The organism is Gottfriedia luciferensis (assembly GCF_001712755.1).
Taxonomy (GTDB): domain Bacteria; phylum Bacillota; class Bacilli; order Bacillales; family Bacillaceae_G; genus Gottfriedia; species Gottfriedia luciferensis_B.
The window spans coordinates 1-57,671 of the sequence record NZ_MDKC01000011.1; the positions used below are offsets into that span (position 1 = coordinate 1).

A 57,671-nucleotide genomic window follows, 5' to 3' on the forward strand; every position below is an offset into this window, starting at 1 on the left:
TTTATTAATCAGTTTGTAGTTCAATTAATATCGAACATTAAACTAAATTAGTCAAATGAATTTGTTTTTCTAAGAATAAGCTCATAATTTTTTAACTTCTGAAAAAAACATGTCTAGTGTTATTGGAATCATAAAGTTGCTCGAACATATTTACATTTAAAACCATTAAAAGATCATCCAGAAAAATGATAATTTCATCATTATTAAATGTTCATTTAATGTCCGTTTTCCCTATTGACCATTTTATATTTCAACACTCTGGAAAAGACGACTGTTATTAAGTCGTCTTTTTTCAAGTTTAAAAAATCTTACCGAGTTGTCTGAATATCTTCTGTACAGACTCGGGATAGTGGTTAGAGGTTTTATAGTATTTTAGTAATTCATTGCTATAAATATTAATCGTAGAAGAGGAGTGTGTCCCAAAAGTAAATCTTTTTAGGGGCACCTTTTTTTTGAAAAAACAAGAAAATGCTCCCTTTTGATAGATTGAATAAAATGGAGCCTACGATCTTTTCGTCTCTTCATCTAGGTATCCATTGACCGCTATAACATCCAAAAATGCAGATAGAGATTTGGCTTGAAAATAATAAAGTTGAACTATTTAAGCTTTATTTAATTCTTTCTATTTTACTATTTTTAATTGTACTTCAAGTTAGAAATTCATAATTTTTTCCTTCAATTTGTAATTTAATCAATAAATTTGCTCATCGACTTAGTTGGATTATCCCGATTAAATCATTCTTTTTAGAAGCCTCTCGACCAAATAAGCTAAAATTCCCTTATTTTCTACTTGAGTTTTTGTTTTTTAATTTTTATACATAGGTCTAAAGGTCATATAAATAACCCAATATGATTCTTGCAACAACGCAATTAAAATTAGTATTGTACCAGATTTGGCCAAAGAATGAATAATCTTTTTGGTGCTTTTGAGTTAAATCTATTTCATTTTAATAGATTAAGAAAATGAAAGTTTACTGTAGAGGAGAGTAAAAATGAAAAAGAAAAAAAGTTTTCCTTACAAGGTTCTTGCAACAACAACTTTGGTTACAATGTTATTTACATCAACAGGATTTGCTGAAGGAACAGAGGAAAATCAGATCCCTGCTCCAAGTATTGAAGAAATTGTAAAACAAGGTCAGCAAATTTTTGTTGATGAGCAAAAACAAACTGCTCAAGATGCGGTAGATGAGTTTGGCTATAAAGATTTAAAAGAGAAGGGAATAGTAAAACCTTATAAACCAAATGAAAAAGTACGTGTAATCGTTGAAGTTGAGAAGCCACAAACAGCCACGGAAGAGTCTAATCAAAGTAAAAGAGCACAATTTAAACAAAAACAAGATGAAGCGATTGAACACATTTCTAAGAAATCAGATGTGAAAGTTAAACAACGTTTTTATGAAGGATTTAATGGTTTTAGTGTAGAAACTGAATTTCGTAACTTAGAGGAAATTCAATCGACTCCAGGTGTAACAAATGTACATATCGCAAGAAAATTTCAGCCTTCTATGGGGGCAAGCAAAGAATTAGTACAAGCTCAAAAAGTATGGCAGGATTATGGCTATCAAGGAGAAGGATTACTTGTTGCTATAGTCGACACGGGAATAGACTATACTCATAAAGATATGACGTTGACGGAAAAAGGAAAAGCAAAGGAAAAGTATTCGAAAGAAAGTATTCAAAAAAAATTCGCGGAAACTGGTGTGGGCGAAGTATGGTACAGCGACAAGGTACCAACAGGATATGACTGGGCGGATCATGATACAGATGTCATTCCACACAGTGCAGGGAATTCACACGGTATGCATGTTGCAGGTACAGTAGGAGCGAATGGTGACGAAGCTAATGACGGAGTAAAAGGTATTGCACCAGGAGTACAGTTGTTGGCAGAAAAAGTATTCTCTGATAATGCAAATGGAGCATATGAAGATGATATTATTGCTGGTATTGAGCACGCGGTGACTATGGGAGCAGATGTCATTAACATGAGTTTAGGAACTGACGCGGGTTTCGTAAGTGAAGAAGATGATCCAATTCAAAAGGCAATCCGTGAAGCAACCGAACAAGGCACACTTGTAGTTGTAGCGGGAGGAAACTCTGCTTATAGCACAAAAAATAATCTAATACCGTCCTCCGTAAAACCGTATGCTGAAAATCCAGATATTGGTACAGTTGGTGAACCAGGAGTAAGCCCATATGCATTATCTGTTGCTTCCTATGAAAATACGAGTATACACATGTCATCTCTTAAATCTGATGATGGTTTACAGTTACCATACCAAGACCAAACACAGTTTGGTATGAGGCTTTCTAGTGTATTATCGCCACTTGAATCTTACGAGATGGTATATGTTGGAGAAGGTAAAACAGCTGATTTTAAAGATAAAGATGTGACAAATAAAATTGTCGTTGCAAAACCAAATGGAAAATATGGTTCATATACTTATATTCAAACCGAAGCGAAAAAGAAGAATGCAAAGGCAGTAATCCTTGTACCTGCGAATGAAGATGTTGACTATCCATTCGTATATTTTAGTCCTTACTTTACACCTGCTGCAACGACTAGCAGAGCAGTTGGAGCTACTTTAATTTCTCAGTTAACGAGCGGTCATATTGTGAAAATGAAACCGTCAACTGGAATCTATGTTGAAAATCCAAATAAGAATACGATGTCATATTTCTCATCTTATGGTACACCACATACATTAGACTTTAAGCCTGAGATTTCTGCACCTGGTGGTAAAATTTATTCGACTGTTCCAGGAAATCAATATGAGGTAATGAGCGGAACATCTATGGCAAGTCCTCATGTTGCAGGAGGTTCAGCATTAATACTGCAATCACTATATGAAAAAGGTTTAACTCATTCAGAAGAAACAGCTTTAAAAGCAAAAATTGCATTAATGAATACTGCAAAGTTAGTTCTTGATCCTTCTACGAATAATGAAGTACCGTATTCCCCACGCGTACAAGGTTCGGGCTTAATGCAAATTGAAAATGCGATTAAAACACCAGTACTTGTGACAAGAGAAAAAACTCCGCTTGAGCAAGCAGGAGCAGTTGCGCTAAAAGAGATTAAATCTGATAATGTACACTTCAAATTAAATGCAGAAGCGCTTCAAAATCTGAATATAAAAGATTTAGAATATCAAGTATATGTTGACGTTTTAACGGACGGTAAAGTAACAAAAGATATTGACCTAGATAATGATGGAACATTGGATTCAAAAGAATATTTAACGTTAAAAAGCGAGCGTGTACAAGGTGCTATCGCATCTGTGAATGGAGAAACAGTATCGTCTACAGCAGGAAAAACATTAAAAATTAAACCAGGACAAGAAAAAAATCTCGATATTCAAATTCAACTTCCGTCAAGCTTAAAGAAAGGTACATTTGTTGAAGGGTATGTCCGTTTAGTTCCATCTGGTAAAAACAGTGAGTCAGCAGTTCCTTTAACGGTTCCATACATGGGTTACTATGGTGAATGGGATCAACCACAAAATATTGATCCTGCAGCATATGAAAAAGATGCGTTCTTAGGATATACGACACTTTGGAATGACGAACCATTTTCTGAAAATACATACCCATTAGGATATGATCCAAAAACAGCAAGATTTAATAAGGATCGAATTGTTATTTCTCCTAATGCTGGGTTAAATACAGTGTTCCCAACATTTACTGTATTACGTAATTTAGGAAAGACTGAAATGTACGTGGAGAATGCAAACGGAGAAATGATTAAATACCTAGGTGACTTTAGTGAATATACTGGAAAGCCATGGAAGTTCCGTAAAAATATTATGTCTTACAGCGACTACATGAATGGTGGTTATGTATGGGATGTAACAGACGAAAACGGAAAAGTTGTTAAGGATGGCACTTATAACTATGTCATTAAATCAACATTAGATTATAAGGATGCGAAACCACAAATCGTGAAACTTCCTTTCCATGTTGATTCAGTTGCTCCTGTTGTATCCGATATTCAAGTAAAGCCTATAGATGGTCAATATGAAATTTCATTCAAAGCTACAGACAATGAAAAAGGAAGTGGCTATTACGGTGCGATTGTTTGGTATAACGGTAAATATAAGCCTTTACAACCAGGTCAAACATCTTTACTTGTAAAAGAAGAGCCTAAGAGTGTTGTTGTATTAGGTTCCGATTATGCTTTAAATCACAGCTACACAGTTTGGGGAGACACTTCTTATATTAATGAAGGAATGCTTGTTAGCTATTTCAGTGTATACCCAAATAAAAATGTTAATGCAAGTACTCCTGCTCAAATCAACGGTTATGGCAATAACAAAGTGAATTGGAAAATTAATGTTAAGGATGTAAACGGCAACCTTGTGGATTCTTTTAATGTTGATAATCAAGTTGAAATTCACTTGAAATGGGCTCCGGAAGCTACTGTTCCAAGTGGTACGTATACAATATCAGCAGATGTGGTAAGTAAAGACGGCTTTAAAGTAACTACAAAACCACAGACAGTTACCGTTTTACAAAAATAATGTATCAAAAATAAAAATGCAGGAAAGAATGTTTCCTGCATTTTTATTTTTGTGCTCTATATTTATTTATACGTAAAATTGAAGTAAGAAAATAAAACCTCTGATTCTTTAAGATTCCGCTTGAAGTATTTGAAAAAGTTCAAGTACAGTCCAAGGATTGGGATTAGAATTTTTAGTGTATTTTAGTCATTTATTGCTTAAATATTAATTTTAAGAGAGGCATTTTTCCAGATTTGGAAAAATGTTTTTTTATGATCCGGAATTTTAGAAGTCCTTTCCTTCTTAATATAAGATTATCTTATTATAATTTTAAACTAATTAATTTTATTAGAAAAGATTGTTCTTGTATAATAAAACCAATAAATATTGATGTTAGAAAATTAAAAAAATATTTGGAAAAACGAATCCTATCCATTGGAATCCTACATTTACGTCATAACTCAAACGAAAGAAAAAACAATAATTTATTGCAATTTAAAAGAAATGTAATGACATAAACAAAAATTACTAAACTGAACTATTTCTAATAATGTTGGTTCATTAGGGAGGCTAAAATGTTAGTCGGAGAAATTTTCAAATTTTATCGTGAAAAAAATGGAATCAGCCAATCAAACCTAAGCAAAGAGATTTGCTGTAAAACATATATTAGTAGATTCGAAGGTGGAAAAGTGAGTATATCACCTGATATTTTATCCAAATTAACAGAACGGTTAGGGATTGATCTAAACAAAGAAATGAAAGCATTACATCATATTGAACAGCGGTTAAAAGATTGGGATCTTGCCATTATTATGCAAAATTCCATTCAAATTGAGGAGATAAAAAAAGAATTAGAAAGTATACCGTTTATCAAAGCTTCTAAATATGCAGTGTATTATCACTTATTAACAGCAAGGTACTATCTTCATAAGAAGATGTTACCTGAAACTAAATCGATAATCGAATATGCGGAAAAAAATTTCCAAAGGATTTCTGATTTTGAAAAAAGTCTTCTTCTACACATTAAAGGAATGTTTTGTATTAGTACATATCGGACTACAACAAGTGAAGATTTTAGAGAGGCAGTTAAAATTTTAAAACAAATTAATATAGAAGAATACAAAAATGAAGAATATTACTATCACTTAGCTCTTGGCTATCACTACGCAAGGGGGAAAGTACTAGCTTATACTTATGCTCAAAAAGCAAACGATTATTTCATTAAAACACGTAACTATTTGCAAGCAATAAATGCTCAAACTTTAATGTTAATGCAATTTGAAAGTGAAAATGATATCGATTTTATGGAATTAGTAGAAAGCTATATGAATTTAATTCATAATTGTGAAAACTTAGGTGATAATGAAAAAAAACGTATTCTTTTAAATAATTTAGGGGTAGAGTTCTTTAAACGAAAAGATTTCGAGCAAGCTGCACATTATTTTAAGAAATCATTATTCATGACAGATCATACATCATTCTATTACTTACGACGATTCTACAATTACATTGAATCATGCTCGGAAGGACAGTTATTGAATATAGAAAATCTTTTAGAGGAAGTAAAAAAAGGAATTGCTTTAGCTAAGAAACATAATAGCCCGATTCATCTCACATTATTTAACCTCTTACTTTTGAATTGTAAAAAAAATCGAAGTGGGTATTATGATTATTTAGCAAAGGTAGCTATTCCACAGTTTGCTTCAACAAATAATGTTTTTTATTATGAACAGTATGGGAAAAAATTATATAAATACTATATGGAATTAGGTCAATATGAAGAAGCGATCGAATTGATTCAGTTCTTTAGTGATAGTGGTAATCAACGTGACATTCCTATCGAAACTAATCAAGTAAAAGCGGAATTGGAATAGATTTAATAATAGAAATTTTAGGAGGAGCTCTAAATACTGGCTTCTCTTTTTTGCATATTAGAAAGTATAAATTGGCAGCGGAGAAAAAAACTCGACGTAGTTGTGTAACTACGCCTCTGTCTGCGCCTAAATGCTTGCCAATTGCACGAGTTTTTTTATTTGGGTCATCATTGTAGCTAATTTATAAGTAGATTAGTTGAATACCTCTTTAGGTTACTAGTTTTTAAGTGAGGACGACGTAGAGATACATTTAAAAATCACGACGCTAGATTCTTAACTAGCCAAGAGCCCCTAAAGTAAGTAAGTGAAAAAACTATAAGGGAGTGTTATTACAAAACTTTCGAAGAGTACAAGTAAAAATAAGACCTTATTATTAAAAATCTATAATTTTTAATTTTACCAGAATATTCAAATTATTTATAATGAAATCAATGAATAAGGGAGGGGATGGAGTTAAGCCGGAAGTTGGAAATCATTCATTGTTCTAATCCAAATTAGAGAAGACCTCGTTATGTATTTGAACAATTTCTATTAAAATTAATCTTTACAGGGAGACTTAGGAATGGAGAAAAAGAGTAAGGTTTTAAAAAGTTTTACTGTATTAGCGTTAACATCAAGTTTTATATTAGGTTCACTTGGCCACATATCTCACAATACAAAAGCAGCTAGTCCAAGAAATGTAGACGAAATTCTAGCAAATTTAACTTCGGAGCAAAGAGCGGCTCTTCATCAACTTTCAACAAATGAAGAGACAGGTCTTCAAATTTCTTCAGATATTAACTTAGCCTCTTCAAATCTAACCTCTGTTATTGTTGAATTTAACAATAAGCCTGCTAAAATTGCTCAAATTGAAGCAAGTGTAGAGGGGCAATCATTATCTGAAACTGAAGCATCTAAACTTGTAGATCAGGACCATAAAACATTTTCGAATGATGTAGAGAAAGTATTAACGAATGAAAACAATAAAAAAGTGAGTTATAAGATTAATCGTTCATATAAACATGCTTTCAATGGTGTCTCGCTTAGTCTACCAGCAAATCAAATTAAGAATCTATTAAAATCCAAAGCAGTTAAAACAGTTTGGAGCAACGAAACATTTTCGATTGATCCTCCAGCAAAAGCAGAAAATAATGGACAGTTAAAAACTGATGAAGCAAATGTTGCAAATTATACACCTTATGATGGTTTAGACCGTTTACATTCAGAAGGGTATACAGGTAAAGGAATTAAAGTTGGCATTCTTGATACAGGAATCGATTACAACCACCCAGATTTAAAGGATGCTTACAAAGGTGGATATGATTTTGTTAATAACGATAATGATCCGATGGAAACGACGTATGCCGATTGGGTGAATGCTGGAAAACCGGGAACAGCGGCCAATTATTATACTGAACATGGTACACATGTTGCTGGGATTATTGGTGGACGAGGTGTAGCAAACAGTGAGTATAAAACAGTTGGTGCAGCACCTGGATCAGACTTATATGCCTATAGAGTACTTGGACCTGGTGGTAGTGGTACAAGTGAAAATATTATCGCTGCGATCGATCGAGCAGTTCAAGATGGTATGGATGTCATCAATATGTCGCTTGGGGCATCAATTAATGATCCACTTTATGCAACTTCAATTGCTGTAAACAATGCTGTACTAAGCGGCGTAACGACTGTCGTAGCAGCAGGTAATAGCGGGGATCAAATGTATACATTAGGATCACCTGGTGCTGCCGCATTAGCTTTAACAGTCGGTGCATCATCAATCGCACTTGATATTTACCAATATGCTGGTATCCAAGATGGCAAAAACTATACGTTAAGACAATTAGCAAGAAATTATAAAGATGATGTAACAACATTAAAAGGAAAAACGTATCAACTTGTTGATGTTGGTTTAGCAAATCCAGCTGACTTTAATGGAAAAGACTTAAACGGTAAGATTGCGTTCATTAAGCGTGGATCAATTGCTTTAATTGACAAAATCAAAAATGCAAAAGCAAAAGGTGCTGTTGGGGTTTTAATGTATAACGATGAAACAAATAAAGCTGAAGGTGCAATTCAAGCATTTTTAGGTGAATCAGTTGATGCGATTCCTGCATTCTCCGTTTCAAATGATGATGGTAATACAATCGCAGCTGCAATTAAAGCTGGTAAAACAGACTTCACATTCGGAGATTTCACAAAATTAAAAACTGCTTCTGATGAATTAGCACAATTCAGTTCTAGAGGTCCATCTCGAGTGAACTATGATATTAAACCAGAAGTAATTGCACCTGGTGTATCAATCCTTTCGACGGTACCATTCTATGTAAACGATAAAACAGTTAATGGATCAAAACCAGAAGATTACAAATATGCGTATGAGCGCTTATCTGGAACTTCCATGGCAACACCTTATGTTGCAGGGGTCTCAGCTCTCTTACTTCAATCAAATAGAGATTTAAATCCGGAAGATGTTAAATCAATCTTAATGAATACAGCAGATCCTTTGGCAAAAGATTACAGTGTTTTTGAAGTAGGAAGCGGTCGAGTAGATGCATATGAGGCTATTCACTCAAATGTAGAATTAGAGGTAGTGGACAAGACCCCTACAATTATAAATGGAAAACAAAAATCCATTAAAGAATTAACTGGTGGAATGAGTTTTGGTTCTTTTGGATTTGACAATCAAGATATAGCTGATTCACGTACAGTTATATTAAAGAATCGCAGTGAAAAAGCAAAAACATTTAATGTAGATGTGAAATTCCAAACTGGATTAAGAGGATCGAAGGATGCAGCTCAGAACAATGTAACTTTAACAGGCCCTTCGACTGTTAAATTAAATGGAATTAGCCAAAAATCATTTGAATTTAACTTAAACTTTCCAAAAGCAGCAGAAAAAGGTACATATGAAGGTTATATCACTTTCACGAATACTCAAGATTCAACTGAAACATACCAAATTCCATTTGGTGGACGTGTAATAAACGAAGGGATTGATACATTTAAAATTGAAAATCCAATTTTTTCAGACGAAGGCGCTTGGCCACAAACTAGTTATCCAGATCTTGACTTTTCGATGAATCTAAAATCGCATATGAAGACTTTAGATGTCGTATTACAAGATCCAAATACAGGTGAAGATTTAGGACTTGTGGGATTTTTTAATACACTCCTTCTAAATGAAAATCAAACATATTATGTTGGTGCAGCTTTTAATACCTATTATTATCCATTTACAAGTGATCCAAAAAATCCAATTAGCAGTGATCCTGTCAAAATAAATACGGGTCATTATAAATTAAGGCTTGTTGGTTCAAATGAAAAAGGTAAAACATTCTCGGCGGCTTCGGATTTCTTATATGAAGTTGGAACTCCTACAATAACTTCAAGCTTTGATTCGTTAGATCAAAAGGTTATTGAATATAATGAAAGTCAGTTAGATTCTAAGGGAGAATTTTTATATGATTTTAATATTAATGTAAAAGATCCTGAAGTTGAGGAAGCAAATCGATATGGTATTAATGTTGATCAATCAAGCAATTCAGTTGTTTCTTTTTACAATTGGGGAAGACCAACATTACCATCATATACAGATAAAAATGGAAATTATGATGAGCATCAAATTTTAGTTAGAAGTCAGATTCAGCCTTTAACTGTTCAATTTTATGGCTTAGACGCAGCGAAAAACGCTACTGCTGATGCTTCTGCGATGCTAAAAGTTGCTTTTGTTAAAAATACTTATCCTTACTTTTATTTAAAAGCAAATAAAAAAACTGTAACTACGGGAGAATCGGTTAATTACAGTGTTCGTTCGAATAATATTAAAAACTTAAAAACAACAAAAATTACATTGCCAGTCGATACTAATTTAGCTGCAATTGAAAATGTTGTTGTAAATGATGCGGTTAAACAATACGGCGATGCACAAGTATCTGTAGAAACTGCACCTTATTTCGATAGTGTATTAAATTATACGTTTACATTTACGTATTCTGGTACTAAACCTTTACCAGAAGATTTGAAGTTATTTAATTTCGATATAAAAACACTTGATAAATATACGCGTTCAACTCCATTCTTATGGCATATAATGGATGCTACAACATTTGATCAATCAAATGTTGAGACAGATAATGTCTATTCTTATATGGAAGGTTATACGACTAAATCGAAATTTTCAGTACTAGAAGGTTCATTACAATTAGAAGGGACGAAAGATCCATCTACTGGTGAAAAGATTTATTCGATTGATCAAAGTCAAATCGGTGCAAAAGTTAAGGTGACTTCATATGATGGGAAAACAGTCGTTGTAGCTCCTATAACATCTAAAGCTGGTAGTTATATTGCTGAAGGACTTAAAGCAGATAAAAATGCTTATACAATAAAAGTAGATGTACCGGGTCACTTTACAATGCAAAAACAATTATATTTATCGAATGAAGTTCGTGGTGAAACAGTTGGAAAGAGATTAAGATACTTACTTGAAACAGCATCAGCTGGTGATGTAAATAAAGATAATGTGATCGATATTTTAGATGCAATAGCTGTACAAACATATTGGGGTACAAATAAAGCATCTGCAGATTTTAACTTTGACAAAGTTGTGGATAAGAAGGATATGGATTTCATCATAAAAAATTATGGATTGAAAAATCCGACGGTAGCAAATGCACCAAAAGCAAAAACTTCTTATAAAGGTGTTACGTTAGACACTGTATTAAGTCAGTTAGGTTTAGAATAATAAAAATCAATTGGAAAGGGGAAGTCGTATAGCGGCTTCTCTTTTTTGATCTGTCTGTTTTAGCACAATAAGCGATATTCATAACCAATTTTTTGGAATATTTTTCAAAAAATATTTTATCAGAAAAACGTCAGTGTTGATGTGTAAATTATATTAATAAAAGATTTTGGGCACAAAAATACTTCTAAAAGTGTTAGTTCAATTCTTTAGAATGCAATTAGAAAAAATAAGATTTCGTTATTAAAGTTATATTTTTTTTAATTTTACCAGAAAATTCTGATTACGTATAATGAAATCATTATATAGGGAAGGGGATAGAAACGAGTCGTAAATTGATAGATTATGCGTTCGTTTTTAAGGAAATTTGAGGTAAATCGAACAATTTCTATCAAAAAAAACATAATTTTATAAGGGGATTGGAGAAATGGGGAAAAAGAGTAAATTGTTAAAAAGTTTTTCTGTTTTAGCTTTAACATCTAGTTTTATATTAGGTTCACTTGGACATGTAACACAAAGCACAAAAGCAGCTAGTCCAAGGAATGTAGATGATATTTTGGCAAATTTAACTTCTGAACAAAGAGCGGCCTTAAATCAGCTTTCAACAAACGAAGAGACTGGTCTTCAAATTTCTAAAGACACTGACTTAAACTCTTCAGATCAAACTAGTGTCATAGTAGAGTTTAATAATAAACCAGCAAAAATTGCTAAACTTGAAGCAAGTGTCGAAGGTAAAACTTTATCTGAAACCGATGCTAATAAGCTAGTAGATCAGGATCACGAATCTTTTTCAAATGATGTAGAGAAAGTATTAACAGGTGATGAAAATAAAAAAATAAATTATAAGATTAACCGCTCCTATAAGCATGCATTTAACGGTGTCTCAATGAGCCTACCAGCAAATCAAATTAAAAATCTATTAAAATCAAAAGCTGTTAAAACAGTTTGGAGTAACGAAAAATTTTCGATAGACCCTCCAGAAGTAGAAAATGATCAGCTAAAAACTGATGAAGCTAAAGTAGCAAATTATACTCCATATGACGGCTTAGATCGTTTACACGCAGAGGGTTTTACCGGTAAAGGGATTAAAGTAGGAATTCTTGATACCGGAATGGATTATAACCACCCGGATTTAAAGGATGCTTACAAAGGTGGATATGATTTTGTTAATAACGATAATGATCCAATGGAAACAACGTATGCGGATTGGGTGAAGGCAGGAAAACCTGGATCTCAAAATGGAGCGGACTATTATACTGAACATGGAACACATGTTGCTGGTATTATTGGTGGACGCGGTGTATCAAATAGTGAGTATAAAACAGTCGGTGCGGCACCTGAAGCGGACCTTTATGCTTACCGAGTACTTGGCCCAGGTGGTGGCGGCACAAGTGATGCGATCATTGCCGGGATTGATCGAGCAGTACAAGATGGTATGGATGTCATTAACATGTCGCTAGGAGCAACAATAAATGATCCACTTTTTGCAACTTCTATTGCAGTTAACAATGCCGTATTAAGTGGAGTTACGACCGTTGTAGCTGCAGGTAATAGTGGCGATAAAATGTTTACGCTTGGATCGCCAGGAGCGGCTGCATTAGCATTAACAGTTGGAGCGTCTTCAGTTGCAATTGATATTTATCAATACACGGGCGTAAATAATGGTAAAAGTTACAATATAAGACAATTGACGAAAAACTATAAAGATGACCTAACTTCATTAAAAGGAAAAACTGTACAACTTGTCGATGTAGGACTTGGAGATCCAAGTGGTTATCAAAATAAGGATGTAAAAGGAAAATTTGTGTTCATGAAACGAGGAGTATATACATTAGACTCTAAAGTTTCATATGCCAAAGCACAAGGTGCTGCGGGTGTTATCATGGCTAACGATGAAACAAACAAGGCAGAGGGAGCAATTCAGACATTCCTTGGTGAATCAATGAATGCGATTCCTTCATTCTCAGTTTCATTTGATGAGGGCTCAGTAATTTCTGCAGCATTAAAAGATGGTAAATCAGATTTCACATTTGGTGATTTCAAGAAAATTCAAACCGCATCTGATGATTTAGCTACGTTCAGTTCGAGAGGGCCGAGCCGTGTTAACTACGATATTAAACCGGAAGTAACAGCACCAGGTGTTTCAATTCTTTCAACGGTTCCGTTTTATGTAAATGATCAAAAGGTAGATGGAACACATACAGAAGATTATAAATATGCATACGCACGCTTATCAGGTACATCAATGGCTACTCCATATGTCGCAGGTGTATCAGCATTATTACTTCAATCAAATAAAGATCTTCAACCAGAAGATGTAAAGTCGATTTTAATGAATACAGCAGATCCACTATCTAAAAATTATAGCGTATATGAGGTAGGAAGTGGACGAGTAGACGCTTATGAAGCAATTCATTCAAACGTTGAGTTAGAAGTAAATGATAAAACACCTATGTTTGTGAATGGAAAACAAAAATTAATTACAGAATTAACAGGTGCAATGAGCTTTGGATCTTATGGATTTAATGGTGAAGATATTTCAGACTCAAAAACTGTTACATTAAAAAATCGTAGTGAGAAAGCAAAAACATTTGATGTTAATGTTAAATTCCAAACGGGATTAAGAGGATCAAAAGATGCAGCATCAAATGGCGTAACGTTAGAAGGACCAACTACAGTTAAATTAAATGGAATTAATCAAAAATCAATTAAGTTTAACTTAAACATTCCTAAAACTGCTGAAAAAGGAACATATGAGGGATATATTATTTTCACGAATTCCTCAGATCCGACTGAAACTTACCAAATTCCATTTGGTGGACGTGTTGTAAACGAAGGTATTGATAAGTTTAATATCGAAAATCCAATGTATGGCACAGACACAGCATGGCCAGCAAATGCTTACCCATTTATGGATATAACATTTACACTAAAATCACATATGAAGGCGATAGATCTAGTACTACAAGATCCAACTACAGGTGAAGATCTTGGATTAGTAGGAACATTTAATGCGATTGCAGTAAATGAAAATCAAGAGTATTATACTCCTGCATTCAATACAATTTATTATCCATTTACAGGTGATTCGAAAAATCCTATTAGTAGTCATCCAGTATTTGCAAAAACGGGTCACTATAAATTGAGACTAGTTGGTACAAATGAACAAGGGAAAACATTCTCAGCATCGTCTGATTTCATTTATGAACTAGGAGCACCAACAATGACTTCAAGTTTTGATTCGTTGGATCAAAAAGTAATTGAAGTTAAAGATAGTCAATTTGATTCGAATGGACAATTCCTATATGACTTTAACATTAACTTACATGATCCAGAAACTGAAGAAGGAACTCGCTTAGGATTACCTGTCGATCAATCAAACAATTCAGTTGTTTCATTTTATAATGACGGATTTCCTACAAATCCAATCAGAACAGATAAAAATGGAAATTACACTGATAAAATTTTAGTGAGAAAACAAGCAGATCCATTAAAAGTTCAGTTTTATGGTTTTGATGCGGCAAGAAACTTTAATGGTAATGCATCTAATATGTTAAGAGTCGTTTTTGTAGATCAAAATTTACCATACTTCTATGTAAAAGCAAATAAACAAACTGTTACAACAGGTGATAGTGTAAACTATACCGTTCGTTCGAATAATGTAAAAAATATAAAAACAACTAAAATTACAATGATAAAAGATAGTTATGCTTCAGTTGAGAATGTAGTTGTAAATGATGCAGTTAAAAAGTATGGTGATGCACAGGTTAGTGTAGAAAGTACACCAACGAAGTATATTTTTACATTTAATTATTTAGGTGATAAAGCATTACCAGAAGACTTACCGTTATTTAATTTTGACCTAAAAACTGCTAACAAATGGACAACAGATAGTATTAACTGGTTTGGTATGAGTGCAACAACAATTGATCAATCAAATGTTGTAACGAACAATGTTTACGCTTATATGGAAAGTTATAAGGTAAAAACAATGTATTCAAGGTTAGAGGGAGCATTAAGACCAGAAGCGGCAGTTGATCCAATTAAAGGACTAAATTATGCAATTGATCAAAGTAAAATTGGTGCAAAAGTAACGGTTACCTCTTTTGATGGGAAAACAGTTGTTGAGTCTCCAGTTACAGATCGATATGGTAGCTATTTAATTGATGGACTGAAAGCTGATATAAATCCTTATACACTGAAAGTTGATGTGCCAGGTTACTTTACGATGAATCAAAAATTTGAATTGTACAGTGATGTTCGTGGTGAGATCGTTGGAAAACGAATTAGATACAATTTACCAATTGCCGCAGCTGGAGATACAAATAAAGACAATGTTATCGATATTTTAGATGCTTTAGCTGTGCAAACATATTGGGGTACAAATAAAGCTTCGGCTGACTTTAACTTTGATAAAGTCGTAGACGCTAAAGACATGAACTATGTTGTTAAAAACTATGGTTTACAAAATCCAACTGTAGAAAATGCACCTAAAGCGAAAACTTCTTATAAAGGTGCAACATTAGATACAGTATTAAGTCAGTTAGGTTTACAGTAAAGATTTAATATAAGTGTTTGTAATAAACGCAAAGGGAAGCTGATCATTTCAGCTTCTCTTTTTTTTAAGAGGGTGTAAATCACACTGTAATAGATTACATGAAAGTGTTGCCAATTTAAGGAAATGAGTAGATGCAGCTCTGGCTTAGTTTAAAAGGCTCGCCAGTCTATGAGGCTACTTTATTTACTATTTAATTATAATCTGCTGATAAATCATGGGTTTTTCTTAACAAAGATACATAAAAGGTAGGATCTAAAAAGTGATTTAGTATACTTTTTGAATTTAGGAAAAATTAGATTCTCTTATTAATCTTGAATTATTTTTAATTTTACCAGAAAATTCAGATTACGTATAATTAAGTCAATAAATAGGGAAGGGGAAAGAATTTAGTCGAAATTTGGTAGTGTATTTGTTCGGATCTATTAATTTAAAAAAAATAATGGACTATAACAATTTCTATCAGTACAGATCAAAAAATATGCAGGAGGACTGGAAAATGGGGAAGAAGTTTACAAACAAAAAAATTGTAAAAAATGCTACTGCTATTACATTAGGTGTAGGTTTAATTTCTAGTAGTTTTCATGCTTCATATTTTAATTCATCGTCAAAGGTAAAGGCTGCAACATTTGATACGAATGCAGAGTCGATTTTAGCTAATTTAACACCTGCTCAAAGAGAGGCCTTAACACAGCTTTCGAAGAATGATCAATCGGGATTATTCTTAAATCCTGATGTTAATATAGATAGTTCAGAAGATGTTTCTGTAATTGTACAATTCAATCAAAAACCACATAAGGTAGCTGTACTTGAAGCAGCCTTAAAGGGTGAAAGTTTATCAGATAGTGAGGCTAAAAGTTTAGAAGATGCTGATCATGCAACGTTTGACAAAGACTTGCAAAAGCTATCAAGCGATGATGACACGACATATAAAATAAGTAGAAAATATAAAAATGCTTTCAATGGAGTCGCATTAAAGATTCCTGCAAATAAAGTTAAATCTCTTTTAAATTCAAAAGCAGTTAAAGCGATTTATAGCAATGAAACTGTTAAGGAAGATCTTCCAGTAGAAAAAGCAGAAGATTCAACTAAAACGCAAGGACAAGGAATGGCAGATGAGCGTTCATACCTACAAATCGATAAATTACATCAAGAAGGCTATACAGGTAAAGGAGTAAAGGTCGCTGTACTGGACACTGGGGTAGATTACAATCATCCGGATATAAAAGGTGCTTATAAAGGTGGATACGATTTCGTTAATAATGATAATGATCCGATGGAAACAACTTATGATGATTGGGTAAAAGCTGGAAAGCCAGGAGGAAGCTCTGGAGCAGCAAATTATGTAACTGAACACGGAACACATGTATCCGGAACGATTGTAGGACAAGGAAAAAATACTAGTGAATTTGCAACTACTGGAGTCGCTCCAGATGCTGACCTTTATGTATATCGTGTACTTGGACCTGGGGGCAGTGGAACGACGGATGGCATTCTAGCTGGAATTGATCGAGCAGTAGCAGACGGAATGGACATTATGAGTCTTTCTTTAGGTGCTAATTATAATGACCCAATGTATCCTACTAGTATCGCAATAAACAATGCAGTTTTAAATGGAGTAACAGCAGTTGTTGCAGCTGGAAATGCAGGTAATAAGATGTATACCGTAGGAGCACCTGGTACAGCAGCTCTAGCATTAACAGTAGGGGCTAGTAGTGTTCCAATTACGACACTTGGAGGAAAAGGATCGATCGATAATGTAACTGCATCATTACTTTTGATGGCAAAAGGCGCAGGGGATGATATTTCAAAATTAAAAGGTGTTACGAATTCGGTTGTAGATGTAAATCTAGGTGAAGCATACACTGGTAAAGATGTAAAAGGTAAAATTGTTCTAATGAGTCGTGGAACTTATACATTAGATTCTAAAATCTCGGTCGCTAAAGCACAAGGCGCTGCAGCAGTTCTTTTGTATAATGACAATCCTACTGAAGGACAAATTCCAACCTTCTTAGGAGATGGTGTGAACTTTATCCCAACGTTCTCGTTATCTAACGCAGATGGACTTGCTTTGAAGAAAAAGCTACAATCAGGATCTTCTAACTTTACATTTACTGATATAGGTGAAGCGAAAACTCAGGGAGATACATTAGCAGACTTCAGCTCACGAGGTCCTTCACGTGCAACATATGATATTAAGCCAGAAATTACGGCACCGGGTGTGAGTGTACTTTCAACGGTTCCAAGCTTTATTAATAGCCCAAATGATCCGACTGATTATAAAAATGCGTATCAAAGAATGTCAGGTACATCGATGGCTACACCATTTACAACTGGTGTCGCAGCTTTATTAAAACAAGCACAACCTGATTTACAACCAGAAGATATCAAGGCCATTTTAATGAATACTGCTGATTCATTAAGTAAGCCATATAGTGTATTTGAGCAAGGTGCTGGACGAATCGATCCTTATAACGCAATTCATTCAACGATTGAAATTAAAGTTAAAGAAAAAACGTCGACTATTATAAATGGAAAAGAAAAACAAATTAATGAGGATACAGGTGCATTAAGCTTTGGAAATGTCGCATATAATGGTTCGGACTATTCAGATACACGTTCTGTTACGTTAATGAACAGAGGAGAAAAATCGAAAACATTTGATGTAAAAGTAAATTTCCAATCAAATCTGCGCGGTTCAAAAGATGCACAAGCAAATGGAGTAACTGTTCAAACAGATTCAACAGTTACACTAAAAGGGATTAGCCAAAAGAAAACAACTATTACCTTGAATATTCCAAAAACAGCAGAAAAAGGGATTTACGAAGGCTATGTAGTGTATACAAACAAAGACAATCCTTCAGAAACTTACCGAGTTCCATTTGGTGTACACTACGTTGAGCAAGGGTTTAATTACTTTAAACTTTATAAAAAATCAGTGCCTGAATCACTAATTCAAAGCAGTCAAAAATGGAATCGAACAGATGCTGCTAACTTTAGCTTAAGTTCACATATGAAAACAATTGACGTAGTCATATCGGATGCAAAAACTGGTAAAGATCTTGGTATTGCTAATTCGTATGATGGAGTAGCATATGATGAAGGTGTTGATAATGTACTTGGTTTCGTATACTGGGGATATTACCACCCATTTACAAATGATCCGAATAATCCAATCGGTATGAGAGATGACCAACTTGTCTTACCAAAAGCGGGGCAATATGTATTAAAATTGGTTGGTACAGATGATGACGGAAAACAATATACGATCAGTCAAGATTTATTTGTAGATGGTACAAAACCAAAATGGGACGTTCATGTAGAAGGTGAAGTACCTGGAAAACAAATCGTTGAATATAAAGATGGACAAACTAAAGTTGGTGTAACAGGGCATATTACAGATGATAATGTTGCTGTAAAACAAGCTGCTGGAATTACTGCTGATCAAACACAAAATCAATTTTTAGCTTATTATAATAGTTACCTGCCAACTAATAATTTGACAGTTGACAAAGACGGTAATACATCTGATGAAATCGCATTGTCACCGGATTTACAAGTATTACCTGTGAAATTTGAAGGAATGGATGAAGCGACAAATGGTAATCTTCAAAGCCAATATTATTTCGTAAATGAGCATACGCCTTATGTATATGGTCAGATAAATGCTCCGACAACATACAATAAGGTATTGGCAAAGCCAGGGGACACATTTACAATGACGTTAACAGCAAATAATGTAAATAAATTAAAGAAAGCGAACTATAAGTTCTCAGATACATCTGGTACAAAAATTACAAACATTTCATTGAATCCTGAAGCACAAAAGCTTGGAGGATCACTAGATGTTAAACAAACTACTTCAGGAAGCAGGATCTCATCTGATGTTACTGTTAATTTTAATGGAACTACTGGCGTAGATGGTGATATACCAATGGTAGATTTAACACTTCAAGTGCCTAAACCGCTTCTGCCAAGAGATAATACATCATTTAGCCAATATGATTCATCTAGCCCAGTTACATCAACATTTACAAATGTAGATAATGTAACTTCTAGTCCTTTTACAAGCGTGACATCAATTAGGATCTTAAAACTCGACCAAACAGAATTAGTAGGATATATACATGCAGAAGGCTTTAAAAATGCTTCCGGTACTTTGGATTCTACAAAAGATTACTCAAAGAGTTCGCCAACTTTAACAGTAATTGATAGTAATGGAAAAGTAGTAAAAACAAATATCGTCGCAAAAAATGGATCGTTTGATATTACAGGAATGGATCCATCAAAAGATGATTATACGTTAATCCAAGATATTCCAGGTCATTTTACAACTTATTACTCAAAAATTAATGTTCATTATGATCTAGATGATCAATTCTATGGTGTATATTATAGAGTAGGTATAGAAAGCACTCCATATGCAACTGCTGGAGATGTAAACAAAGACGATGTAATCGATGTGAAAGACGCATTAGCAATCCAAACATATTGGGGTACAAATAAACGAAGTGCAGATATTAACTTCGACGGTACGGTCGATGCGAAGGACCTAGCATTTGTTGAAAAGAATTACTTAATGCAAAACCCTTGGATCCCAGCTCCTCCAAAACCAGTTAAACAGTATAAAGGAAGTACTTTAGAATCAGTTAAGAGTCAATTAGGAGTACAATAAAAGTAGGCCTGTTCTCTACATTTGAGAACAGGCTTTTTCTAACATATAATACCATAACATTAACTAGATATATTCAATTCAAATTATGTTAAAATATTAATAATGTAATATGAAGGAGAAGAAAATGAGTATCAACAGTTCGAATATTTACAGCATGAATATACAAAAATTAGAGTATCTAGTTGAAGTTGCAAAAACCGGTTCCTTCTCGATTGCTTCACAAAATCTATTTGTAAGTCAGTCTGCTATTAGTCAATCAATTGTAAGTATCGAAAAGAAATTAGGGATAAAATTATTCGAACGAACAAGAGGAGGAAATAATGCGATTCCAACAATTGATGGAAAACAAATTATACCTTTAGCGAATGAAATCGTTCTAAAATATCAAGAATTAATCCAGAATGTACAATTAATTAATGATAATATGACCGGTAATTTAAAAATATCTACAGTACCGGGTTTTATTACACAACTTTTAAATCCAATTTCAGCTATAAAGGAAGAACATCCTAATATCACAATTGATGTCTTTCTTAAACCAGGCCAAGAAATTATTGAAGATGTACTAGAGAGCCGTAGTGATATTGGTATTGTACCATTTATTAAACATTTACTAGAAAGTAATGAAAATCTAATTTATCACAATTTATTTACAGCTAAAATGAAGTTATTAGTAAGTAAAAAGTCTCCCCTTGCAAAGAAATCATTCGTTACGCCACAAGAAATCGTTAAAGAAACGCTAGTTGTTTATAACGGTGTATATATGCAATGGTTTAAAAATAATTTCTATAAACAGTTTGGTGAAATGAGGGAATTATTTTCATCTACAAATGTTGATGCAATTTATAAGGCGATTGGTGATAACTTAGGTGTCTCATTTGCTCCTTATTTATCTGAAAATTACATCATTAGTGAAGATGTCAAGATTTTAGATATTGTAGGATACGAAGATCTACAAATTCAATATGTATGGTTTATGTCTAGTAAGAAAAGATATTCAAAATTGATAGATGACTATATAACGAAATTAAAAGATGAGTTAAATGTAAATGATTGATATAAAAAGTGGATGATCATTCATCTACTTTTTTATTTTAGTCGATATATTATAGACACCCAGCCTTTTAAAACCATTAATTAATGCTTACTTTATAAGATTGAAAAATTTAATAAAAATTAAGTAGAACATCTTGGAGGCAAAAGTAAAAAAATATTGACTTAGTGGGTTAAGACCATGGAAACTAGTTTGTCAAAGAGTTCCTAAAATCCTTTCTAATGTTAAATAATACACTGGAAATTACAGAAAACCACTGAAATACTTCAGTGGTTTTCTTGTTTATTTACCAATGTAAACGAAATTTCTGAAAGAGCTTATAGTTCCTCTTTTACAAGAAACTTTTCTCTCGCATGTTCTGCAGCTTCAACCATCACTTTTAGTGCTCCGACTGTTTCAGCAATACCCCGTGTTTTCAAACCGCAATCAGGATTAATCCAGAAGAGTTTTGGATTAATTATTTGAAGTGCACGATCAATATTTCTTGCGAGCTCTTTAACCTTTGGTACGCGTGGACTATGAATATCATAAACGCCAAGACCAATCCCTTTATCGTACGTATTTTCTTCAAAGGCATAAATTAACTCACCATGGCTTCTTGATGTTTCAATTGAAATAACATCAGCATCGAGAGCATTAATTGCATCAATGATATCTTCAAAATTCGAATAGCACATATGAGTATGAATTTGTGTATCATTTTGTACAGAAGCCGTCGCAAGTTTAAATGCATTAACAGCAACGTTCAGATAGCTTTCCCAGTTTTCGCGCTTTAATGGAAGTCCTTCACGAATTGCTGGCTCATCGACTTGAATCATTCGAATTCCGTTTTTCTCAAGCTCTTCAACTTCTGTTCTAATCGCAAGTGCAATTTGATTTGCAACATCGTAACGTGAAATATCATCCCGTACAAACGACCAGTTTAAAATTGTAATTGGACCTGTCAACATGCCTTTTACCGGTTTAGTTGTTAAAGATTGGGCGTATACAGATTCTTTAACAGTCATTGGTTCTTGAAACGACACATCTCCATAAATAAGTGGTGGTTTTACGCAACGAGATCCATATGACTGCACCCAACCAAATTTTGTGAATTGAAACCCAGCTAATTTTTCTCCAAAATACTCAACCATATCTGTTCGTTCAAATTCACCATGTACAAACACATCTAAGCCAAGTTCTTCTTGAATATCAATCCATTTTTTTATTTCTGCATAAATATACTCTTCATATTGAGTAGTAGTTATTTCGCCTTTACGCCATTTTAAACGCTGTCCTCTAACTTCCTGTGTTTGTGGAAAGCTACCAATTGTAGTAGTAGGAAGAAGTGGTAATTTGAAAAACTCTTCCTGAATAGATTGGCGAACTTTATAATCTGCCTCACGATTAACACTATATATGTGTAAATTTTGAATTGCTTGCTGAACTTGTTTGTTGTTTCGAACTGACGATTCATTTAAAGCTTGGATAGCTTTTGTGCTTTCATCGATTTCTGCTTGAATTGAAGTTTTTCCATCTTGCAAGCCTTTTGCAAGTATAACAATTTCTCGTAACTTTTCATCAGCAAATGATAGCGCACCTTTTAGAACTTCATCAAGCGTTTCTTCATTTTTCACTGTAACAGGTGTATGTAATAAGCTTGAGGAAGGTTGTACGATAACTTGCTCTTTTGAAACAAATTCCGTAATTTGTGTAAGAATAGAATGTTTATCATTAAGATTTGCACGCCATATATTACGACCGTCAATAACTCCAGCAGCAAGTATCTTATCCTTTGGGAAACCATACTTTTTGATTGAAGCTAGATTCTGACCGTTATCATGTACAAAATCAAGTCCAATACCATCAACTGGAAGTGAAATTACATCTTGGTAGTTGTCAATGCTCTCAAAGTAAGTTTGCAAAATCAGCTTTATGTTAGGTGCTGCTTCACGTAATGTTTGGTAAACATCGTTAAATAATGCAACTTCTTCTTTTGAAATAGACGTTGATAAGATAGGCTCATCTATTTGTACCCACTCTACTCCTTCTTTTTGTAGATCGTGTAAAATCTTAGCATAAAGAGGTACAAATTGATTAACGACCGATTTAAAATCATTTTCATTATAGCCTTTTGACAGTTTTACAAATGTTACCGGGCCTAAGATTACAGGCTTTCCTTCAATATTAAGTTTTTGTTTAGCCTCTTTATAAAATTCAAGAGGACGGTTTTCGACAAGAGTAGGTACTACTTCGCCCAACTCTGGAACAATATAGTGATAGTTTGTGTTAAACCATTTTGTCATTTCAGATGCAACGGCACCTTTCGTACCACGTGCGATCTCAAAATATGTTTCTAGCGATACTTTACCTCCACCATATTCAAAGCGCTTTGGCACTAGACCGAACATAACAGCCGTATCAAGAACATGGTCATACAAGCTAAAGTCTCCTACTGGAATCAAGTCAATTCCTTGATTCTTTTGCTTTTGAAGATGGTGTATACGAATTTCCTCTATTTGTTTTAAAAAATCTTCTTTTTCTAGTTTACCTGCCCAAAACTGTTCAAGTGCTCTTTTCCATTCACGCTTTTCACCAATTCTTGGATAACCTAAATTAGAACTTTTTACTTTTTTCATCATTTATACACTCCTTGTTTTTTGATGTCTGATTTTTACGTCTCAATAAAAAATCTCTCTTTTCAAAATAGAAAAGAGAGACTCATACGCATCGTTAACTTGAGTTGAGACCTTTTGGTTCCCAAAACACGTAATCCTCACTCCCCCCTATTCATCCGTAGGTATAAGCGCATACAACAGGCAGGTCTCCTGACTTAGATTCAACACTTCTTATCCCTTCCCATTTCAATTTTGAAACAGTGGTAAATTGATAAGTCGCTCCTCAATACAGTGGCGGGACCGTGTCGGATTTTAACCGAACTTCCCTTTTAAGCTGTGAAAAAGACTTTCACAACACCTGATGCATTTTTTATTCAATTTTATTAACAAAACTTCAAAACACTCATAATGACAAAAAGCCCTCTCTAATTGAAATAGAGAGGGCTACAAAATTTATGGAATCCTCTCTTATTTTCCAAAGCAAAATATGCTTTGCAGGAATTAGCACCTTTTCAACAATACTGCTGAATGGTTGCCGGGCTTCATCGGGCCAGTCCCTCCGCCTCTCTCAATAAGAGTTAAATAATTTATAATGTTTTGAATTTAATAGTCATGTTATCACGATAAACACAGGCTGTCAAAATAAACTTTCATAAATTTAATAAAAAGTCGTAAGTAGGATTGATTGTTCACATTTTGGTAGTTTAATTAGGTATGGGAACAAAATTGGAGTTTAATTAAAAAGCTTCTGCTAAAAGGCCGGTTAAATTAAAACTAAAAAAGTAGGTGATACTTGGAAAGTAAACTTAGCTGATGAGTTTATTGATGGATTAAGGAATATATATGTTCGAAGTAACGATAAAGATTTGAAATTAAGAAGAATCGACTCTACCAATTAAAAAAAATGTAAAATATATAGATATTTTAATATAACTAATACGTTAGTTAGCTGTTTAAGAATAGAGATCAAAATTCGTTATAATAGAATTAAGTAGCGGGTTAGAAAATTAGTAGACATTACATTCATATTAGGAAAATTATGGATATTTTTTATGCTTTAATTAAATTCAATAATACTTTTCTCATAATCGGTTTTTATTTATATTTAAATAATTATTATTGAATTGTTAAGTAAAAACATTAAATTATAACAATTGTGAATTATCTAAACGTTTGTTATAATTTGTTTTACAATTTGATACGTGTAGAATCAGGTGTAGATTATGAGATTTGTAATCTACTTAAAAGGGAAGTTCGGTTAGAATCCGACGCTGTCCCGCAACTGTATTTAGGAGCGATTCGAAATATCCACTGTCTTTTCGTAAAATGAAGATGGGAAGGTTCGAAAAGTGATGATCATAAGCCAGGAGACCTGCCTGTTTCAGCACACATCATATACCTACGCGGATAGGGGGTGTTAAGTGCGAGCGAATGTGGCATGTTTTTTTAATTGATTAAAAACATGTTTATTAAACCATGAGTTCTGACTTAACAACTTCTTCTTAAAAGAAGTTGTTTTTTTATTGTCAATTTTCTATTTCAAATTATGAGGAGGATTTAGTTGTTTGGTACGGTTGAGTATTTTATCAATGATTTTAAAACATGCATCATGAATGGTTTTTGTATTGAACCGTCAATTAATTTGAGCTCCTATTATGAACAACAAACAGAAGGAATAAAAAAACGTTCAGGAAAAAGTGATGAAAAGGAGGTTCATTTAAACAATCTTGAAAAGGCTTACAAAATAATATGTGAAGAGCTATTTGGAGATGGGAGGAAGATATAAATGGAAGCTAAAGAAAAATTTTATCCGGGATTAGATGGTGTTGTTGTAGCAGAAACGAAGATTTCTTTTTTAGATACAGTGCAAAGCGAAATTGTAATTAAGGGTTATGACCTTATAAAACTAGCTGAATCAAAAGAGTATTTGGATATTGTCCATTTATTACTAGAAGAAAAATTACCTAATTCTATTGAAATAGCAGAAATGAAAAAGAATCTGAAGGGGGAATATGTAATACCTGAAGAACTTTTGGATATGTTCAAACATCTTCCTGAGAATACACACCCGATGGATGGTCTTCGTACGGGTATTTCGGCGCTTGCAGGATATGACAATAACCTTGATGAACGTTCATTGACTGCAAATAAAAAACGAGCATATCAATTGATTGGTAGAGTACCAAATATTGTAGCAAATAGTTATCGAATCATTCAAAAACTTGAGCCTATTCTTCCAGATGAAAATCTATCATATAGCGCAAATTTCTTTTATATGCTGACTGGTAGAATCCCGACTTCATTAGAGGAAAAAATATTTGACCAATCCTTAGTGTTATACAGTGAGCATGAAATGCCAAACTCTACGTTTACAGCAAGGGTAATTGCTTCAACTCAGTCTGATCTATATGGTGCATTAACTGGCGCGGTGGCATCTTTAAAAGGTAACTTGCATGGAGGAGCTAATGAGGCTGTTATGTATATGCTTAATGAAGCGGGGAGTGTGGAAAAATTTGAAGAATTACTAGAAACAAAACTGTTCAAAAAAGAAAAGATAATGGGATTCGGTCATCGAGTTTATATGAAAAAGATGGATCCTAGAGCTTTATTGATGAAGGAAGCATTAAAAGAGCTATGTGATATAAAAGGCGACGATACACTATATAAAATGTGTGAAGCTGGAGAAAGAATCATGGAGAGGGAGAAAGGTATTTATCCAAACCTGGATTATTATGCTGCTCCTGTCTATTGGATGCTAGGAATTCCAATTCCTTTATATACACCTATCTTTTTTAGTGCAAGGACAGTGGGGCTTTGTGCACATGTAATTGAACAGCATGCTAATAATCGATTATTCCGTCCACGAGTAAGTTATATAGGTGAGCGACATGTCTTTAATAAAACAACTGGGCAGTTGTAAGAATCGCTCACCAATTAAAAATGGATATTTTGGCGAATACCCATTTACATCATAATAGACTTTTAACGAAAAAGGAAGGTACGTATGTTAAAAACAAATGATAATACGAAAACAGATATTTTATTGGAAGAAATCGCAGATTACGTTTTAAATAAAGAGATTAAGAGTCCAGAAGCATTTAGCACGGCTCATTATATATTACTAGATACATTGGGGTGTGGAATTCTCGCTTTAAACTATCCGGAATGTACAAAATTGCTAGGGCCTGTAGTAGCAGGAACAGTTGTACCAAATGGAACTCGAGTACCTGGAACATCATACGTTCTTGATCCTGTAAAAGGGGCATTTAATATCGGATGTATGATTCGTTGGCTGGATTATAATGACACTTGGCTAGCTGCGGAATGGGGTCACCCTTCTGATAATCTGGGCGGTATTCTTGCAGTAGCTGATTATTTGAGCCAGGTTCGTATTTCTGAAGGGAAAGAGCCATTAAAAGTAAGAGAAGTACTAGAAGCAATGATTAAAGCACACGAAATTCAAGGAATTCTAGCATTAGAAAACAGCTTAAATCGTGTTGGGCTTGATCATGTTCATTTTGTAAAAATTGCTACAACAGCCGTAGTGACGAAAATGCTGGGAGGAACACGTCAGGAAATCATAAACGCACTTTCGAATGCATGGATTGATGGCGCTAGCTTAAGAACTTACAGACACGCACCTAATACAGGTTCACGTAAATCTTGGGCTGCAGGTGATGCGACAAGTAGAGGTGTGCATTTGGCAATGATGGCTTTAAAAGGCGAGATGGGCTATCCGACTGCACTTTCAGCTCCAGGATGGGGTTTTCAGGACGTCTTATTTAATAAAAAAGAGGTAGTACTTAGTCGACCACTTGATTCTTATGTAATGGAGAATATCCTATTTAAAGTATCGTATCCTGCAGAATTCCATGCTCAAACTGCAGCAGAATGCGCAGTTAAGCTTCATCCTCAAATTATAGACCGTTTAGAAGAAATTGATGAAATTAAAATCATGACGCATGAATCTGCGATACGAATAATTGATAAAACTGGACCGCTTAATAATCCAGCAGATCGCGACCATTGCTTACAATACATTACAGCTGTCGGATTACTTAAAGGTGATATTACAGCTGAAGATTACGAAAATGAAGCAGCTAAGGATTCAAGAATTGATACTTTACGAGAAAAAATGAATGTGGTAGAAAATAAAATCTACAGTGAAGATTACCTAGATGCTAGCAAGCGCTCAATCGCTAATAGTGTACAGATCTTTTTCAAAGACGGAACAGCTACTGAAAGCGTGGAAGTAGAGTATCCATTAGGTCATCGTTTCCGACGAGAGGAAGCAATTCCAAAAGTAAAAGAAAAATTTACTAACAATATCAATACACACTATTCAAGTAAACAACAGCATTTAATTGAAGAAGCCTGCTATGACCAAGAGAAATTGGCAAGCATGAATGTAAATGATTTTGTTAATTTGTTTATTTAAAAAGGAGGTGCACTAATATGGCATGGATTGTAGACAAACAATTAGCACAAACTGAACTAGCTTCTAGGTTTCAAGTGCTTATGTCTGAAGATAGCATTTTACAAATTCCAGGTGCACATGATGCAATGGCGGCACTTGTTGCTAAAGAAGCAGGTTTTTCAGCTCTTTATTTATCTGGTGCAGCTTATACAGCAAGCAGGGGACTTCCAGATCTTGGGATTATTACTTCGACTGAAGTTGCAGAGCGTGCAAGAGATTTAGTGCGTGCTACTAACTTGCCGGTGTTAGTAGATATTGATACTGGCTTTGGGGGGTACTTGAACGTAGCCCGAGCAGCGCGAGAAATGGTGGAAGCAAATGTAGCGGCTATTCAGTTAGAAGATCAGCAGTTGCCTAAAAAGTGTGGTCACCTTAATGGAAAACAGCTTGTAACAACTGAAGAAATGGTTCAAAAAATTAGGGTAATTAAAGAGGTTGCTCCTTCATTAATCATCATTGCTCGGACGGATGCTCGTAACAGTGAAGGATTAGATGGAGCGATCCAAAGAGCGACAGCCTATGTAGAAGCTGGAGCTGATGCAATTTTTCCAGAGGCACTTGAATCTGAAGAGGAATTTCGCATTTTTCGTAAAATGATTCGTGTACCTCTTCTTGCTAATATGACTGAGTTCGGAAAGACACCGTACTATACGGCAGAAGAATTTAGTGACATGGGATTTCAGATGGTTATTTATCCAGTGACATCTTTACGAGTGGCAGCAAAAGCGTATGAAAGAACGTTTCAATTGATAAAAAATGAAGGTACACAAAAAGAAGCAATTAAAGATATGCAAACAAGAAGTGAGCTATATGATGCGATTTCATACTATGACTTTGAAAATCTAGACAAAGAAATGGCAAAAACAGTCCTTACTGAAGAACATAAATCATAAAAACACACCATGAAAAGGCGATGATTCAAATCAAGAGAGGAAGATAGAATCATCGTCTTGTTTTTACGGTACATATTTTAAAACCGTAGAGGAGGAGAAAGTTGATGGATGAATTAGATTCTCGTTGGAATGATCTTTTCGTATCGCGTTTTGGAACAGCTGATGTGTTTACACCAGAAGATTTTAGTGAGGAAGAGCAACTCATTTCAAAAACTACAGAATTATTTGTAAAAAACGAAGTAATGCCTCTAATCGAATTAATTGATCAGCAAGATCATGAAAAGGTAAAAAGGTTGTTTCAGGAAGCGGGAAGTTTAGGTTTATTAAGTATAGAAGTTCCAGAAGAGTACGGTGGATTATCACTTAACAAAAAGCTTTCAGGACTTGTAGCTGAAAAGATGGGGGCTGGAGGGTCATTTAGCGTTTCCTTTAATATTCACGCCGGTGTTGGAACATTACCATACGTATATTACGGTACAGAATTTCAAAAACAAAAATACCTGCCTAAGCTCGTATCAGGAGAATGGATTGGTGCATATGCACTTACGGAACCAAACGCAGGATCTGACGCATTAAATGCAAAAACGACTGCCTCTTTGAATGAGAGTGGTACTGCATGGATTTTAAATGGTGAAAAACAATGGATTACAAACGCTCAAGTAGCTGATGTGTATGTAGTTTTTGCGAAAACAAATGAAGGAATGACTGCATTTATCGTAGAGCGTTCATTCAAAGGTGTTTCGATAGGACCTGAAGAAAAGAAAATGGGGATAAAAGGCTCGTCAACAGCAACTGTAAACTTAGAAGATGTTAGCGTACCAATTGAGAATGTACTAGGCGATGTTGGCAAAGGTCACAATGTGGCGTTAAACATATTAAACATGGCTCGATTAAAACTAGCATTCTCAAATATTGGTACTTCGAAACAAGCATTGAAAATTGCTCTAACCTATGCTAAGCAGCGAAAACAGTTTGAAACGGCGATTATAACCTTTTCGATGATTCAAGAAAAGATTGCAGATATGGCGATTTCAATATATGGGGCAGAAAGCTCTGCTTATAGGACGGCTGATGATTTGGATCATGTCTTTGATTCATCAAATCCGTTAGGTACTAAGTTAAATGAGTTAAAAAACTATTCAACAGAGTGTGCAATTAATAAAGTAAACTGCTCCGAAGTCCTAGACCGAATTGTAGACGAGGCTGTACAGATTCATGGAGGCTATGGCTATATGCAGGAGTATGAAGTTGAGCGATTGTACAGGGATGCGAGAATTAGTAGGATTTTCGAAGGGACAAATGAAATAAACCGCTTAACAATTGCAAAAAATTTAATTAAAAATGCACAAAATAACAAAAAATATCCCGACGATCTGATCAATAATCAAGAAACTAGATACCGACAATTTATTAAACTATCTAAACATCTTCTTAATAGAACGTTGGAAGCGCTAACGAATTCAACTATTAACATAAATCAAGAGCAAGAATACTCACGCCTTCTTGCTGATATGAAGAAAGAAATTTATGTAATGGAATCTGCAGTCATTCGGACTGAAAAAGCATTACAAAAGAGCAAGCCAAATAAAGAGCAAATAAAAGAATTAATGACGAACGTGATTTGTGAAGAAGGATACCGAAAAATTGAAGGGTTAGTGGTGTCTGTTTTATCAGGAATCGAAGTAAATGAAGCAAAAAGAAAACAAATATTAGATGAGATTCGAAGTCTTCCAGCGCCACTTTTCAGTAATCTATTTACTCAAAAACGTGAAATTGCAGAAAGAATGGGCGTTTATGAAAAATATATTGTGTGAATGGAGTGATTTTTAATGAAAAATATCGGTTTTATAGGTCTGGGGAATATGGGTCTTCCAATGTCCAAAAACTTAGTTTTGTCAAACTTTACTGTATATGGTACGGATTTAAATAAAAAAGCCGAAATGTCATTTCATCAAGCTGGAGGTATAATTGGAGTTTCAATCCAAAAAATGGTTGAACTTTGTGATGTAATTCTTACAAGTCTACCTTCATCAAATGCAGTAGAAGAAGTTTTTCTAGGAGAAAAAGGACTTATTAACCTGGCTAAGTCTGGCATTGTATTAATTGATACTAGTACGGTTGCACCTGAACTAAATTTCCAAATTGAAGCGGCAGCAAGAAAAAAAGGCATTGAATTTTTAGCAGCACCTGTAAGTGGTGGCGTAATTGGAGCGATCAATAGGACTCTTACATTTATGGTAGGGGGTTCAAAGTCTACCTTCGATAAGGTGCTACCTGTTTTGAGCACGATGGGAGGGAATATTTTTCATGTGAACGAAAGGGTTGATAGCGGTACGAACACGAAATTGATAAATAACCTCTTAATTGGATTTTATACTGCTGGTGTGAGTGAAGCCCTACATCTTGCAAAGAATAGTAATTTAGATCTGGATAAATTGTTTGAAATGCTGAATGTAAGTTATGGTCAAAGCCGAATTTATGAACGCAATTATAAAAGTTTCATAGCCGATGAAAACTACGAACCAGGTTTTTCATTGAAGCTATTGAGAAAAGATCTGGGCTTTGCATTGGATTTAGCTGAAAAGAACAATGTCGAACTACCGATGAGCAAAATTCTCTTTAATCTATATGTAGAAGCTGATGAGAGTGGATTAGGTGAAAAAGATATGGCGGTTTTATACAAAAAAATTAGTGAACAGAAATCTACTATTTTATAAGAGAGAGGGGATCAATTAAATGATTACGACTAATATAAAAAAACTAAGAAATAACATTAATGGGGAATGGGTTGATTCAACAGGTGTTGAAGTAGAGGAAGTAATAAATCCTGCAAACGGAAATTTAATTGCCTATGTACCTCTTTCAACAAAAGCAGATGTAGATTCTGCTGTTTTGGCAGCTCAAAATGCCTATCAGAGTTGGTCATTAGTACCTGTACCAAATCGAACAAGACTTTTATACAAATACTTACAGTTACTTCAAGAGAATAAAGAACAATTGGCTGATATTATTACGACAGAAAATGGAAAAACGTTAAAGGACGCTCAGGGCGAAGTTCAACGAGGAATTGAGGTAGTTGAACTAGCTACTGCGACACCTACTTTAATGATGGGAGAAGCATTACCGGGAATAGCAGATGGAATCGATGGTACAATTTGGCGCTATCCATTAGGTGTCGTTGCAGGAATTACACCATTCAATTTTCCGATGATGGTACCTTTATGGATGTTTCCTCTTGCAATCTCATGTGGAAACACATTTGTCCTAAAAGCTTCAGAACGTACACCTATTCTTGCAGAGAAGCTAGTAGCGTTATTCTATGAATCTGGTTTTCCTAAAGGTGTTTTAAATCTTGTACATGGTTCAAAGGATGTTGTTAATGGATTACTAGAGAATAATGACATTAAAGCGATTTCGTTCGTAGGGTCAGAACCAGTGGCAAAGTATGTGTATGAAAAGGGAACTGCAAATGGAAAACGTGTCCAAGCACTTGCTGGTGCAAAAAACCACGCCGTTGTCTTAGCGGATTGTAATCTTGAAAAATCGATTCAAGGGATCATTGGAGCAGCATTTGGAAGTAGCGGTGAACGATGTATGGCATGTTCTGTTGTAGCAGTGGTAGATGAAATTGCTGATGAATTCATGGAATTGCTTATTTATGAAACACGCAAGCTAAAAACTGGAGAAGGCAGATCAGAAGAAAACTTCGTCGGCCCATTGATTCGGGAAGTTCATAAAAAGCGTGTTCTTGATTATATTGATAGTGGTGTAAAACAAGGGGCTGTTCTATCTGTCGATGGAAGGGAACCAGGAATTAAAGAGGGGTATTATGTAGGAGCGACCATTTTTGACCAAGTAACACCTGACATGAAAATATGGCAAGATGAGATATTTGCTCCAGTATTAAGTGTTGTACGAGTTAAAGATTTAGAAGAAGGAATCGCTCTTGCTAACCAGTCCAAATTTGCTAATGGAGCTGTAATTTATACAGCAAGTGGTAAAAGTGTACAACAATTCCGTGACAAAATAGATGCTGGAATGATTGGTGTAAATGTAAACGTACCAGCTCCAATGGCATTTTTCTCCTTTGCAGGGAATAAAGCATCATTTTTTGGTGATCTTGGAACGAATGGAAAAGACGGTGTTCAATTCTATACACGTAAGAAAGTAGTAACAGAACGCTGGTATTAATACTTAATTTGGATCCCACTATAGGTAAAATACTTACCCATAGTGGGGGATTTATGTAAAACTGAAAAATCCAAAAGGAGGGATAATGTGAATAACTACAAGTATGTATCGTTAGAAAAAGAGAATTATATCACGACTGTTACGATAAATAATCCACCTGCAAATGTCCTATCTATTAACTGTATTGCCGAGTTACGCTCAATTTTTCATGAACTTTCAAATGATGATGAAACAAGAGTTATTATCATTACAGGTGAAGGGCGTTTCTTTATAGCAGGGGCAGATATAAAAGAATTTGTTTCTAGATTAGGTGATCAGGAACAAGGGTTGGCACTTGCTGAAGGTGGACAGGCACTCTGCGATGAAATTGAGTCAATGAATAAACCGGTTATTGCTGCTATAAATGGCCCAGCACTTGGGGGTGGGCTAGAACTTGTGATGAGCTGTCATTTAAGAATTATATCAGAGCGGGCTAGCGTAGGTCTTCCGGAATTAAAGTTAGGTTTGATTCCTACTTTCGGTGGTACCCAGAGATTACGTAAAATAACTAATACATCGACAGCGATGGAGCTGATTCTATCAAGTAGAACACTTCTAGCTAATGAAGCAGTCGAACTTAAAATTGCACAATTAGCCGTGAAAGAAGATGAACTTTTAAAGACAGCAAAGGCTATTGCAACGTCATTGGTTAAAGGAAAAAGTATGACCAGTGTAATGCGGGCTGTAGAATGTATTATACAAGGAAACAACGAGAGTATGGAACAAGGGCTAGAAAGAGAACGAAAAAGATTTGCCGAACTCTTCTTGACTGCTGACGCTAAAGAAGGAGTTCATGCTTTCGTTGAGAAACGTACACCGGACTTTAAACATTCATAAATAAAGGAGTAGATACCAATGTTCGATGAGGTTTTGTTTTCCGTTAATCAAAATGGTACTGCAACAATTATTTTGAACCGTCCAAAAGCCCTTAATTCACTTTCACACAGGATGGTTAAAGCGATAGGAGAAAAATTAATAGATTGGGAGACAAATCATAATGTGTCTGTCGTCATCATTAAAGGATCCGGAGAAAAAGGACTTTGCGCTGGGGGCGACATTAAGGCACTCTATGAAGCTAGTTCATCCGAAACTGCAATGAAAGAAGCAATGAGTTTTTTTGAAGATGAGTATGAGGTTGATCAAGCTATCTATCAATTTCCAAAGCCAATTATTGCATGTTTAGATGGTATTGTAATGGGTGGGGGAGTAGGTATAACATATGGTGCTAGTCATCGAATTGTTACTGAAAAGACAAAATGGTCCATGCCTGAAATGAATATAGGTTTCTTTCCAGATGTAGGCGCGGCCTATTTCCTAAACAAAGCTCCAGGTCACTTAGGACGTTATCTGGCATTAACGGCTTCGGTGATACAGGCCACAGATGTATTATATGCAAATGGTGCAGATATCTACATGGAAAGTGAGGCTTTAGTAAGATTTATTGAAAAAGTCGAATTGACAAACTGGAACGAAGTAAAAGTTGAGCCAAAGCTTGATCAACTTGTAGATGAGTTTCGAACTAACCCCTTGGAAGAAAGCAAATTCGTATACTATCAAAAAGAAATTGACCAAAATTTTAGGTTTGAGACTGTTGAGGAGATCGTTCAATCACTTAGTAAGTATGGAAGTGAATTCAGTGATAATGCAAAAGGACTACTCCTATCTAAGTCTCCATTTTCGTTGAAAATAACATTGAAACAACTGATTGGCGGTAAATTTAAAACAATAAAAGAATGCTTTGCTACGGATTTGATGCTTGCAAAAAACTTTTTAAAACATAGAGATTTCTATGAAGGAGTAAGGTCAGTAGTGATTGATCGTGATTACTCACCAAACTATGAGTACCAACACATTTCAGATGTAACGGATGAGGTTATTGATAGTTTTTTTAAAGTTAACTCTGTTCAATAAGACTAGCTAAATTAGCTAGTTTTTTTGTATTTAATAATTTACCGAGAGTATGTCCTTCAAATAAAGTTTCAAATGAATCGGAAATTGTTGTTTTTTGGATCAGTGTAATTTTCGCTTTTTAACTTTTTTTCCAATTCATTAAATTTAGCTAATAAATTCAGTTGCAATTGAGTTTTACTTAAACCCGCTTGGGATATGTAATATTTTTCGCAGCAGTTGATATCGAACCTGTTTTTGCAATTTCGCATGCGTTAGTTGGAGAGCATGAGTTGCTATGGCAGCTGATTTTTTATTGAAATAAGCTTTGTTAATTTTATTTTGGAATTGCGAATTATGGATGTTTGTCAAACTGTAAGTACATACTAACTGTATTGTTAAATGTTAACAAATTAAGTTAGGAGTTACCAATTCATGGAAAGATTAGAGTCTTCCTTTACAAAGAATATACATAAAAATATTAAAATAGTTAAAGAACATTTATATAATTCTCCAGAATTATCGATACGAATTATAAAATTGAATACAAATCCTAAATATTATGGTGCCCTTTTATATATTGACGGAATTGTGAATACAGAGTTGATAAGAGAAAGTATTATTGAACCATTACTTAATATTAGGGAAATAGATGAAGAGACAATTATGAGCACTATAGCTTTACAACATATTCGTTCAGAGTCAATTGAGGAAGTTACTTCTATTTCATCTACAGTTGATGGAATTATTAGAGGAAAGACATTGGTCTTAGTAGACAGTAGCGAAAGTGGCATTCTTGTAGATACTGCTGAATGGCAACAACGTCCTATTGAGCAGAGTAACAGACAGCGTAATATAGAAGGACCGTTAATCGCATTTTCGGAACAACTTAAAGGTAACTTAAATTTACTACATAATATGATCCCATCTCCTACGCTTATGGTAGAGAAAAGAAGCATTGGAAGAATAACAAAAACCGACGTTGCAATTGTATTTCTTACTGAAAGAGTTGATCAAAATGCGTTGAAGGAAGTCCGAAATCGAATTGATTCATTACAGGTTGATTATGTACTTGAGTCAAGAGTAATCGAACAAGCAGTTTCAGGAAAACAACATACTTTATTTCCATTGAGTTTTAATACTGAACTACCTGATTCTATTGCCGCTGCTTTGTATGAGGGAAGGATTGCAATTTTAGTAAATGGAACACCGACAGCAACCATCGTTCCGAATCTATTTATTCAATATTTTCAACATCCAAGTGATTATTACTCAAAACTTATTAATGTAACTCGTTTACTCACATTTTTCTGTTTTTTTGTATCAATTCTTTTGCCGGGAATATATGTTGCAATCGCAAAATTTCATGAAAATTGGTTTTCAAAAAAAGTGATGAAACACTTCTTTTCTAATTCAGATACCTTTCTACCTTTTTGGCTTGAAATTTTCCTTCTACTGATATTATTACAAATATTAGCAGTAGGTTCCTATAGAGTGTCAAAAGAATTATTAATCCTTGTTTCTTTAATCGCAACAGTTACAATTGGCACAACAGCCGTTGATGCAAAACTAATACATCCACTGAGTCTAATTATAATAGGAACAACATATCTTGCAAATACATTGATCACATACACAGCAATGACCTTTACTATTAATGCTTTGAGATATATCTTTTTGTTTCTAGGGAGTTTATTTGGTATTTTGGGGATAGGTATTGGAATGTTGATTTTATTCATACATCTGGCTCGTCTGCGTTCAGTTGGAGTACCATATTTAGCACCTATTATTCCATTTAACTTAAATGAATTCAAAGATGTGTTTTTTAGAGGGGATTTACAAAAATTGATTAATAGCACTCATAAATATCCACATGATGAATCAGATAAAACATCACGATAAAAATCACATGTATTACAGTTAATGCCGCATCCAAGTTCAATGAATTTTCTTTTTATTTACGCTTTCTTCTTTCTTCAACTAGCGCATGAGTTAGCTGTCTACTTAATTATCACAAAACGGTCGCCTGATTTACTGGACATATTTGAAATGACCTATTCATAATTACTATCTAATACTCGTACTCTATATTTGACAGGGTGTGGTTCGCTGGTTCTATAACAGTTCGGATCATAAAGAAGAAAAAGCTCTTTTCTTAAACGGTTGAGCTTTTTCTTTGTCTTCATTTATTCCTCATGCACAAATTAGCACAGAAACTCCACGCTAATATTCGTCGGGCAGTATAATGATGTTTATTAACTTATATAGTATTCTAGTTCAGATTTAATAAACTTAATTAAGTGTTTCTCTATTTTTGAAGGAGTTCTATTCATTCCATGAATAATTCCAAGTGTAACATTTATAGGTTCATAGTTGATAAGGTCAATTTCAACAATCTTGTTTTCAATAACATAAGGGTTACTTTTAGTAGCAAAATCTGGTGCAAAACCAATTGCAAATCCTTCTGAGATTAATCGTGATAATTCCTCCGTTTGATTTGATGAAAAAAGAATATTCATTTTTCCAAATTTAAGTTGGAAATTATTAACAAACCAATTGATATAATCGCCATTGTATAATACCACCGTCTGCTGAAGTATTTCCTCGGGTGTTATTTTTTTCTTTTTAGCAAAAGGAGAATCACTACTTACATAAACCTTTAGTTTGCCCTCAAGAATCCTTTCGAAATTTAAAAGCTCTATGTTTTTCAAAATATTCTCATATATGCATATAAGTCCGATTTCAGCTTTATTTTGTTGAACCACTTCAACTGTACGCTCAGTTATATTTTCTAAAATTTCAATGTTTAAATTTGAATATAAATTTTTAAATTCAATTAATGGTTTTAATAAATAAGTAAAGAAAGCAGGGATAGTAGAAACTCTTAGATTTCCAGAATGTACTTCTAGAATAATTCTTGCCTCTTCAATCATTTCTTCATATTTTAACAATACCTCATTTGCTTTATTTACAATTTTGGTTCCTTCATGTGATAGAACAACCCCATAGCGAGAGCGATTGAAAATTTTTATTCCCAATTCATCTTCTATTTTTTTTATATCCTGACTAATACCAGATTGGGTTATATGAAGATTTTGACCAGCAATAGAAAAAGACCCAGTTTTAGCGACTTCAGAAAGAATTTTAAGTTTTTGAATGTGCATATGGTGACCACCCTTTTAAAAAGATTACTATATTAGAAAAAAGTTTGGATAATAGAAACCTCTAATTTTAGATATTAAAAAATATGATCAAGGTATTACAAATCGTAATTTTACTTAGTGAAAATGAAGTTATACAATTATTTCAGATAATTCTTAATTTTTAAATTAAGACAAGTCCTTAATGTTATTTTCTAAAAATTTGTTGTGATTTGCAAGCGTTTTCTTTAAAAGGAGGTCAGATGTTACTAGAGTTCCTACTTAACTAATTAAATAACTATTTTAGGAGGTTTTTAAATGCAAACGACTCAAAAATTATTGGAATTTCCTCTTTATATTGATGGTCAATGGACATCTGCAAAAAGTGGTGAAACGTTTAGTGTGAAAAATCCAGCAACAGGGGAAGTTGTCGCTCAAGTAGCTAAAGCTGGAAGAGAAGATACCGAAGCAGCTATTACTTCTGCTCGTAATGCCTTTGATTCAGGAGTTTGGTCAAAGAAATCACCTAGAGAAAGAGCTCAAATCTTAATTAATTTTGGGAATAAAATTGTTGAACATTCTCATGAACTTGCATTCTTGGAATCTGTTAGTTCGGGAGCTACGGTAAGACGAATCTCAAATTTGGATATTCTATATTTAGTAGATCTACTTCAGCAAACAGCGAAATTTACAGTTGAGTATCCATTTGTTGAATCTTTGCCAGTACTACCTTTTCCAGGACCTAGTAACAATCAAGTATGGAGAGAAGGCGTTGGTGTTGTAGCTGCAATTACACCATGGAATCTACCGATGCTGTTAGCAATGTGGAAAATTGCACCTGCGCTTGCGATGGGGAATTCAATTATTGTTAAACCAGCGTCAAATACTCCTCTTTCCACTTTGAAACTAGCAGAATTAGCAACTGAAGCTGGAATCCCGCCAGGAGTTTTCAATGTTGTTTCAGGACCTGGAGCTACTGTTGGCGAAGTGCTAGCAACTCATCCACAAGTAGATAAAGTAGCATTTACGGGATCTACTGAAGTTGGAAGACGGATTATGGAGTTAGCATCTGGAACAGTTAAAAGAGTCACTCTAGAATTAGGAGGAAAATCACCATCGATCGTATTACCTGATGCTGATTTAGATATTGTTATTCCAGGTAGTTTATTCGGTTTCTGTCTTCACTCTGGACAACTATGTGAATCAGGTACGCGCCTTTTAGTACATGATTCGATCTATGATGAAGTAGTTGACCGTTTAGTGAATTTGGCTTCTTCAATTACGATTGGAAACCAGCTTGATATGACGACAGGAATGGGGCCAATGGCTTCAGAACAACAATTAGAAACTGTTTTATCTTATATTGATGCAGGAATCCAAGAAGGAGCTCGTTTAGTTTGTGGTGGCAAACGTTTAACGGGTAAGAGATATGATAATGGATATTTTGTTGAACCAACGATTTTCGCGGATGTACATAATAAAATGAAAATCGCTCAAGAAGAGATCTTTGGTCCTGTTCTTTGTGTCATTCGATATTCGACGATTGAAGAAGCGATTGACATTGCGAATGATACGATTTATGGCTTAGCTGCAGGTATTTGGTCTAAAGATGTAAATAAAGCACTTCAAATATCAAAAGAATTAAAGGCGGGAACAGTCTGGATCAATGACTGGCATATGTTAAGAAGCGACGCACCATTTGGAGGATATAAACAAAGTGGATTTGGTCGTGAGCTTGGTCGATATGCATTAGACGAGTACACGCAAGTAAAACATGTTCATTGCTCACTTACTCCTGAATTAAGTCAAAAACCATGGTATGGCATCTTATTATAAAAAATTTTTTTTTAAAAATAGATATCGTTTTATTTTAAAACGATTTAAAAAACTTTAATAGAAAAGAGAAGGTGATCTAATGATAACATCATTTTTTCAGTTTTCAGTTCGAACAGTTGTAAACAGTGGAGCTGGCGCACGCTCTTTGTTACCTGAAATGATTAAAGGCCTTGGTGGTAAAAGAGCTGTTCTTTATGTTGATAAAGGAATAACACAAGCAGGAATTACAGATAAAATTAAGGAGTTATTTGAGACAATACCTAGCGATGTACAGTTAGTAGGTGTTTTTGAGGATATAGAACAGGATGCTAAAGGTGAAATCATTAACCGCGGTGCTAAGTTCTATAAAGAATGTAATGGAGATGCATTAATTGCTGTTGGTGGTGGAAGTGTTTTAGATACAGTAAAAGCAATTAAATGGATGCTACATAATAAAGTTCATGACATTCGTGAAGAACTTCTTGTAGGAAATGTAATGGAATTTTGGCCAAAAGCTCAGTATATCCCGATTCCACACGTTGCAATTGCAACAACTGCTGGTACTGGAGCGGAGGTTTCACCAATCGCTGTAGTATTCAATGAAAAGGTCGGAATTAAAACGAATATCCTAAACACATTTATAAGCCCTGATATGGCGATATTAGATCCAGAACTTACAGTTGGTTTACCACCAAAAATTACTGCATTTACAGGATTTGATGCATTAACTCATGCAATTGAAGCTTATTTTTCACCTCAAGCGAATCCAATGACAGACGCATACGCACTTCAATCAATTCGAATGATTGTAGAAAATTTGTCTACAGCTGTTCATGATGGGGAAAATCTTGCATCGCGATCTAATATGTTAATGGCTAGTGCAATGGCAATTTCTGCTTTCAGTCTTTCTGTTAATGCGATTCCAGTTCACAATTTAGCACATGTATTTGGAGCAAAATTCGGAATTCCACATGGACTAGCAAATGCTGTGCTATTGCCAAATGTAATGGAATCACTTGTACCATATTATTTAAAACGAATTCATGGATTTGCGGAAGCGTTAGGTCTAAAGAATTTACCGGAAAGCCCAGAAGCATGTCTGGCGGAAGTTGTGTTATTCATTCGTAATCTCCGCGAAAAAGTTGGCCTGGCAAGTACGTTTGCTGACTTTGAGGTGAATGTGGAAAATATGGCGTATATTGTAGCACTAGTTCATAGTGATCCTTGTGGAATTTTCTTCAAAATACCACCTGAAATAATTGCGAAAATTTCAAATGAAGTTGTAGGCTCTGGTTTAGTGATTTCGTGATTTTAATCAAAGTTAACGGGCACCGTCAAAATTGATGATGGTGCCTCAACTATATTCATATTGATGGTACTACTTGAGTAATCAATTGCTCTTTTTGTTTCTCGACACTACATCCTACTATTTCAGGAGGCTTAGTAATGAGTTTGAATTTATATGAAAGTTTAAAAAAAAGTGCAGAGAAATTCCCAAATCATAATGCAATTACATTTAAAAATAAAAATATTAAGTATAGTGTATTACTTTCTCAAGTTGAATGCGTAGCATCTAAATTAATACATGATGGAGTAAAAAAAGGTGATAGAGTAGCCTTGATATTAGGGAATTGTCCGGAATTTGTCACTGCTTATTATGGGATTCTACGTGCAGGTGGCGTAGTTATTCCTATAAATCCAATCTTTACCAAAGACGAAATCCTATTTATATTATCGAACAGCGAAGCAAAGGCTGTCATTGCGGATTCTACTATGGATTCAATCATTGATACTCTTAAAGTAGAGATAAAACAGATTGAAATAATGTACTATGTGGAATCGAACAAAGCTGAGCTTAGTTGGTGGAAGTTGCTTGATACGAAGTCAAATGGTAATGAATATCCGCTAATTACAGAAGATGATCTTGCTGTCATTTTATATACGTCTGGGACAACCGGTAAACCAAAAGGCGCAATGTTGTCTCATCGCAATTTAGTTTCAAATGCCCGATCAATTGTTGAATTGGTGGAGTTTAACAAAAATGATCGTATTTTAGCTGTTCTTCCAATGTTCCATGTATTCTGTTTGTCAATCTGTATAAATGCACCAATCATTTGTGGGGCAAATATAGTAATTGTTCCAAGATTCAGTCCTAGTGAAGTCATGAATACAATCTTTAATGAGCAAGTGACATTATTTGCTGGTGTTCCAACGATGTATAACTTTTTATTGCAATTAAAAGAATATTCAGCTGAGTATTTCACATCGATCCGTGCATGTTTTTCAGGTGGAGCATCATTGCCTATTGAATTACTACAGAGGTTTGAAGAAAAATATAAGACGATTGTTATCGAAGGGTTTGGTCTTTCAGAAACAGCTCCTGTAACGGCATTTAATCCGTTAAAAGGGGAAAGGAAATTTGGTTCTGTTGGAGTAAATATTCCTGGAGTATTAAATAAGGTTGTTGATAAAAATGGATTTGAAGTTCCAAGAGGAGAAATAGGTGAACTAATTGTAAAAGGTCCGAATGTAATGATTGGGTATCTTGGTATGCCTGAAGAAACAGCTAAGGTTATTAAAAATGATTGGTTTTATACTGGTGACTTAGCAAAGATGGATAACGATGGTTATATCTATATTGTTGATCGAATAAAGGACATGATTATTGTTGGTGGTTATAATGTTTATCCAAGAGAAGTAGAGGAAGTAATTTATCAACATCCAGCGATTGTTGAAGTAGCAGTAATTGGAATTCCTGATAAGGATTACGGACAAATCGTAAAAGCTTTCGTTGTGTCTGAAGAAGAATCCATAACGATGGATGACATTTTGCATTTTTGCAAAGACAAACTAGCAAAGTACAAACTACCAAAACAAATCGAATTTATGAATAAATTACCAAAAAATAGTACAGGGAAAATAGTAAAGAGAGCTTTAAATGTAGAACAAATGGAAGTTTAATAGTTTAAAAGAAAAATTCTTGATAAGCCTTTTTATATTTAACAATTCATGGAGGTTCTTATGACAAATAAAGTACTAACACAATCAAAATCTGCAACTTCTATTACAAAAGATGCTAATTTAGCAGTTTATAATACTCTAAATTTTGATGATCGACAGGACTTCATTGATGCAAATAGAGGATTTATTGCACCACTAGACACAAAGATTATTAAAAATGATTCTGGTGAAGTTGTTTGGGACATAGAACAGCTGGACTATCTAAATGGCACTGCACCTGAGACTGTTAATCCGAGTTTATGGAGGAACGCGCAATTACAGGCTATATCTGGTTTGTTTGAAGTTGTAGAAGGAGTATATCAAGTCCGTGGACAATCGATGGTTACTAACTTTTTTATTGAAGGAAAAAATGGCGTGATTGTCGTTGATGCGTTAGGAAGTAATGAATCTGCTGAAGCTGCAATGGAATTGTATTATAAACATAGACCACAAAAGCCAGTAACAGCCATAATAATAAGCCAAAGTCATGCTGATCATTTTGGTGGTATTCAAGCAGTCCTAAAATATGCAGAAAGTCCAAATATCCCAATCGTTGTTCCTCAATATTTTACAAATGAAGCGTTAAGTGAAAATGTACTTTTAGGTACGATCATGACGCGTAGGGCAGAGTATCAGTTTGGTAAAAATTTATCAGATGGCGCACAAGGCTCTGTATCTGTAGGTATTGGGCCCACAATGACATCAGGTAAGACAAGTTTTGTGTTACCAAATGTTGAAATAGAAAACGAAATCCAATTAATGGAAATCGATGGTGTAACATTTAAATTTTTATTAACGCCAAACACTGAAGCACCAGCTGAAATGCATTTTTATATTAGAGATTACAAAGTATTATTCGTATCTGAGAACGCAAATAAATTGATGCATCAAATTTATACAGTACGAGGTGCAAAAACCCGAGATGCTTTACTTTGGGCGAATGCTCTCGATAAAACAATCGATCTATTTGAAACAGAAGATATCGATGCATTACTGATGATTCATGCTTGGCCAGTTTGGGAGAAAAATAATGTAATAGAACATTTAAAACTTCAACGTGATTTATATAAATATATGCACGATCAGACAGTGCGTTTAGCAAATCTCGGTTATACAATGGATGAAATAGCCGAGACGATTAAACTTCCAAAAGAATTAGATACATATTGGGGTAATCGTGGATATTATGGTACGTTAAAGCATAATTCAAAAGGTGTCTACAATTATTATTTAGGCTTTTATAGTGCTCATCCTTCCGATTTAGATCCATTGCCGCAAGTGGAAGCAGGTCGAAAATATGTAGAATATATGGGCGGAGCAGCAAATGTTTTGGGACAAGCTAAAGTTGACTTTGAAAATGGTGAATATCGCTGGGTAGCTCAAGTGTTAAAACACGTCGTAATGGCTGAACCAGAAAATTCAGAAGCTAAAAATCTATTAGCTGATACATTTGAACAATTAGGATATCAAGCAGAGTCAGCTAATTGGCGCAATATTTATCTTGTTGGCGCTTTTGAACTAAGAAATGGAATTTATAAAGATAATTCTCCATTAGATGTATCTGAAGTTATAAAAAATATGCCAGTAAATGAATTCTTAAAACTAGTAGCTGTTAAATTAAATGGTCCAAAAGCAGAAGGTAAAAAAATAACAATCAATATAACATTATCAAACACTAACAAAGAATATACGATTTGTTTAGAGAACTCTGTTTTGTTTTTTAAAGAAAATAAATTAGCTGTTAAAGCAGATGTTTCTTTAGTAATTGATCAAATGACATTTTACGGAATTGTTCTAGGTTTACTCTCAATAGAACAAGGAGTAGCTGTAGGTAAAATAAATATTTCAGGTAACCATACAAAAATGAATGAATTTTTATCACTTTTAGATGAATTCGATCGTTATATGAATATCGTCATTCCCTAAATAATAGTGAAAAATAAGCACCTGCTTAATTATGCTTAGCATAAAAAAGACTAGCAGGTGCTCTTTTCTAAAAGTCTGAATGTAATCCTTTTAATTGGAAAAAGCTTTGAATTTTACGAGAGGCAGGAGCTTTGATGAAAAGTTGGGCGAAATGGTTTATTTTATCTGCACTTTTTCTAATGGCTATTATTAATTTTGCTGACAAATCAATCTTGGGTTTAGCTAATATACATATTACCGATGACTTGAACTTAACTACTACAGAGTTTGGTATCTTAGGTAGTAGTTTTTATTGGTTATTTTCAATATTTGGAATAGTAGGTGGCTCTTTTTCAGATCGCATAGGTACTGGAAAATCAATAGCTATTATGGCGATTGTATGGACAATCGCACAATCCATGGCTTTGTTTGCATCAAGCCTACCGGTTCTAATCTTAAGTAGAGTTTTATTAGGTGCCGGAGAAGGGGCATTTATGGCAACTGCCATTAGTCATCTTAGTAAATGGTTTAAACCTGAATCGCGTGGATTCGCAATATCGATCATTAGTTTTGGAAATGTTGTTGGGATAGCTGTATCAGCTCCTATTTTAGTTACTTTAATTTCAAATTATGGTTGGAGACAAGCATTTTTTATTTCTGGTATTTGTAGCTTTCTATGGTTTGTTTGTTGGTTATGGTTAGGAAGTATGAAACCATCAGTTTCTATTCAAGAAGAATTAAGTACGAATGATAACAATACAAAGAATAACAGGAAAGAGATATGGAAAGCTTTAAGCTCTCCTAAATTTATATTTACGACGTTAATTGCATTTATTGCCTATTCGTTCATTGTCTTTGGTCTTACTTTCAATCCATCTTACCTAATAAAAGTAAAAGGGTTATCTGAACAACAGTCTGCTTTAGTTATTGCTGTCTCTGGATTAATTGGGGCTATTTCAGCGATCGGACTATCACTACTCTCAGATCGTTTATATAAAAAGGCACAAAATATATGGAGATCTCGCATTTTATTTTCTATTATTAGTGTTTTAATGGCAGGAATTTTGTATTCTTTATACCCACTTATGAATGGGGTAGTTTCAATAATTATCCTACTATCATTAGTAAATACAATGGTTGCTACAGTAAACACACTTTGCCCGGCTATAGTGGTTAGTATACTCCCACACCGCAGAGGGGTTATAGCAGGAACATATTTTGGAATAATGACTTCATCGGGTATAATTACCCCAATTATTTTTGGGAAGCTTATACAAAATATGGGAGCAAATACAGCAGGCGGTTATAGCATTGCAGTTTTTGGAATCTCAATTGCTATGGTAATTGCAGCATTTTTAACATTCCTTTTTGGAAACCGAAAACAACAAGATTCAACTGAAAACGGAAACAAGCTGGTAAACCTTTAAGGATTAGGAAATAACTAAATCAGAGGTACGAATATGAATAATGCGCTAGAAAAAGAGTTTGAAACAATTGATTCTAAATATATACAACAGCATTTAGCAAATGAAAGAACATATCTTGCATGGGTAAGAACAAGCATAACGATAATGGGAGTCGGCTTTTTAATCACTAATCTTCATTTTTCAACGATGGCTTCTAATGGAAAAATGGGAGATATTTTATCAAAGATTATTGGGTTATCCTCGATTATTGTTGGAATATTTGCCTTGATCATTTCAACAATAAGTTATTTTATAAAAGGAAATGATATTAATAAACAAACTTTTAGATTTTCTAGAATTTTGGTTGTTTATCTATCAATCGCCTTAATTCTCATTTTTCTTATATTTGGTGCTTATTATTTAGATGTTTGGGGATCGTTTTACTAGAAGTAGGTCTGTTAAAACAGACCTTTTTTATTTAGCCAACACTCCAACTGAATAGTAATTTATCAATTTAATAAGTATTAATATTTAGTGTTGTTTGAAATTAAGTTAAACTTCACTTAGATTTAAGAATTGTAGTTTCAATTAATCTCTCTAAATTTTGAATGTCCTGTTTAGTTGCAGGCTGTGCGTTGGGTTTCAATTTATATCCAATTTGACCATTTACTTCGATTGAAGCCGATGCTACATCTTCAATCGAATTTATCCCCAACTGGTGTAAATACATTTTTAGATTTTCTGTTGTTAGGCGTGTCTTTTTCAAATTCTCTATAATTAAGACCCCATCTTCAATAATGATTGTTGACTTACCTGTAAGTAACGATTCAAATAGTTTTGATTTTAATTTAAGGAACTGAAACACAATTAAGGTTAGTATAAGAATGGAAGCAACGCCAATACTTGTCCAAATACCTTTATTTTCAATAGGACGACTTAGTAATGGACCAATAGTACTCATTAATACAATTTCAGATACTGTTATTTTAGAAATTGAGTTTTTTCCCGCAATTCTTAATAGAAGCGATCCCATGATTACGATTAGAACTGCTTTCCAAGCAAAATCAAGTTGCATATAATCATCCTTTTTTACTTAATTTTCCAAATTAAGATGGAGAATATTCATTATTATTTATAAACTTTTTGAGTATTTCCAAAATCATTGAACAATATATCTATTAGGAATTAAGTCATATGATAAGTGATTCAATCTCACTGGCCATCGCGTTATTTGCATTTTAAAAATTAGGTGAAATTTTTATTGTTGGCAACTTGAAAATCTTACTACTTAGTGTTACTATGTATTGGCACTAAGTAATACTGAATATATGTGATACTTAATAGTTGAAAATGTTTATAAAATTTTTTTATAAAACGGTTCACATTTTCGCTACTTAGTAATACAATATACTATTACTAAGTAACACTGAATATCAGTCATGCTAAATAGCTGGAAAGAGTTCATGTAAAAGATATCAAATGAAAAACTTGATCCATAGGCTATTTAGATATTTTTTTACCTAGTACTAAGTAATACTGAATATCTGTATTACTAAATAGCTGAGAAGTGGTATCCATAACAATATTTTTTGCTCCGCTATTTATCGTTACAGTTTACCTCTAATAATTGACCAAAATTATTTTAAATAAAGTTAAAGGAGGTGTATACCATGGAAAATTTAACAGAAATGCTCAAAGGTTCATTAGAAGGTTGTGTACTTGAAATCATCAGTCGAGGTGATACTTACGGCTATGAGATTACTCGTCTCCTTAATGATTTAGGTTTTACAGAGGTTGTCGAAGGTACAGTTTACACGATTTTGATCAGGCTGGAAAAGAAAGAATTAGTAAATATTGAGAAAAAACGTTCTGAAATGGGCCCACCTCGAAAGTTTTATTCATTAACCGAAGCTGGGAATGAGGAATTACAACAATTTTGGAAAAAATGGGATTTTGTTTCATCAAAAATAAATAGCTTAAAAGGGGAGAAGTAATTTGAAGAAATTTATAGAGCTAATCATTGGCGATTTAGAAAGTAAGAAGGAATACAAAGCATTTATGAAAAAAGTAAATTCTCTACCGAAAGATTACGCTTTTGTGTTTAAAAAGATTCAAAAGTATATGTGGAATTTCGGATATGGATTTGGCGAAGAAATTATCAATTTGTATGAACTGTTTGAAGCTAGTTCAGCAGAAGGTATGCATGTGTTAGATGTTACTGGTGAAGATGTTGCGGCATTTGCAGACGAATTGATGGCTGCCTCAAAACTAGGTGAAGAACCGGCGAGTATATTAGGTGGGCAAGTAGATATGAAAAAAGACATCGAGAGTAGAGTTGAACAGCAAGTAAAAATATGGACGAATAAAAAATAAAGTAGGGGGATAAAGATCATGATAAATTTTATCAAAAAGATACTTGATGACAAAAAAGAATACAAAGAAATGATGGCGCGTGTTGAAGCTTTGCCAGGAGACTACCCAGAGGTATATAAAAAGATCTGCAATTATATGTGGAGTTTCGCCTCCGGAAGTGGCATGGATATGTTAAGAATCCAGTACGATCTAATTGATTTGTTTGAAGAAGGTGCGGCAGAGGGAAAAGATGTCTTGGAAGTGACAGGTGAAGACTTGACTGCATTTGCTAATGGACTTACTGACCAAGCGAAAAGATGGGATGATAAGTTACGCAATAATTTGAACAAAAGCGTTCTAGATCGTGTGGGTAAGAAAAAATAGCTTGATTTTTACAAAAACAGTTGCAGGCGCTACCAGCAGTGACACGCGCCTTCAACTGTATATATGGGAGGGAAAATGATTATGAGCAATACAGCAATTTCAGTGAAAGGGCTTGAAAAATCATACAAAAATGTCCCAGTATTAAAAGGCGTGGAATTTGAAGTAAAGAAAGGCAGTGTCTTCGCTTTACTCGGGTCTAATGGTGCTGGTAAAACAACTATTATTAAAATTTTAACTACTTTACTGCAGGCAGATAAAGGGGAAATAGAAGTCTGTAATGCCAACCTTCAAACGAACCCACAACAAGTACGTGAGAAAATCAGTCTAACCGGACAAAACGTTGCAGTAGATGATATTTTGACAGGGCGGGAAAATCTCGATCTAGTTGCAAAACTTCGCCACTTGCCTAATCGGAAAGAAGCTGTGGAAGAAAGTCTACGCCGTTTTGATTTAGTTGAAGCTGGTAATCGTGCTCTTGCTACTTATTCAGGCGGTATGAAACGACGCTTGGATTTAGCAATGACAGTACTCGGGTCACCTGAACTTGTTTTTCTTGATGAGCCTTCTGTTGGACTTGACCCGGAAGCTCGGTTAGCTTTATGGGAAGTGATTCGTGATATGGCGAAAGCAGGTATTACCGTTTTTCTCACTACCCAGTATTTAGAAGAAGCCGAACAACTAGCTGACCGCATTGCAATTTTACATGAAGGAAAGATACTCATTCAAGGTACATTGAATGAATTAAAAGCAATTCTTCCACCTAAAAAAGTGGAATACGTAGAAAAACAGCCGAACCTTGAGGAAATTTTCCTCGCTGTTACCGGAAAGAAAGGAGAATCATAATGAGTGGAAACCATTTTTTTAGTGATACTATTACAATGAGTAGTCGGGTAATGAAGCATTCACTTAGAAGTATTGATACAATTATCACAACGATTCTTATGCCGATTATGCTTATGCTTGCTTTTGTTTATATTTTCGGTAGTGCCATGACGATGGATAAAGTAGATTATGTGAATTTTATCGTTCCAGGTGTGTTGCTTATGTGTATTGGAATGGGGATTTCCTATACAGCAGTTCGAGTGAATACTGACATGACTAGAGGAATCTTTGATCGATTCCATTCCATGCCAATCGCCAAATCATCCATATTGGGAGGGCATGTCATCTCAACATTATTATTAAACTTATTATCAGTTGCTGCGGTGATTCTCATTTCTTTTATCATGGGATTCCGTCCTCATGCTAACTTTGTGGAATGGTTATTAGCTGTTGGTATGATCCTGCTTACCGTTTTTTCTTTCACTTGGATTGCAGTAGCATGTGGTTTAATGTCAAAATCGTATGAAGGTGCGAGCGTGTTCTCTTATCTACTTATGGGCTTAATGTTTGTAAGTTCTGCCTTTGTTCCAACAAATAATATGGGTAGCAAGCTTCGAGCTTTTGCAGAAAATCAGCCAATGACACCAATTGCCGAAAGTGTACGTTCCCTTTTAGCTGGGCAGCCGGACTATGGTGCGATTTTAACAGCAGTGTTCTGGTTAGTGGGAATTGGGATTTTGTTTTATCTGATTTCGATGAAGGTATATAAAAAACGAATGAAATAAAATGACGAGTACAGGGTGGGGAATTCTTTCAGTCTGTACTTTTTTTTGGATATACATTAGTAAGATAGAAAATAAATAAGAGAAACTTAAGTTTCTCTTACTAATTTTTTTAAGACCTTTATAATACAGTAATTATTTTTTAATTTTTTCGTCTTGTATATCAGGAGTCAATTCTTCTGATGCCTCGGTTTGATAACGTAAATTTCCAGTTGATACATTCTCTCGATGCTCTGTATTTTTAATAACATTATGATAAACATATTTATGAAAAAAGATTTCAAACAAAGCTATGCCAATTGCGGAAATTAAAGCTGGAGTTACCATACTACCACCATATGTTAACTTTGATCCCATATACCAAATAATTAAGTATGCTAGTCCTGCATCCGCTATTGTTGCTATCGTATTATTTGTTTTGGGTAAGATCAATAGATCACCAACGATATATGCGATTACTCCTAAGACTAACGATATCAGAAATACATTTCTAAATGCCATATCGTACCCAAGACCCAAAATTATATATAATAATGCAAGACAAGCAATAAATTTAATGATAAATGCTTTTATATGCTTCATAAAAATCCCTCCTGAACTTATTATGAGAAATTTATTTCACATATATTCTTTTTTATTTTATATGGTCAAGTAAAAAAATATATATACTGCCGATAAGTCAAATTCATAAAATCGTCATAATATTTTAAACATCCTTTATCGCTTTTATGGTTTGATAATTATGAGAAGACGTTTGTGATGTATTCAATAGGAAAGTATGCTCAAAGAATAGGAAGAACAAAAAACTCTTAGAAATTGGGATAAGTCAGATAAGATTTAAACCGCACCAAGTTTCCGTTGGTCGTACACGGTATTCTTCACAAGAACAACTTAATCTATTACGCTCCACTGTTAATAAAAATTGACAAAAAAAGAGCAACTCATAATGAATTGCTCTTTTAGCGACAATACGTATTATACCATTTTTATCCAAATTAGAATTATCAAATATGCTAATGTAATAAACCATTTTAGGAGTAGTTTAGCTATCATTTTTTATTTGCACTTTTAAACAGCTACTTCTGAATAGTTGGTAAGCTACTAATTTGTTGGAAATAATATTTATTTCCGTTGATAGTAACCGTGAATCCATCTTGCTTAAAAGTGATCTCTGTTTCTTTAAAATTAGTATTTTTTATTACATAGTTTGAATTTGATTTTTTTGAGTAATTCCCTTTATCTACTCTTTGATTTTCCGGTAATTCATGGTCATAATAGTAAAATTTATTGTCATCTTCTTGATCAAATACCATCGTAATTCGACGTAAATCCTTACTTACATATGTTCCTCTTAAGCTATGATTTTGATCATTTGAGTTACAACCACTAACTAAAATTAATAAAACAAAGATAGTCATAAAACATTTTTATTTTAATAAATTTTTTCATTATAAAACTCCTTATCTTAGATTTTTTTACAAAGGTATTAAACTAAGTTAAGCTTTAGGCATATTATTTAAAAGAAAGGTGTAATATGAAAAACATTTTAAAATTTATTTTAGGTGCTATTCTTACTTTGCTTATTTTTTCTTTAAGTTCTATAAGTTTAAATATTTATATAAAAATTACATATTTTTTTATCATAATTATTTTAATTCTATATTTAACACACCGTATTGATCAATATTATAAAAAATAAAGTCTCCTAGGGACTCGGAATGCTCTTATTCCGAACCTCTTTTGTCATTTTTTTTATATTTTGAATGAGAATAGACTCCTCTATCTTCTTATTTATGCTGTTTTTGGGCGGTTGTGTAGGTACATGTGTATGGAACAACTGTGCATGCTACTCAGCCTATCTCTTAACTAGAAAATAAAAAAAGTCCACCTAATTAATGATAGGTGGACAATTTTTTTAATGTTGTTGTTGCTTTGTTTCAAGGTGAAGAGGTGGTGGAACTAACCAGCCTTTTGTTTTCATGATTTGTAGTAGTGCTGCACCATCTTTCGCTTTTTTAGCACCAAAACTTGCAAACATAGTACCAATATCTTCGCGAATTGATTGACTCATTAATGCAGCGTTAGATGTAACTCCAGCAGCTATTTCAGCAGCAACCATGTAAGCGATTTGAGAATCTTGAAATCTAGCTCCAGCTGGAATTTGTTCCAAATCGGCATCTGGTCGTTCTGATGGAGTAGGAGGTACTGCAATATCATTATGTAGAAGTACTTCTTCAACTTCTTTAATTGCAGGTTTCATTGAATTTTCAATTACTTGTTTTAAAAATGCTTTTAACTCTTCATCACCAGTATGGTTAATATAAACTTGGTAAGTATCTACACCAGCTTTAGTAGCTGATAGGTGACTCCATAGACCATAAACTTCTCCATAATGTAAAGGTTCATTTTGTGGATTTCCACTTAATACTCCCATTATAAATTTACTTCCCTTCTCAAATAAATTCATACTAAACTCCTTTTAAAGAGATAGGTACGAAAATTATTATTGAACCATTCGAGGATTTTATACTCATAATTTATAGGAGTTATGGGCTTGCACTCAAAGGAATGACAGTGTGTTCTTTGAAAATGATGGGAATATCAATCCTTTTAATCGACATATAAAGGGGCAATTGAAGCAGGAGTTCGTACTGCTAATGAAATTAATAATTTATAAGTATTGTAAAAACCCAACGATTCGTTGGTTTTTTTTTTGAAATATGCTTCTTTCATACACTAAGGGTTGATGAGTAAGTAAAAGAGCAAGAATCCGAAATATAGTTCCTCATAAAGGGTTCATGAGTAAGTAAAGGAGCTGGAATACGAAATATAGTTCCTCATAAAGGGTTCATGAGTAAGTAAAGGAGCTTGAATCCGAAATATAGTTCCTCATAAAGGGTTCATGAGTAAGTAAAGGAGCTTGAATCCGAAATATAGTTACTCATAAAGGGTTCATGAGTAAGTAAAAGAGCAGGAATCCATAATTTAGTTCCTCATAGAGGGTTCATGAGTAAGTAAAAGAGCAGGAATCCGAAATATAGTTCCTCATAGAGGGTTCATGAGTAAGTAAAAGAGCAGGAATCCGAAATATAGTTCCTCATAAAGGGTTCATGAGTAAGTAAAAGAGCAAGAATCCGAAATATAGTTCCTCATAAAGGGTTCATGAGTAAGTAAATGAGCTTGAATCCGAAATATAGTTCCTCATAAAGGGTTGATGAGTAAGTAAAAGAGCAGGAATCCGAAATATAGTTCCTCATAGAGGGTTCATGAGCAAGAAAAAGAGCAATAATCCAAAATTTAGTTCCTCATAGAGGGTTCATGAGCAAGTAAAAAATCAAGAATCTGAAATTAACATACTCATAAAGTCTAAGTCAGTAAGCCAAAAGAAAAATAGCTATTTTTGATCTATCCAAGAAAGAGAAAAAAAGGAATTTGCATAGAATGGATAAGCTTTAATTTGACATACTAAAAAAATATGAAAAGAAATAGAAGGAGGGAAGCATAAGTTGAGAAGTCAATTGGCAGTAATAAATGCGCTTAAGCAAGAATTTGAGGGAGCAAAAGATTTAATTATCCATTCATTTGAATATTATGAACAACAAATTTGTTTGATCTATCTTCAAGATCTATGTGACGCGGATAAAATTAAAACTGATATCATCCAACCACTTATGCTTTGTGATAAAGAAAGTAAATTTCTGTTACACATACTCTCCCTATCTAATTGTGAGTCGATTCAAAACAAAAGGTATTTAGGGGAATATATAATTTCTGGTAACGTGTTAATTTTCATATCAAATGGGATATATGCTTTTAATGCAATTCGTGCTATGAATACTGAATCTGTAGAATCTGCAGTAGAAACATCAGTTCAAGGACCACAAAAAGCTTTTTCACATGACCTCAGTACAAATATAGCGATAATTCGTAAAAGATATCCTTCCAATAAATTAAGCATTGAGTATCAAACAGTTGGAACAATCTCAAAAACAAATATAGCAATACTTTATGATTCTAATTATGCAGATAAAAAGGTAATTGATGAATTAAAAAGTCGTCTTAAGAGGGTAAAGATGGATGTAATACAAGCAGCTGGTCAATTAGAAAGGATACTTTCTGATAAAAAGATTCATTTATTTCCTACCATGATGATAACAGAAAGACCTGATCGAACTGTTTCAAATCTTGCCCAAGGTAAGGTTATTATTGCTATGGATGGAACGCCATTTACTTTGATTACGCCTTCTGTATTTTTTGATTTTATAGCTTCAATGGATGACTTATATCATTCTTTCTGGATAAAAAAACTTTTGCAATCAATAAGATATATTGCCCTTATTATAACATTGGTGTTACCTGCTTTTTATATTGCAATTACCTCGTATAACCCGGAAATATTAAGGTCCCAACTTACTTTGACGATTGCAGGTAGTAGGGCAGGAGTTCCTTATCCATCATTTTTTGAAGTGCTTTTTATGATGTTAGCTGTTGAAATGTTAATTGAAGCTAGTATTAGACTACCACGAGTAATTGGCCCAACTGCTACGACTGTTGGTGGACTTATACTTGGTCAAGCTGCACAACAAGCACAACTTGTAAGTTCCATCATGATTATTATTACTGCATTTGTTGCCATTTCTAATTTTACGATCCCAATCAGTGCAATGAGTTTCTCAATTCGATGTATTAGATACCCACTGATTATATTAGCAACTCTATTTGGGTTAGTCGGATTAGTTGGAGGTATGCTTGTACTTATCTGTTATTTTGCTAATAAGCGAAGCTTTGGGACTCCTTTTTTAGCGATTGAATGGGGATCTTCCGATAAAATTGAAACGATAACTGAGAACCCAAAGGGGGGGCAAAGCTAGTTGACCCGTCACTTTTACTATACTGTACTGCTAACAATGATGTTGAATATTATTATCAATGTACCAATGATTTTAATTGGCGAGCGTTTTAATGGGTCTCTTATATCTATGGTGTTAAGTGTTTTGATTGGTGGAATATTTATTTATTTGTTTACGATCGGAATAAGTAAATTTCCTAATAAAGGATTGCCCGAAATTTTTAACAATAGACTACCTAAACTTGTTAAAAACATTTACTTAGCATTTTTAGGCGTAATGTGGCTGGCTGCAGGGGCATTTGTTTTAATTTCTTTCACATATATTACTGTACTGTATTTAAATACTGAGTTAAAAATGGGATATGTTTTAGCTTTTTTTCTAGTTATTGTTATTTATGGAGCAAATTGTTATACAAAATCAATCCTCAACGTTATTGAAATAATGGTACTTGTAGCTACTCCAGTTGTTTTTTTTATCGTTTATAAAGCCATGGCAAGCAAATATTTTTATTTCGTCCATATTAAAAGAATACTCCATTATTTTTGGCAAATGCCTAACTATAGTTCTATTTCAGCTGCTACTTATTTTTTTACAGGCTATATAAATCTAGCTATCATTAATCGTTATCTTGAAACGAAAAAGGTTGTTAAATTTCTGTGGATTTTACCTTTAATCGGATTCGTTGTAATTAGTTTTACATTTTTCGTCCCAATTGCTTTTTTAGGTGTTAAAGGGATTAATGATGTAGTGTTTCCTTGGGTCTTCATAACGGATTCTCTAAGAATGGAATACGGGTTTATCGAAAGAGTGCTATATTTGATGCTTTATATATTCCTTTTGATGTCACTATTATTTAGCATATTAACATGGCATGTTGGTTTAAAACTATTTGAAGGAATGTTTTTTAATTATAATTTGAAACCTGCTAAAAAAAGGAAATTTTATGGATATATGATCTTTCTATTTTTTGGAGCCGTTACGATGACACTGCAGACATTTACGAACGAAAGAGAATTATTTGATCTGATTAAAATATGGCAAAATATCCGTTTTCCTGCTGAAGGCATATTAGTAGTGTTAATTTTTTTCTTATCACGGAGGCAAAGAGCATGAACCGTATTTTAACGTTGTTGTTAATTATGGAATTAAGTTTTATGTCTGGTTGCCAATTACTCGATGTTGATAAACGTTTTTTTGTCGTAGCGATAGGAATCGATCATACAGATGAAAATGGCGTCTACCTTGTGTCAGTGAAATTAGCCATCCCATCAGCACAAATTGGAGCGGGAAGGTCTAATTTTCAAATTATTTCTCAAAAATCAACTTCAGTTTCTGAGGCCATTAGAATAATCCAATCTTTAGTAGATAAAAAATTAGATTTTGCTCAATGTAGGGTAATCGTTATCGATAAAGAGCTACTAGGTGAAAACCAAATTGATTTGATGAAGTGGTTTATTAAACGGCCAGATATTCAAGGTGTTGCTTATGTAGCTGTAGGAGAACCTTCTGCAAAAGAAGCTTTATCATGGAGGGTTAAATCAGAGAGATTAGCGGGTAACGCTGTTGTGTTAGCTTTTAATGAAGAAACAAATAGGTCACCATATGTAATGTCAGAGATACTTAATGATTATTATATGGGATTGATAGAAAACGGTATAGATCCATATTTACCTATTATTGAACCGTTCGATAGTTCCTTTAAAATTAATACTTCCGCAGTTTTTAAAGGAACAAAATTTAAAGCAGTATTAAATCGTGAT

Annotated in this window: 36 protein-coding genes and 3 riboswitches (1 of these 39 running past the window's edge); of the genes, 30 read left to right on the forward strand and 6 right to left on the reverse strand. The window is 34.0% G+C overall.

What is annotated here, in order from left to right; all coding sequences use genetic code 11:
- Positions 1 to 992: 992 nt before the first annotated feature.
- The 6 genes from BED47_RS09730 (at position 993) to BED47_RS09755 (ending at position 21,374) form a co-directional block, all read left to right on the forward strand.
- A complete protein-coding gene (locus BED47_RS09730; RefSeq protein WP_069033548.1) occupies positions 993 to 4,514 on the forward strand; it encodes a S8 family serine peptidase in 3,522 nt (1,173 codons plus the stop codon).
- Between the two features lie 554 nt (positions 4,515 to 5,068).
- The gene (locus BED47_RS09735) at positions 5,069 to 6,367 is read left to right on the forward strand and encodes a helix-turn-helix domain-containing protein (RefSeq protein ID WP_069033549.1); all 1,299 of its coding nucleotides are present in this window, start codon (positions 5,069 to 5,071) and stop codon (positions 6,365 to 6,367) included.
- Positions 6,368 to 6,929: 562 nt separating this feature from the next.
- Complete coding sequence (locus tag BED47_RS24370) at positions 6,930 to 11,090, forward strand: S8 family serine peptidase (RefSeq protein ID WP_069033550.1); 4,161 nt, start codon at positions 6,930 to 6,932, stop codon at positions 11,088 to 11,090.
- A gap of 424 nt (positions 11,091 to 11,514) precedes the next feature.
- The gene (locus BED47_RS24375) at positions 11,515 to 15,645 is read left to right on the forward strand and encodes a S8 family serine peptidase (protein ID WP_069033551.1); all 4,131 of its coding nucleotides are present in this window, start codon (positions 11,515 to 11,517) and stop codon (positions 15,643 to 15,645) included.
- Positions 15,646 to 16,141: 496 nt separating this feature from the next.
- The gene (locus tag BED47_RS09750; RefSeq protein ID WP_069033552.1) at positions 16,142 to 20,317 is read left to right on the forward strand and encodes a S8 family serine peptidase; all 4,176 of its coding nucleotides are present in this window, start codon (positions 16,142 to 16,144) and stop codon (positions 20,315 to 20,317) included.
- A 124-nt stretch (positions 20,318 to 20,441) separates the two neighbouring features.
- Positions 20,442 to 21,374, forward strand: a complete 933-nt coding sequence (locus BED47_RS09755) for a LysR family transcriptional regulator (protein ID WP_069033553.1) — start codon at positions 20,442 to 20,444, stop codon at positions 21,372 to 21,374.
- A 314-nt stretch (positions 21,375 to 21,688) separates the two neighbouring features.
- On the opposite strand, the gene metE is transcribed toward BED47_RS09755, so the two are convergent.
- Entirely contained in the window at positions 21,689 to 23,989 is a 2,301-nt protein-coding gene (gene metE / locus BED47_RS09760; RefSeq protein WP_069033587.1) for a 5-methyltetrahydropteroyltriglutamate--homocysteine S-methyltransferase, read from the reverse strand.
- A gap of 162 nt (positions 23,990 to 24,151) precedes the next feature.
- Positions 24,152 to 24,345: riboswitch (cobalamin riboswitch) on the reverse strand.
- Positions 24,346 to 24,433: 88 nt separating this feature from the next.
- Positions 24,434 to 24,546: riboswitch (SAM riboswitch) on the reverse strand.
- A 617-nt stretch (positions 24,547 to 25,163) separates the two neighbouring features.
- Positions 25,164 to 25,362: riboswitch (cobalamin riboswitch) on the forward strand.
- Positions 25,363 to 25,529: 167 nt separating this feature from the next.
- On the opposite strand from metE, the gene BED47_RS09765 reads away from it, so the two are divergent.
- The 10 genes from BED47_RS09765 (at position 25,530) to BED47_RS09810 (ending at position 37,357) form a co-directional block, all read left to right on the forward strand.
- The gene (locus BED47_RS09765; protein ID WP_069033554.1) at positions 25,530 to 25,754 is read left to right on the forward strand and encodes a hypothetical protein; all 225 of its coding nucleotides are present in this window, start codon (positions 25,530 to 25,532) and stop codon (positions 25,752 to 25,754) included.
- Positions 25,755 to 26,888, forward strand: a complete 1,134-nt coding sequence (gene mmgD, locus BED47_RS09770; RefSeq protein ID WP_069033555.1) for a citrate synthase — start codon at positions 25,755 to 25,757, stop codon at positions 26,886 to 26,888.
- 84 nt (positions 26,889 to 26,972) lie between these two features.
- The gene (prpD, locus tag BED47_RS09775; protein WP_069033556.1) at positions 26,973 to 28,406 is read left to right on the forward strand and encodes a 2-methylcitrate dehydratase; all 1,434 of its coding nucleotides are present in this window, start codon (positions 26,973 to 26,975) and stop codon (positions 28,404 to 28,406) included.
- Positions 28,407 to 28,423: 17 nt separating this feature from the next.
- Positions 28,424 to 29,338 carry a methylisocitrate lyase gene (gene prpB, locus BED47_RS09780; protein ID WP_069033557.1) on the forward strand — a complete coding sequence of 305 codons (915 nt, stop codon included), beginning with the start codon at positions 28,424 to 28,426 and terminating at the stop codon, positions 29,336 to 29,338.
- A gap of 104 nt (positions 29,339 to 29,442) precedes the next feature.
- Positions 29,443 to 31,152 (forward strand): acyl-CoA dehydrogenase family protein, encoded by a 1,710-nt coding sequence (locus tag BED47_RS09785; RefSeq protein ID WP_069033558.1) that lies wholly within the window; start codon positions 29,443 to 29,445, stop codon positions 31,150 to 31,152.
- A gap of 15 nt (positions 31,153 to 31,167) precedes the next feature.
- Complete coding sequence (locus BED47_RS09790) at positions 31,168 to 32,055, forward strand: NAD(P)-dependent oxidoreductase (protein ID WP_069033559.1); 888 nt, start codon at positions 31,168 to 31,170, stop codon at positions 32,053 to 32,055.
- Positions 32,056 to 32,074: 19 nt separating this feature from the next.
- Positions 32,075 to 33,529: a CoA-acylating methylmalonate-semialdehyde dehydrogenase gene (locus tag BED47_RS09795; protein WP_069033560.1), complete on the forward strand. Its 1,455-nt coding sequence runs from the start codon at positions 32,075 to 32,077 to the stop codon at positions 33,527 to 33,529.
- Positions 33,530 to 33,616: 87 nt separating this feature from the next.
- The gene (locus tag BED47_RS09800; protein WP_069033561.1) at positions 33,617 to 34,405 is read left to right on the forward strand and encodes an enoyl-CoA hydratase-related protein; all 789 of its coding nucleotides are present in this window, start codon (positions 33,617 to 33,619) and stop codon (positions 34,403 to 34,405) included.
- An 18-nt stretch (positions 34,406 to 34,423) separates the two neighbouring features.
- Positions 34,424 to 35,479: an enoyl-CoA hydratase/isomerase family protein gene (locus BED47_RS09805; RefSeq protein ID WP_069033562.1), complete on the forward strand. Its 1,056-nt coding sequence runs from the start codon at positions 34,424 to 34,426 to the stop codon at positions 35,477 to 35,479.
- A 411-nt stretch (positions 35,480 to 35,890) separates the two neighbouring features.
- Positions 35,891 to 37,357, forward strand: a complete 1,467-nt coding sequence (locus BED47_RS09810) for a spore germination protein (RefSeq protein ID WP_069033563.1) — start codon at positions 35,891 to 35,893, stop codon at positions 37,355 to 37,357.
- 353 nt (positions 37,358 to 37,710) lie between these two features.
- Here BED47_RS09810 and BED47_RS09815 read toward each other — a convergent pair whose 3' ends face one another.
- Positions 37,711 to 38,619 (reverse strand): LysR family transcriptional regulator, encoded by a 909-nt coding sequence (locus BED47_RS09815; protein ID WP_069033564.1) that lies wholly within the window; start codon positions 38,617 to 38,619, stop codon positions 37,711 to 37,713.
- 294 nt (positions 38,620 to 38,913) lie between these two features.
- Here BED47_RS09815 and BED47_RS09820 point away from each other — a divergent pair, with 294 nt between their 5' ends.
- The 6 genes from BED47_RS09820 (at position 38,914) to BED47_RS09845 (ending at position 47,168) form a co-directional block, all read left to right on the forward strand.
- Complete coding sequence (locus tag BED47_RS09820) at positions 38,914 to 40,431, forward strand: aldehyde dehydrogenase family protein (protein WP_069033565.1); 1,518 nt, start codon at positions 38,914 to 38,916, stop codon at positions 40,429 to 40,431.
- A 79-nt stretch (positions 40,432 to 40,510) separates the two neighbouring features.
- Complete coding sequence (locus tag BED47_RS09825) at positions 40,511 to 41,719, forward strand: iron-containing alcohol dehydrogenase (protein ID WP_069033566.1); 1,209 nt, start codon at positions 40,511 to 40,513, stop codon at positions 41,717 to 41,719.
- A gap of 137 nt (positions 41,720 to 41,856) precedes the next feature.
- On the forward strand, positions 41,857 to 43,371 hold the full coding sequence (locus tag BED47_RS09830) for a long-chain-fatty-acid--CoA ligase (RefSeq protein ID WP_069033567.1): 1,515 nt from the start codon (positions 41,857 to 41,859) through the stop codon (positions 43,369 to 43,371).
- Positions 43,372 to 43,431: 60 nt separating this feature from the next.
- Positions 43,432 to 45,336, forward strand: a complete 1,905-nt coding sequence (locus BED47_RS09835; RefSeq protein WP_175403479.1) for an alkyl/aryl-sulfatase — start codon at positions 43,432 to 43,434, stop codon at positions 45,334 to 45,336.
- A 134-nt stretch (positions 45,337 to 45,470) separates the two neighbouring features.
- Complete coding sequence (locus BED47_RS09840) at positions 45,471 to 46,742, forward strand: MFS transporter (RefSeq protein ID WP_069033569.1); 1,272 nt, start codon at positions 45,471 to 45,473, stop codon at positions 46,740 to 46,742.
- 33 nt (positions 46,743 to 46,775) lie between these two features.
- Positions 46,776 to 47,168 carry a YidH family protein gene (locus tag BED47_RS09845; RefSeq protein WP_069033570.1) on the forward strand — a complete coding sequence of 131 codons (393 nt, stop codon included), beginning with the start codon at positions 46,776 to 46,778 and terminating at the stop codon, positions 47,166 to 47,168.
- A 112-nt stretch (positions 47,169 to 47,280) separates the two neighbouring features.
- Here BED47_RS09845 and BED47_RS09850 read toward each other — a convergent pair whose 3' ends face one another.
- On the reverse strand, positions 47,281 to 47,796 hold the full coding sequence (locus tag BED47_RS09850; RefSeq protein WP_069033571.1) for a DUF421 domain-containing protein: 516 nt from the start codon (positions 47,794 to 47,796) through the stop codon (positions 47,281 to 47,283).
- Between the two features lie 595 nt (positions 47,797 to 48,391).
- On the opposite strand from BED47_RS09850, the gene BED47_RS09855 reads away from it, so the two are divergent.
- From BED47_RS09855 to BED47_RS09875, 5 genes are all read left to right on the forward strand, one after another.
- Positions 48,392 to 48,715 carry a PadR family transcriptional regulator gene (locus BED47_RS09855; RefSeq protein WP_069033572.1) on the forward strand — a complete coding sequence of 108 codons (324 nt, stop codon included), beginning with the start codon at positions 48,392 to 48,394 and terminating at the stop codon, positions 48,713 to 48,715.
- 1 nt (position 48,716) lies between these two features.
- The gene (locus BED47_RS09860) at positions 48,717 to 49,094 is read left to right on the forward strand and encodes a DUF1048 domain-containing protein (protein WP_069033573.1); all 378 of its coding nucleotides are present in this window, start codon (positions 48,717 to 48,719) and stop codon (positions 49,092 to 49,094) included.
- Positions 49,095 to 49,112: 18 nt separating this feature from the next.
- Positions 49,113 to 49,457: a DUF1048 domain-containing protein gene (locus BED47_RS09865; RefSeq protein WP_069033574.1), complete on the forward strand. Its 345-nt coding sequence runs from the start codon at positions 49,113 to 49,115 to the stop codon at positions 49,455 to 49,457.
- 81 nt (positions 49,458 to 49,538) lie between these two features.
- Positions 49,539 to 50,300 (forward strand): ABC transporter ATP-binding protein, encoded by a 762-nt coding sequence (locus BED47_RS09870; protein ID WP_069033575.1) that lies wholly within the window; start codon positions 49,539 to 49,541, stop codon positions 50,298 to 50,300.
- Positions 50,300 to 51,064: an ABC transporter permease gene (locus BED47_RS09875; RefSeq protein WP_025568759.1), complete on the forward strand. Its 765-nt coding sequence runs from the start codon at positions 50,300 to 50,302 to the stop codon at positions 51,062 to 51,064. The genes BED47_RS09870 and BED47_RS09875 overlap by 1 nt, the downstream gene beginning before the upstream one ends.
- A gap of 132 nt (positions 51,065 to 51,196) precedes the next feature.
- Here BED47_RS09875 and BED47_RS09880 read toward each other — a convergent pair whose 3' ends face one another.
- From BED47_RS09880 to BED47_RS09890, 3 genes are all read right to left on the reverse strand, one after another.
- The gene (locus BED47_RS09880) at positions 51,197 to 51,643 is read right to left on the reverse strand and encodes a YndM family protein (RefSeq protein ID WP_025568758.1); all 447 of its coding nucleotides are present in this window, start codon (positions 51,641 to 51,643) and stop codon (positions 51,197 to 51,199) included.
- 494 nt (positions 51,644 to 52,137) lie between these two features.
- On the reverse strand, positions 52,138 to 52,479 hold the full coding sequence (locus tag BED47_RS09885) for a hypothetical protein (protein WP_069033576.1): 342 nt from the start codon (positions 52,477 to 52,479) through the stop codon (positions 52,138 to 52,140).
- 497 nt (positions 52,480 to 52,976) lie between these two features.
- Complete coding sequence (locus BED47_RS09890; protein ID WP_069033577.1) at positions 52,977 to 53,528, reverse strand: DUF3231 family protein; 552 nt, start codon at positions 53,526 to 53,528, stop codon at positions 52,977 to 52,979.
- Positions 53,529 to 54,567: 1,039 nt separating this feature from the next.
- On the opposite strand from BED47_RS09890, the gene BED47_RS09895 reads away from it, so the two are divergent.
- The 3 genes in view from BED47_RS09895 to BED47_RS09905 are tightly spaced (each overlapping or abutting the next) and all read left to right on the forward strand, a layout consistent with a single transcriptional unit that may run on beyond the window.
- On the forward strand, positions 54,568 to 55,932 hold the full coding sequence (locus BED47_RS09895) for a spore germination protein (RefSeq protein WP_175403481.1): 1,365 nt from the start codon (positions 54,568 to 54,570) through the stop codon (positions 55,930 to 55,932).
- Positions 55,933 to 57,024, forward strand: a complete 1,092-nt coding sequence (locus tag BED47_RS09900) for a GerAB/ArcD/ProY family transporter (RefSeq protein ID WP_069033579.1) — start codon at positions 55,933 to 55,935, stop codon at positions 57,022 to 57,024.
- Positions 57,021 to 57,671, forward strand: partial view of a Ger(x)C family spore germination protein gene (locus BED47_RS09905; protein ID WP_069033580.1) — the 5' portion only. Its footprint extends 441 nt past the window's final position; the window shows 651 of its 1,092 coding nt (coding positions 1–651); the start codon lies at positions 57,021 to 57,023; its stop codon lies beyond the right edge, outside the window. Before BED47_RS09900 ends, BED47_RS09905 begins: the two co-directional genes overlap by 4 nt.

Coding starts and splice junctions, on each gene's coding strand:
- BED47_RS09730 (WP_069033548.1), top strand. CDS start 993: ATGAAAAAGAAAAAAAGTTTTCCTTACAAGGTTCTTGCAACAACAACT.
- BED47_RS09735 (WP_069033549.1), top strand. CDS start 5,069: ATGTTAGTCGGAGAAATTTTCAAATTTTATCGTGAAAAAAATGGAATC.
- BED47_RS24370 (WP_069033550.1), top strand. CDS start 6,930: ATGGAGAAAAAGAGTAAGGTTTTAAAAAGTTTTACTGTATTAGCGTTA.
- BED47_RS24375 (WP_069033551.1), top strand. CDS start 11,515: ATGGGGAAAAAGAGTAAATTGTTAAAAAGTTTTTCTGTTTTAGCTTTA.
- BED47_RS09750 (WP_069033552.1), top strand. CDS start 16,142: ATGGGGAAGAAGTTTACAAACAAAAAAATTGTAAAAAATGCTACTGCT.
- BED47_RS09755 (WP_069033553.1), top strand. CDS start 20,442: ATGAGTATCAACAGTTCGAATATTTACAGCATGAATATACAAAAATTA.
- metE (WP_069033587.1), bottom strand. CDS start 23,989: ATGAAAAAAGTAAAAAGTTCTAATTTAGGTTATCCAAGAATTGGTGAA.
- mmgD (WP_069033555.1), top strand. CDS start 25,755: ATGGAAGCTAAAGAAAAATTTTATCCGGGATTAGATGGTGTTGTTGTA.
- prpD (WP_069033556.1), top strand. CDS start 26,973: ATGTTAAAAACAAATGATAATACGAAAACAGATATTTTATTGGAAGAA.
- prpB (WP_069033557.1), top strand. CDS start 28,424: ATGGCATGGATTGTAGACAAACAATTAGCACAAACTGAACTAGCTTCT.
- BED47_RS09785 (WP_069033558.1), top strand. CDS start 29,443: ATGGATGAATTAGATTCTCGTTGGAATGATCTTTTCGTATCGCGTTTT.
- BED47_RS09790 (WP_069033559.1), top strand. CDS start 31,168: ATGAAAAATATCGGTTTTATAGGTCTGGGGAATATGGGTCTTCCAATG.
- BED47_RS09795 (WP_069033560.1), top strand. CDS start 32,075: ATGATTACGACTAATATAAAAAAACTAAGAAATAACATTAATGGGGAA.
- BED47_RS09805 (WP_069033562.1), top strand. CDS start 34,424: ATGTTCGATGAGGTTTTGTTTTCCGTTAATCAAAATGGTACTGCAACA.
- BED47_RS09810 (WP_069033563.1), top strand. CDS start 35,891: ATGGAAAGATTAGAGTCTTCCTTTACAAAGAATATACATAAAAATATT.
- BED47_RS09815 (WP_069033564.1), bottom strand. CDS start 38,619: ATGCACATTCAAAAACTTAAAATTCTTTCTGAAGTCGCTAAAACTGGG.
- BED47_RS09820 (WP_069033565.1), top strand. CDS start 38,914: ATGCAAACGACTCAAAAATTATTGGAATTTCCTCTTTATATTGATGGT.
- BED47_RS09825 (WP_069033566.1), top strand. CDS start 40,511: ATGATAACATCATTTTTTCAGTTTTCAGTTCGAACAGTTGTAAACAGT.
- BED47_RS09830 (WP_069033567.1), top strand. CDS start 41,857: ATGAGTTTGAATTTATATGAAAGTTTAAAAAAAAGTGCAGAGAAATTC.
- BED47_RS09835 (WP_175403479.1), top strand. CDS start 43,432: ATGACAAATAAAGTACTAACACAATCAAAATCTGCAACTTCTATTACA.
- BED47_RS09840 (WP_069033569.1), top strand. CDS start 45,471: ATGAAAAGTTGGGCGAAATGGTTTATTTTATCTGCACTTTTTCTAATG.
- BED47_RS09845 (WP_069033570.1), top strand. CDS start 46,776: ATGAATAATGCGCTAGAAAAAGAGTTTGAAACAATTGATTCTAAATAT.
- BED47_RS09850 (WP_069033571.1), bottom strand. CDS start 47,796: ATGCAACTTGATTTTGCTTGGAAAGCAGTTCTAATCGTAATCATGGGA.
- BED47_RS09855 (WP_069033572.1), top strand. CDS start 48,392: ATGGAAAATTTAACAGAAATGCTCAAAGGTTCATTAGAAGGTTGTGTA.
- BED47_RS09865 (WP_069033574.1), top strand. CDS start 49,113: ATGATAAATTTTATCAAAAAGATACTTGATGACAAAAAAGAATACAAA.
- BED47_RS09870 (WP_069033575.1), top strand. CDS start 49,539: ATGAGCAATACAGCAATTTCAGTGAAAGGGCTTGAAAAATCATACAAA.
- BED47_RS09875 (WP_025568759.1), top strand. CDS start 50,300: ATGAGTGGAAACCATTTTTTTAGTGATACTATTACAATGAGTAGTCGG.
- BED47_RS09880 (WP_025568758.1), bottom strand. CDS start 51,643: ATGAAGCATATAAAAGCATTTATCATTAAATTTATTGCTTGTCTTGCA.
- BED47_RS09885 (WP_069033576.1), bottom strand. CDS start 52,479: ATGACTATCTTTGTTTTATTAATTTTAGTTAGTGGTTGTAACTCAAAT.
- BED47_RS09890 (WP_069033577.1), bottom strand. CDS start 53,528: ATGAATTTATTTGAGAAGGGAAGTAAATTTATAATGGGAGTATTAAGT.